Annotated in this window: 33 protein-coding genes (1 of these 33 running past the window's edge); 16 read left to right on the top strand and 17 right to left on the bottom strand. The window is 67.3% G+C overall.

Annotation, left to right across the window (positions count from 1 at the left end; genetic code table 11):
- Window positions 1-3,611: the 3' portion of a virginiamycin B lyase family protein gene (locus ACYOEI_RS37210; RefSeq protein WP_462855487.1), read on the top strand. Its footprint begins 889 nt before the window's first position; 3,611 of the gene's 4,500 nt are visible here — the last part of the coding sequence; the start codon falls outside the window, past its left edge; its stop codon occupies window positions 3,609-3,611.
- Between the two features lie 321 nt (window positions 3,612-3,932).
- Window positions 3,933-4,508, top strand: a complete 576-nt coding sequence (locus tag ACYOEI_RS37205; RefSeq protein ID WP_462855486.1) for a hypothetical protein — start codon at window positions 3,933-3,935, stop codon at window positions 4,506-4,508.
- Window positions 4,509-4,597: 89 nt separating this feature from the next.
- Here the strand turns inward: ACYOEI_RS37205 and ACYOEI_RS37200 are convergent, their stop codons facing one another.
- Together ACYOEI_RS37200 and ACYOEI_RS37195 are read right to left on the bottom strand one after the other, a co-directional pair.
- Window positions 4,598-4,984, bottom strand: coding sequence for an ADP-ribosylation/crystallin J1 (locus tag ACYOEI_RS37200; protein ID WP_462855484.1), 387 nt, complete (start codon window positions 4,982-4,984; stop codon window positions 4,598-4,600).
- Window positions 4,985-5,149: 165 nt separating this feature from the next.
- Window positions 5,150-5,644: an ankyrin repeat domain-containing protein gene (locus tag ACYOEI_RS37195; RefSeq protein WP_462855483.1), complete on the bottom strand. Its 495-nt coding sequence runs from the start codon at window positions 5,642-5,644 to the stop codon at window positions 5,150-5,152.
- An 806-nt stretch (window positions 5,645-6,450) separates the two neighbouring features.
- Between ACYOEI_RS37195 and ACYOEI_RS37190 the strand changes: the two genes are divergently transcribed.
- The 8 genes from ACYOEI_RS37190 to ACYOEI_RS37155 all read left to right on the top strand — a co-directional run bounded on the left by ACYOEI_RS37190 (window position 6,451) and on the right by ACYOEI_RS37155 (window position 28,735).
- Window positions 6,451-8,049, top strand: a complete 1,599-nt coding sequence (locus ACYOEI_RS37190; RefSeq protein ID WP_462855481.1) for a PfaD family polyunsaturated fatty acid/polyketide biosynthesis protein — start codon at window positions 6,451-6,453, stop codon at window positions 8,047-8,049.
- 121 nt (window positions 8,050-8,170) lie between these two features.
- Entirely contained in the window at window positions 8,171-15,334 is a 7,164-nt protein-coding gene (locus ACYOEI_RS37185; protein WP_462855480.1) for an SDR family NAD(P)-dependent oxidoreductase, read from the top strand.
- 135 nt (window positions 15,335-15,469) lie between these two features.
- Window positions 15,470-22,552: a beta-ketoacyl synthase N-terminal-like domain-containing protein gene (locus ACYOEI_RS37180; protein WP_462855479.1), complete on the top strand. Its 7,083-nt coding sequence runs from the start codon at window positions 15,470-15,472 to the stop codon at window positions 22,550-22,552.
- Window positions 22,553-22,709: 157 nt separating this feature from the next.
- Window positions 22,710-23,753 (top strand): 3-oxoacyl-ACP synthase III, encoded by a 1,044-nt coding sequence (locus tag ACYOEI_RS37175; protein WP_462855478.1) that lies wholly within the window; start codon window positions 22,710-22,712, stop codon window positions 23,751-23,753.
- 143 nt (window positions 23,754-23,896) lie between these two features.
- Window positions 23,897-24,829, top strand: coding sequence for an alpha/beta fold hydrolase (locus ACYOEI_RS37170; protein ID WP_462855477.1), 933 nt, complete (start codon window positions 23,897-23,899; stop codon window positions 24,827-24,829).
- Between the two features lie 324 nt (window positions 24,830-25,153).
- Window positions 25,154-26,785: a fatty acid CoA ligase family protein gene (locus ACYOEI_RS37165; RefSeq protein ID WP_462855516.1), complete on the top strand. Its 1,632-nt coding sequence runs from the start codon at window positions 25,154-25,156 to the stop codon at window positions 26,783-26,785.
- A gap of 2 nt (window positions 26,786-26,787) precedes the next feature.
- On the top strand, window positions 26,788-27,774 hold the full coding sequence (locus tag ACYOEI_RS37160) for an NAD-dependent epimerase/dehydratase family protein (protein ID WP_462855514.1): 987 nt from the start codon (window positions 26,788-26,790) through the stop codon (window positions 27,772-27,774).
- Between the two features lie 193 nt (window positions 27,775-27,967).
- Complete coding sequence (locus ACYOEI_RS37155; protein WP_462855476.1) at window positions 27,968-28,735, top strand: DUF1559 family PulG-like putative transporter; 768 nt, start codon at window positions 27,968-27,970, stop codon at window positions 28,733-28,735.
- 90 nt (window positions 28,736-28,825) lie between these two features.
- Here ACYOEI_RS37155 and ACYOEI_RS37150 read toward each other — a convergent pair whose 3' ends face one another.
- The 4 genes from ACYOEI_RS37150 to ACYOEI_RS37135 form a co-directional block, all read right to left on the bottom strand.
- Window positions 28,826-29,509 carry a DUF2306 domain-containing protein gene (locus tag ACYOEI_RS37150; protein WP_462855474.1) on the bottom strand — a complete coding sequence of 228 codons (684 nt, stop codon included), beginning with the start codon at window positions 29,507-29,509 and terminating at the stop codon, window positions 28,826-28,828.
- 207 nt (window positions 29,510-29,716) lie between these two features.
- Window positions 29,717-31,126: a CehA/McbA family metallohydrolase domain-containing protein gene (locus tag ACYOEI_RS37145; protein WP_462855473.1), complete on the bottom strand. Its 1,410-nt coding sequence runs from the start codon at window positions 31,124-31,126 to the stop codon at window positions 29,717-29,719.
- 293 nt (window positions 31,127-31,419) lie between these two features.
- On the bottom strand, window positions 31,420-32,532 hold the full coding sequence (locus tag ACYOEI_RS37140) for a hypothetical protein (RefSeq protein ID WP_462855471.1): 1,113 nt from the start codon (window positions 32,530-32,532) through the stop codon (window positions 31,420-31,422).
- A 57-nt stretch (window positions 32,533-32,589) separates the two neighbouring features.
- Window positions 32,590-34,656 carry a DEAD/DEAH box helicase gene (locus ACYOEI_RS37135; protein WP_462855470.1) on the bottom strand — a complete coding sequence of 689 codons (2,067 nt, stop codon included), beginning with the start codon at window positions 34,654-34,656 and terminating at the stop codon, window positions 32,590-32,592.
- 253 nt (window positions 34,657-34,909) lie between these two features.
- Here ACYOEI_RS37135 and ACYOEI_RS37130 point away from each other — a divergent pair, with 253 nt between their 5' ends.
- Window positions 34,910-36,397 (top strand): Gfo/Idh/MocA family protein, encoded by a 1,488-nt coding sequence (locus tag ACYOEI_RS37130; protein WP_462855469.1) that lies wholly within the window; start codon window positions 34,910-34,912, stop codon window positions 36,395-36,397.
- Between the two features lie 198 nt (window positions 36,398-36,595).
- Here ACYOEI_RS37130 and ACYOEI_RS37125 read toward each other — a convergent pair whose 3' ends face one another.
- From ACYOEI_RS37125 to ACYOEI_RS37100, 6 genes are all read right to left on the bottom strand, one after another.
- Window positions 36,596-36,928: a rhodanese-like domain-containing protein gene (locus tag ACYOEI_RS37125; RefSeq protein WP_462855468.1), complete on the bottom strand. Its 333-nt coding sequence runs from the start codon at window positions 36,926-36,928 to the stop codon at window positions 36,596-36,598.
- 49 nt (window positions 36,929-36,977) lie between these two features.
- Entirely contained in the window at window positions 36,978-37,229 is a 252-nt protein-coding gene (locus ACYOEI_RS37120; RefSeq protein ID WP_462855467.1) for a DUF6582 domain-containing protein, read from the bottom strand.
- A gap of 221 nt (window positions 37,230-37,450) precedes the next feature.
- On the bottom strand, window positions 37,451-38,392 hold the full coding sequence (locus tag ACYOEI_RS37115) for an SWIM zinc finger family protein (protein WP_462855466.1): 942 nt from the start codon (window positions 38,390-38,392) through the stop codon (window positions 37,451-37,453).
- A 130-nt stretch (window positions 38,393-38,522) separates the two neighbouring features.
- Entirely contained in the window at window positions 38,523-41,705 is a 3,183-nt protein-coding gene (locus ACYOEI_RS37110) for a DEAD/DEAH box helicase (protein WP_462855465.1), read from the bottom strand.
- Window positions 41,706-42,094: 389 nt separating this feature from the next.
- Complete coding sequence (locus ACYOEI_RS37105; RefSeq protein ID WP_462855464.1) at window positions 42,095-42,670, bottom strand: DUF1579 domain-containing protein; 576 nt, start codon at window positions 42,668-42,670, stop codon at window positions 42,095-42,097.
- 552 nt (window positions 42,671-43,222) lie between these two features.
- The gene (locus ACYOEI_RS37100) at window positions 43,223-44,617 is read right to left on the bottom strand and encodes an aldehyde dehydrogenase family protein (RefSeq protein ID WP_462855463.1); all 1,395 of its coding nucleotides are present in this window, start codon (window positions 44,615-44,617) and stop codon (window positions 43,223-43,225) included.
- 340 nt (window positions 44,618-44,957) lie between these two features.
- On the opposite strand from ACYOEI_RS37100, the gene ACYOEI_RS37095 reads away from it, so the two are divergent.
- Window positions 44,958-46,166, top strand: coding sequence for a TlpA family protein disulfide reductase (locus ACYOEI_RS37095; protein WP_462855461.1), 1,209 nt, complete (start codon window positions 44,958-44,960; stop codon window positions 46,164-46,166).
- A gap of 213 nt (window positions 46,167-46,379) precedes the next feature.
- Here ACYOEI_RS37095 and ACYOEI_RS37090 read toward each other — a convergent pair whose 3' ends face one another.
- The 3 genes from ACYOEI_RS37090 to ACYOEI_RS37080 form a co-directional block, all read right to left on the bottom strand.
- Window positions 46,380-49,718: a hybrid sensor histidine kinase/response regulator gene (locus ACYOEI_RS37090; protein ID WP_462855460.1), complete on the bottom strand. Its 3,339-nt coding sequence runs from the start codon at window positions 49,716-49,718 to the stop codon at window positions 46,380-46,382.
- A 189-nt stretch (window positions 49,719-49,907) separates the two neighbouring features.
- On the bottom strand, window positions 49,908-51,290 hold the full coding sequence (locus ACYOEI_RS37085) for a sensor histidine kinase (protein WP_462855458.1): 1,383 nt from the start codon (window positions 51,288-51,290) through the stop codon (window positions 49,908-49,910).
- Window positions 51,291-51,315: 25 nt separating this feature from the next.
- Window positions 51,316-51,987, bottom strand: coding sequence for a response regulator (locus tag ACYOEI_RS37080; RefSeq protein WP_462855456.1), 672 nt, complete (start codon window positions 51,985-51,987; stop codon window positions 51,316-51,318).
- Between the two features lie 217 nt (window positions 51,988-52,204).
- On the opposite strand from ACYOEI_RS37080, the gene ACYOEI_RS37075 reads away from it, so the two are divergent.
- From ACYOEI_RS37075 to ACYOEI_RS37060, 4 genes are all read left to right on the top strand, one after another.
- Window positions 52,205-53,221, top strand: a complete 1,017-nt coding sequence (locus ACYOEI_RS37075; protein WP_462855455.1) for a DUF1559 family PulG-like putative transporter — start codon at window positions 52,205-52,207, stop codon at window positions 53,219-53,221.
- A gap of 12 nt (window positions 53,222-53,233) precedes the next feature.
- Window positions 53,234-53,683 (top strand): hypothetical protein, encoded by a 450-nt coding sequence (locus tag ACYOEI_RS37070; protein ID WP_462855454.1) that lies wholly within the window; start codon window positions 53,234-53,236, stop codon window positions 53,681-53,683.
- 143 nt (window positions 53,684-53,826) lie between these two features.
- Window positions 53,827-54,276, top strand: coding sequence for a VOC family protein (locus ACYOEI_RS37065; RefSeq protein WP_462855453.1), 450 nt, complete (start codon window positions 53,827-53,829; stop codon window positions 54,274-54,276).
- A 78-nt stretch (window positions 54,277-54,354) separates the two neighbouring features.
- The gene (locus tag ACYOEI_RS37060) at window positions 54,355-55,707 is read left to right on the top strand and encodes a hypothetical protein (protein WP_462855451.1); all 1,353 of its coding nucleotides are present in this window, start codon (window positions 54,355-54,357) and stop codon (window positions 55,705-55,707) included.
- 48 nt (window positions 55,708-55,755) lie between these two features.
- On the opposite strand, the gene ACYOEI_RS37055 is transcribed toward ACYOEI_RS37060, so the two are convergent.
- Both ACYOEI_RS37055 and ACYOEI_RS37050 read right to left on the bottom strand, forming a co-directional pair.
- Entirely contained in the window at window positions 55,756-56,727 is a 972-nt protein-coding gene (locus ACYOEI_RS37055) for a hypothetical protein (protein ID WP_462855449.1), read from the bottom strand.
- A 394-nt stretch (window positions 56,728-57,121) separates the two neighbouring features.
- Window positions 57,122-57,520, bottom strand: a complete 399-nt coding sequence (locus ACYOEI_RS37050; protein WP_462855448.1) for a DUF4190 domain-containing protein — start codon at window positions 57,518-57,520, stop codon at window positions 57,122-57,124.
- Window positions 57,521-57,671 lie beyond the last annotated feature (151 nt).

The raw sequence follows: 57,671 nt of genomic DNA, 5'->3' as shown, positions 1-57,671 counted from the left end.
TCGACCTCGCCCACCAGGACAAGGTCAGTGTCGTGGCCTCAACCGCCGGCACCTTCGCGGCTGGGCCAGAAGGTCTCGCGGCCACCCCCGACGGAAATCTCTGGATCACGACCCAGGCGGGGAACCAACTGGTTCGGATGAATGAAAGCAGCAAAGTCTTCCAAGGTTTCTCCTATAAGAATACGACACCTACCAATTCAATAACGGGAGGACCGAGCCAGATCGTGGCAGGGCCGGACGGGAACCTTTGGTTTACCCAGTCGTCGTCCAACCAGGTCGGGAAGTTTGACCCCACGACCAACATCAGCACGGAGTTCGGCACCACGACGGGTTCGGGCCCTCTGGGAATCGCCGTCGGGCCGGATTCGAATATCTGGTTCACCGAAGCCGGGGCTGGCTTCTTCTCCGCCACGGGCCAAGGCATCGGGAAGGTCAACCTCTCGAACTACCAGGTGACCGGCACTCTGCTGAAGGCCCAGAACACCTCGCCCACGGCAATCGTGGGAGACCCCGCGGACGGGAACCTCTGGTTCACGGATACGGGAGCGAACCAGATCGGTCGAATCATCCCAACCAGCGGCGCGTTGACCGAATTCCCCGTGCCGACCGCCAACTCGCAGCCGACGAGCATCACCGTCGACGGTCAGGGCAACATCTGGTTCACCGAGTACAATACGGGAATCATCGGGACATTCAGCCCGTCACACCCGAACCAAATCAAATCCATCACCCTGGCAGCAGACTCCCGCCCGTACGGGATCACCCTCGGCCCTGATGGGAACATCTGGTTTACCCAAAGGGGGGGCTTCGGTGGTTCCGCCCCGAGCATCGGAAAAATCAATATTTCGGCAAACAATCAGGTCACCTTGTATCCTGTCGGCGCGTCGATTGTTCAGCCCTCACAGATCATCACCGGCCCCGACAAGAATTTGTGGTTCATCGACACCAATAGCGACATCGGGATGGTCACCACGGACGGGAAGATCACGTCGCAGAAGATCTTGGGCACCAACGTCACTGGCATCGCTTCCGGCTCGGACGGGAACCTCTGGTTCACCGGGCAATCAGGCTTCGGGTCGAGCGGGGCCAACGTGATCGGCAGTGTGATCCTGAACCAGTCGAAGGCCGCCTCCAAGCTGGCCGTGACGACGCAGCCGCTCACCAGCACCGACGCGGGCCACGGCTTCGGCCTCGTCGTGTCCGTCGAGGACGCCTCGGGAGCCCTGGTCAAGAACTTTAATGGGACGGTGACCATCGCGCTGGGCAAGAACCCCACGGGGGCGACGCTCGACACCCAGGGCGCGACCTTGACGGCGACGGTGCAGAACGGCATCGCGATCTTCGCCGGGTTGTCGATCGACACCCCCGGGACGGGTTACACCATCCAGGCGACCGCGAGCGGGCTCACTTCCGCGACGACCAACGCGTTCAACGTGACCGACGTGGCCACGCACCTGGCGGTCACCACCGAGGCACCGGCGAGCGTCAAGGCGGGGGTCGCATTCGGCCTCGTCGTCTCCGTCGAGAATACCCGGGGCGGGGTCGACACCTCGTACAATGGCAAGGTGACGATCGCCGTGGGCAACAACCCGAGCCACGGGGTCCTCGGCGGCGTCACCACGGTCCGCGCCGTCAACGGCGTCGCGACCTTCTCGGGGCTGACGCTCGACGCGCTCGGCAACGGATATACATTGCTCGCCACGGCGGACGGCCTCGATTCGGCGACGGCCCACAGCTTCAACGTCATCCCCGCACCGGCCTCGCAACTGGTCGTCATCACGCCCCCGCCCGGCAGCGATGTTGCGGGGATCGGCTTCGGCCTCAAGGTCGCGGCCGAGGGGCCTAATGGGGCGGTCGACACTCTGTACAACGGCAAGGTGACGATCGCACTCGCCGACAACCCCACGGGCACCACCCTCGGCGGCACTCTCACCCTACAGGCCGTCAACGGCATCGCCACCTTCTCCGGGCTCGCCATCAACAAGGTCGGCACAGGATACTCAATCAAAGTCACCAGCGGGTCCCTCACCGCCGCCACCTCCGCCAAGTTCAACGTCGTCCCCGCCGACGCCGCTCAGATCGTCGCCGCTTCCCAGCCCGCGAGCACCGTCGCCGGCAAGGCCTTCGGCATCACCTTCGTCGCGCTCGACAGCTTCGGGAACCGCGCCACCTACTTCAACGGAAAGGTCTCCATCGCACTCGCAGGGGGGGCCTCGGGAGCCGCACTCGGAGGAACCCTCACCATCCAGGCCGTCAACGGCGTCGCCGCCTTCTCCAGCCTCTCCATCAAGAAGGCCGGCCTCGGCTATACCCTCAAGGCCGCCAGCGGATCCCTCGCCGCCGCTGCGTCTTCCAAGTTCGACGTGGTCGCCGCCGACGCCTCGCAGCTCGTCGTCTCCGCCCAGCCGCCTGGTTCCACCGCCGCGGGGAAGGCCTTCGGCCTAGCCTTCACCGCCGAGGACAGCTTCGGCAACCTCACCTCGAACTTCAACGGCAAGGTCACCGTCGCACTCGCTGCCAATCCCACTGGGGCGACCCTCGCGGGGACCCTCATCGTCCAGGCGGTCAACGGCGTCGCCACTTTCTCCGGGCTCTCCATCGCCAAGGCCGGCGTCGGCTATACCCTCAAGGCCACCAGCGGAACATTCGCCGCCGGCACGTCCGCGACGTTCAACGTCATCGCCAACTCGGCCACTCAGGTCGCCTTCTCCACCCAACCTCCTGCGTCCGCAACCGCCGGCAAGGGTTTCGGCACCACGATCGCGGTTGAAGACAGCCTCGGGAACGTTGCCACGTCCTACAACGGCAAGGTGACGATCGCACTCGCCGGCAACCCCACGGGCACCACCCTCGGCGGCACTCTCACCCTACAGGCCGTCAACGGCATCGCCACCTTCTCCGGGCTCGCCATCAACAAGGTCGGTACCGGATACTCGCTCAAGGCCACCAGCGGGTCCCTCACCGCCGCCACCTCCGCCAAGTTCAACGTCGTCCCCGCCGACGCCGCTCAGATCGTCGCCGCTTCCCAGCCCGCGAGCACCGTCGCCGGCAAGGCCTTCGGAATCACCTTCGTCGCCCTCGACAGCTTCGGAAACCGCGCCACGACCTTCAACGGGAAGGTCACCATCGTTCTCGCCGGGGGGACCTCGGGAGCCTCGCTCGGAGGAACCCTCACCATCCAGGCCGTCAACGGCGTCGCCGCCTTCTCCAGCCTCTCCATCAAGAAGTCCGGCGTCGGCTATACCCTCAAGGCCACCAGCGGATCGCTTTCCACGACCTCCGCCAAGTTCAACGTCCTGGCCGCCGACGCATCCCAACTCGTCGTCTCCACCCAGCCCGCCTCCACCACCGCGGGGAAGGCCTTCGGGCTCTCCATCTCCGTGCAAGACGGCTTCGGCAACCTCGCCTCGACCTTCAATGGAAAGGTCACCCTCACACTTGCCAGCAATCCCTCCGGGGCGACCCTCTCGGGGACCCTCATCGTCCAGGTCGTGAATGGTGTCGCCTCCTTCTCCGGCCTCTCCATCAACAAGAAGGGCACCGGCTACACCCTCAAGGCCACCAGCGGGTCCCTCGCCGGCGCCACGTCCGCCAGCTTCAACATCACATGAGGTGAGGTGTTTCGAGGAACCGTCGGGCCCGACACGCCATCGGATTGGCGTGCGGGCTATCTTGTGACCACCCTACGAACTCGAGGAAGAGTCGCTGATCATCGAGATGAGCGGACTATCGGGTGGAGGAATCGTCGGAGAAGGCGTCGTCGGGAACAACGCTGTGGGCGCGAAGTAAATCCAAAGAGGCGATGTGGCCTCGGATTGACCGTCGAGTGGATCGGCTGAGGCGACGTCACCTCCCAACGTCTGTGGTCGTCGACGGAATGGCGACTTGGGCCGCAGGAGGCAGACGAGTATGAGTTCCATCTCGACTCCAAGATGGGCACTCTGCTCAACATCCTCAGCCGGAAAGACACGGAGGTTTTCAGCATCGATGAGGTGCTGGAAGTCGCCTATGACCAACCGATGGACCCGGAGTTGTTCACATATCATCCTGCTCCCGGCGAGCCGGTGGAACCCAAACCACCAATCGTCGAGCACCTGCCGCTCGCTGCGGCGGTCGCTCGGATGCCATTCACGGTTTTAGTTCCGACTCGGGTGCCAGGATTCGAGTCGTCCCACGTCGAGGTGATGTATCATCCCCCGCGTCGACAGGGAGGATGGTCTTATTTGGCGATGATGTACCGATCGAGCGGAGCTTTCCAGCACTTATGGGTAAACCAGGGAGCACAGCCCTATCCCGGCCTCGATAATTTTGTGTGGGAAGCGATTGCCGTGGAGGGGACGGCCTTGAAAGACCTTCGCATCTCGGATTCCGGGAAATCCCCAGGGATGCGGATGATCGTTTTCCAGCAGCAGGGAACTCATGTACAAATCAGGTCCGATCTCGAGCGAGCCCAGTTGATTGATATGGCAACGTCGTTTTCCCCCGCCGTGGAGACGACCACGCTCTGACGTTGCGGGGCCAAACCGAAACGAGAGTTGGGCAAGACGGGACAGAGGACTATCGGATTCTCGGGCAAAGCGTTCGCTTTGCTCGATCCTCATTTGGGTAATGAAGACGGTTCCTCAGCAGCGCCTGGTTCGGCCCGAAACTCGGCGATTACCTCAATTTTACCCTGAATGCTCTGATTGAACTCGGCGAGTTCGTCGGCGGGCACCCAGAGTTCCTCAGCATGCCCAGCCCCAACTCTCCGAATGGGATAACGATCCGCAAACTCGCGATTTACGGCGAATCTCGTGACGTATCCCGCTCCATAATCTCTCACGTTCCAATTCTTGGAAATCCAGACGGCATATTCCTCATTGGTCACGGGATAAAAGATGGGTTGCTCGGGTAGGCGAGGTGGGAAAGCCGTCCAACCGGACTCTTCGATCAGCAATAGCTCTTTTGGCCCGACCGGACGGTAGAGGATCGTGGCATCGCTCATCGATTTATCTCTCCGCTCCCAAGCAACCCAACTCTGCGCCATCAATGTTGCCATTCAATCACAACTGACGCAACAACTCTTCCGCAAAACTGGCTTGTGCCCAGTCCACCCGATCGACGGATCGCTACGCTCAGGATGTGACAGTGCGCAACTCCTGTCTTGGCCTCAGACCTCCAGCGCTCTTATTGCCTCAACTTGCCCGGTGCGACGGGCGGTCTCTGAGGGCCTTTCACCGCGGTAGTTGACCAGGGTGCGATTCGCCCCGTGCGCCAGCAGGACTCGTATCGCCTCGACATGTCCGGCGAAGGCCGCGCTGTGGAGCGGGGCGTACCCTTGCGGATCAGTCTGGACGTTGATATCCGCACCCGCCTCGATCAAGATCTGGCACACGGCCGCGTGCCCTTGCATCGCTGCTGAGTGCAAGGGAGTGAAATTGTTGATTCGGGCGGCCCTCGGATCGGCCCCGACTGGCGGGGCGAGCAAGAACCGCACCATTTCAGCACTGCCAGTCGCAGCAGCCCAGTGGAGGGGAGTCAACTCGTTCGGGTCTCCATCGGCGCGGACCGCCGCCCCTCCGTGCTCCGCGATCAACTGCTCAAGAGTTGCCACGTCGCCGTTCAGAGTCGCAATCGTTACGGCTTCAGAAACGCCGACTCCCATACGCACCTCTGTCGCCAGACACCAAGCCCCAGAATCCCGGCCTGCCGAGCGATCTGCAATCCTATACGAAGGACGCAACCGACTTCAGCCTCGGCTACTCCCGCGGTTTGACGCATCTTGACGTCCAGTTCGCAGGGCCGCTTTCCCGTACTCGACGAAACGGGACGTAGACTCCTTGGTCGCCAAGCCAACGGACGAAATCCTCCACTGCGACGACCGCCTTCTCGTCATAGGTGATGGACACGATGACTCGGGAGACCTCCAGCATATCAGAAGTTTCTGGCCGACGTCGGTCTTCAGGCGGCAGAGCACGACGTACGGTTTGCGAAGATACGTCCCGACGGTCTTCGGGATCTTGATGCGGCACTCGCTGTTACCGAATGGCATCGCACCCCTTCGGCTCGAACTTAGGGCAATGGGCGAGCGCGACCTCATAATCAACAAACGATCACCATGCATAGCCGTCGGACTTCGGGTAAAACGGACACCCTCGCATGAAGGAGGTCCCGAGCGCGTCGAACCCGAGGAATGAATCCCGCGGCAGGATTTGGCCCTTTGGCGGCGGGTGACGATTTTTCGGGTCCGGAGCGATGAATCCCTGGGTTTCCGTCCATTAGGAAGGCCGGGATCTCGGGTTTCGCCTCCCTAAGTCCAATGTCCATTGGACGAAGCATTCCGCAAGATGGCTCAGGTTGCATGGCGTCGACCCTCGTCCGGGGGGATCGGATGTTTGGGAAAAACGTTCGGCGCTCGGTCGTCGGCGTTGGTATGATCGACGCTTTCTATCAGGGGGGTGGAGCGGCAACGTGTTGGTTCCCACGACCTTCGAAGAGACACTCGAGCGGGCGCTTTGCCGGGTCCGTGACCCGTTCTTGATCGTAGAACGAGGGGGAGGACACGCGCTCCAGGAGTGGGACTCGACGGCCTGGGGGGACCCTGCGGAGGCCGATCGGGTGGTCGGCGTCTTGCCCGCCTGCCGGCCCGAAAACCTCGGCGACACCTCGTTTTGCGCCGAGCATCGCCTCAGGTTCCCTTACGTCTCGGGCGCGATGGCCAACGGGATCGGCTCGGCCGAGATCGCCGAGGCGATGGGTCGAGCCGGGATGCTCGGGATCTTCGGCGCGGCGGGCCTGCCGCCGGCCGCCGTCGAGGCGGCCATCGACCGGCTCGGGCGGACGCTCGGCCCGGCGGTCTCGTACGGGTTCAACCTGATCCACAGCCCCAACGAGCCCGAGCTCGAGGCGGCCGTCGCGGCGCTCTACCTTCGAAGGGGAGTCCGCCTGGTCGAAGCCTCGGCATACCTCGACCTGACCCTCCCCGTGGTCCGCTACCGGGTCCACGGGATCCGGGTCGGCGAGGACGGGCGGGTCGTGGTGCCGAACCGGGTCATCGCCAAGGTCTCCCGCGTCGAGGTCGCCTCGAAGTTCCTCGCCCCCCCGCCCGCGAAGTTCCTCCGGGAGCTGGTGGGCTCGGGGGAGATCACCGCCGAGCAGGCCAACCTCGCGGCGCGGATCCCGATGGCGGACGACGTGACGGCCGAGGCCGACTCCGGCGGCCACACGGATAACCAGCCGGCCGTGGTGCTGCTGCCGACGCTGCTCGCCCTCCGCGACCGGCTCCAGGCGGAGTACGGCTACGACCGGCCGCTCCGGATCGGGGCGGCGGGGGGGATCTCGACCCCCTGGGCCGCGGCCGCGGCGTTTGCGATGGGGGCCGCGTATCTCGTCGTCGGCTCGGTGAACCAGGGGTGCGTCGAGTCGGGGACGTCCGACACCGTCCGCAAGATGCTCGCCGAGGCGAGGCAGGCCGACATCGCCATGGCCCCCGCCGCCGACATGTTCGAGATGGGGGTGAAGGTCCAGGTGCTCAAGCGGGGCACGATGTTCGCCATGCGCGCGGCCAAGCTTTACGAAGTCTACCGCGCTTACGAGGCGATCGAGCAGATCCCCGCCGCCGACCGGGCTTCGCTCGAGAAGAACCTCTTCCGGGCCCCCCTGGAGACGATCTGGGACCAGACCCGGGCGTACTTCCAGGACCGCGACCCGGGGCAGCTCGCCCGGGCCGCGAAGGACCCGAAGCACAAGATGGCTTTGGTCTTCCGCTGGTACCTCGGACAGTCGTCGCACTGGGCGAACGCGGGGGAGCCCTCGAGGGGGGTCGACTACCAGATCTGGTGCGGCCCGGCCATGGCCGCGTTCAACGAGTGGGCCCGCGGGTCGTCCCTGGAGCACCCGGAGAATCGCCGCGTGGTCGTCGTCGCGCTCAACATCCTCTACGGCGCGGCCGTCCTCGGCCGCGCCCGAAGCCTGGCGAGCCAGGGGGTCCACCTCCCCCCGGGCACCCCCCGGCTCACGCCCCTCGGACTCGCGGAGCTCGAAGACCGCCTCGCCCTGACCTCAACCTAGGAACCCGAAGCGCCCCGCGGGAATGCCGGGGCCCTCGAGCCGGCCCAACGGCCCTCCCTTGGCCTCGCAGGGGATTCGCCACAAACCATCGTCCCGCATCGGCGCGAAAAGGGGAAGTCACTTGAATTCGTCGGTCGAACCAACCCACCCGGTGCCGGTGGCGATCATCGGAATGGGCTGCCTGTTTCCCAAGGCGGACGGTCTCACGCGCTACTGGGCCAATATCCGCGACCGCCGGGACACGATCACCGAAGTCCCGCCGACCCACTGGCGCCCCGAGGACTACTTCGACGGCGACCCGAAATCCCCCGACCGCACCTACGCGAGGCGCGGAGGGTTCCTCGACCCGGTGGACTTCCCCGCGCTCGACTTCGGGATCGCCCCGAACAACCTCGAGGCGACCGACACGACCCAGTTGCTCGGCCTCCTCGTCGCCCGCGCCGCCCTGGAAGACGCCGGCTACGGGGCGGGCAAGAAATTCGACCGAGACCGCGTCGGCGTGATCCTCGGCGTCACCGGGACCCTCGAGCTCGTCATCCCCCTGGGCGCCCGGCTCGGACACCCGATCTGGAGACGCGCCCTCAAGGCCGCCGGGATCCCCGACGATACCGCCGAGGCCGTCGTCCGCGACATCTCCGACTCTTATGTCGGCTGGCAGGAGAACTCGTTTCCCGGCCTCCTCGGGAACGTCGCCGCCGGGCGGATCGCCAACCGCCTCGACCTCGGGGGGACCAACTGCGTCATCGACGCCGCCTGCGCCAGCTCGCTCGGGGCGCTGCACCTCGCGATCCTCGAGCTCTCCGCCGGCCGGTCCGACCTCATCCTCTCCGGCGGGCTCGACACGTTCAATGACATTTTCATGTACATGTGTTTTAGCAAGACCCCCGCGTTGTCGCCGACGGGAGACGCCCGGCCGTTCGACGCCGGCTGCGACGGGACGATCCTGGGCGAGGGGCTCGGGATCCTGGCCTTGAAGCGGCTCGACGACGCGCGGAGGGACGGCGACAAGATCTACGCCGTGATCCGGTCGGTCGGGACGTCGAGCGACGGCAAGGGGAACGCGGTCTACGCACCGAGCGCGCCCGGGCAGGCGAAGGCCCTCCGGCAGGCGTACGAGTTGGCGGGGATCTCGCCGGACACGATCGAGCTGGTCGAGGCGCACGGGACCGGGACGAAGGTCGGGGATGCGACCGAGCTGGCCGCGTTGAACGAGGTCTACCGGGCGGCGAGCCCGGACGGGACCTGGTGCGCGCTCGGCTCGGTCAAGTCGCAGATCGGCCACACGAAGGCGGCGGCCGGGGCCGCGGGGTTGATCAAGGCGGCGATGGCCTTGCACCACAAGGTGCTCCCGCCGACGGCCAAGGTCGAGCGGCCCCTCGAAGGGGCGGCGCCGGGGACCTCGCCGTTCTACGTCAACACCGAGCCCCGACCCTGGATGCCGGCGGCCGGCCACCCCCGACGCGCGGCGGTCAGCGCCTTCGGGTTCGGCGGGAGCAACTTCCACTGCGTGCTCGAGGAGGCCGAGCCCGCGAAGGTCGAGGTCGACTGGGACGGCGACGTGCAGATCCTCGCCTTCTCCGCCGACACTCGCGAAGGCCTGGTCGAGGCGATCGACGCCTGGCCCGCCGACCTCTCCTGGGAGGCCACGCGCGTCGAGGCGGCCCGTTCCCGCATCGCGTTCAAGGTCGACGCCCCCTACCGGGTCACGGTGGTCGCCTATCGGCATGCGAACGACCTGGCGGCGGCCCTCCAGAAGGCCCGCACGGCCGCCCAGGACATGGGCGGAGCCTATGAGGCCGGCGAACGCCCCCACACGAACGGCGTCGCGACGAAGCCCACGCCCACGACGGCCCGGGTCTTCTCCGGCCGAGGGGCCGCGCCGGGGGGGCTCGCGATGCTCTTCCCGGGGCAGGGGTCGCAGTACGTCGGGATGCTCCGGGACCTGGCCTGCCGGTTCCCCGACCTCCACAAGGCCCTGGCCGAGGCCGACGCGCTCCCGCTCGACGACGGCGGTCGGCTCATCGACGCGATCTATCCGCACCCGGCCTTCTCCGACGAGGGCCGCTCCGCCCAGGAGAAGGCCCTCCGCGCGACCGAGGTCGCCCAGCCGGCCCTCGGCGCGGTCAGCTTGGGGCTCTATCGCCTCCTCGGCGATCGCTTCGGCGTCCGCCCGGACGCGGTCGCGGGCCACAGCTTCGGCGAGCTGACCGCGCTCCACGCGGCGGGGCGGTTCGACGCGAAGGCCCTCGACACCCTGGCCCGTCGGCGAGGCCGCCTCATGGCCGGAGACCACCCGGCTGATGTCGGCGCCCGAGGCGCGATGCTCGCGGTCTTCGCCCCGCTTGAGCAGATCGACTCGGTGATTCGAGACGAAGGCCTCGACCTCGTCGTCGCGAATAAGAACGCGCCCCGCCAGGCCGTCCTCTCGGGGCCCGCGGCGGAGATCGCCCGCGCAACAGCAGCCTTCGAAGCCCGCAAGGTGACGACCCGGCCGCTGGCCGTCTCGGCGGCCTTCCACAGCCGGCTCGTCGCCGAAGCGAGCGGGCCCTTGCTCGAGACCCTGCGCAACGTCTCCTTCGCCGGCTCGACGATCCCCGTCTTCGCCAACTCGACGGCCGCCCCGTATCCCGACGATCCCGACGACGCCCGGAGACTCCTGGCCGGCCAGCTCGCCCGGCCGGTCGAGTTCATCGCCCAGGTCGAGGCGATGCACCGCGCGGGGTTCCGCACCTTCCTCGAAGTCGGGCCCGACGGCAAGTTGACCGGCCTCGTCGACGCGATCCTCGAAGGGAAGGGACACAACGCCCTGGCCGTCGATCCCTCGAGGGGACGGCAGGGGAACGTCGCCGACCTCGCCCGAGCCCTGGCCCAGCTCGCCGCGCTCGGCTACCCCGTCGAGCTCGCCCGCTGGGACGACGGGGTCGACACCAAGCCTCAAGCACCCCGCAAGCCGACCCTGACGGTCAAGGTCAGCGGCGCGAACGCGACGGCCAAGCCGAAGCCCAAGGCCCACGCCGAGCCGCCCCGACCGGCATCGATCCCGACTGCTAGTGCAAGCACCAGTGTCGCGACCCTCGCCGCGCCGACGCCTCCCCCCGCGCCTGCCGCGAACGTCCACACCCCCTCGACCCCGACGGGCCCCGCAACGGCCACCCGGCCCCGCTCGACGTCGCCTGCCCCCGGCATTGGCGATGCGGCGCCCCTTCCCGGACGCAACGGAACGCACCCCAAACCGCCCATGAATCCAACGAACGGCACCCACACGCCCCCCCCGACGACGGCCCACGCCCCCCAACCGCCGAGTCGGCCGGCCGCCCCCCAACCCTCTCCCTCACTCCGATCGAACGACCCGGCCCTCCTGGCCCAGGCCCTGCGCAACGCCCAGGAGAACCTGGTCTCGCTCCAGAAGCTCGGCGAGCAGACGGCCAACCTCCACCGCCAGTACCTCGACGGCCAGGACAAAGCCCAACGCACCTTCCAGACCCTGCTCGAGCAGCAGCAACGGCTGACCTACGCCTCGCTCGGCATGCTGGACCTCGCCCCCCCGTCGACGGCGACGACGACGGCGAGCCACCCCCGCGCCGAGCTTCCCCCGGCCCCGACCCGCGAGATGATCGCCCCCGACGCCCCCTCGCATCGGTTCCCCACGACGGACCGATCGATCGTGCCGCCGACTCCGGTCGTCCCGCCTTCGCGACCGGTTGCCAAGGTCGAGCCGAAGATCCTCCCGCCGACTCCGTCGCCGGCCCCGAAGCCGGTCGCCAAGGTCGAACCCGCACCGGCACCAGCACCTGCCCCGGCACGAGTGCCTGCCCCGGCGCCGGCTCCCGCTCCTGCCCCCGTGGCAGTTCCGCCGACCGTCGGGCGGATCGAATCGGTGTTGATGGAGGTGGTGTCGGAGAAGACCGGATACCCCGCCGAGATGCTCGAGCCCGACATGCAGCTCGACGCCGACCTCGGCATCGACTCCATCAAACGCGTCGAGATCCTCTCCGCCGTCCAGGAACGGCTCCCCGACTCACCCACCATCAAGGCCGAACACCTCGGCACCCTCCGAACCCTCAGGCTCGTCGCCGACTTCCTCGCTCAAGGCGCCCCCGCACAAACCACCGCCGCCCCGGCTGCAACCGCACCCGCTGCGGTGGTGGAGCCGGCCCTCGCGACCGTGCAGGCAGCCACCTCGGGCGCGGACTCCGACGTGATCCGGACGGTGTTGATGGAGGTGGTGTCGGAGAAGACCGGATACCCCGCCGAGATGCTCGAGCCCGACATGCAGCTCGACGCCGACCTCGGCATCGACTCCATCAAACGCGTCGAGATCCTCTCCGCCGTCCAGGAACGGCTCCCCGACTCACCCACCATCAAGGCCGAACACCTCGGCACCCTCCGAACCCTCAGGCTCGTCGCCGACTTCCTCGCTCAAGGCGCCCCCGCACAAACCACCGCCACCGCCGCCCCGGCACCGGCACCGGCACCGGCCGTCGAAGTGCCGGTCGCGGCCCCGGCAGCCCCGGCGTCGTCGGTCAGTCATGTGCAGGCGATCGTGGTCGAGGTCGTGGCGGATAAGACCGGGTATCCAGCTGAGATGCTCGAGCCCGACATGCAGCTCGACGCCGACCTCGGCATCGACTCCATCAAACGCGTCGAGATCCTCTCCGCCGTCCAGGAGCGACTCCCCGAGGCCCCGGTCGTCAAGTCGGAGCACCTCGGGACCTTGCGGACGCTCGGCCAGATCGTCGCGTTCCTCGCCGAAGCCCCTGCGATCGTCGAGCCGGAATCGGCGGCGGTCCATGTCCACGTGGAGCCCCGTCCCCAAGCCCCGCGACTGGAGGCAACGCCTCGCACCCCCCAAGCGGCCAAGGCGAGCGAGGGCCGCCCCAGGGTCGAGCGTCTGGTCGTGTCGAGCGTCCCGCTCGAGCACGCGGGAAGGCGTGAGGGTGTCGAGATTCGCGCCGGCGGCGAAGTCTGGATCACGATCGACGGCCAAGGAGTCTCCCAGGCACTCGCGAGGAAGCTCGAGGCGTTGGGTCACCAGACTCGGCTGATTCCCTGGGCGGAAGCCGGGAAGATGGCCCCGCCCGCCACGCTCGACGGCCTCTTGCTCTTCGCAGGCGCGGCCGAGACGGGCGACGGGGTCATCAAGAGTGCCTTCTCGCTGCTCAGGACGTGCGCCCCGGGCCTCCGCAAGGCCGGGCAAGGGGTCGGTGCGGTGGTCGCCACGGTCTCGAGGCTCGACGGGGCCTTCGGTTTCCGAGGTCTGCCTAACGCCGCCGACCCGACCCTTGGGGGGCTCGCCGGTCTGGCCAAGACGGCCGGCCACGAATGGCCCGAGGTTGCCTGCAAGGCCATCGACCTCGACCCCATGGTCGCCGACCCCGAACGGGCGGCGGACCTCCTCCTCGACGAGTTCTTCCGCCGAGGGCCCGTCGAAGTCGGCCTGACCCCCGAAGGCCGGACGACCCTGACCCTGACGTCTCAGGCCGTCGAGTCCGTCGGCTCGGATCCGCTCGGGCCGGGCGACGTGGTCGTGATCACGGGAGGGGCGAGGGGCGTCACCGCCGAGGTCGCCGTCGCCTTGGCCGAGGCCTTCCGGCCCACGATCGTGGTGCTCGGCCGCAGCCCCGAGCCGACGAATGAGCCCGACTGGCTCGCCCCGCTCTCTGACGAGGCCGAGATCAAGCGCACGCTGTTGGCCCGCGCCAACGGCCACGCCACCCCGCAGATCATCGGGGCCCAGTTCCGCGACCTGACGGCCAACCGCGAGATCCTCGCCAACCTCCACCGGATCGAGGCCGCCGGCGCCCGGGTCTCGTACCGGTCGGCCGACGTCCGCGACCCCGAGGCCCTGAAGGCGGCCCTCGGCGCGATCCGTTTTCAGTTCGGCCCGATCCGAGGCCTGGTCCACGGGGCGGGGGTCCTCGCCGACCGACGGATCGAGGACCAGAGCGACGACCAGTTCGCCTCGGTCTACGACACCAAGGTCGCCGGCCTCCGCGGTCTGCTCAAGGCAACCTCGAGCGACGACCTCCGCGTCCTCGTCCTCTTCTCCTCCTCGACGGCCCGGTTCGGCCGCAAGGGGCAGGTCGCGTACGCCGCCGCCAACGAGGTGCTGAACAAGCGGGCCCGGCGCGAGTCGGTGAACCGTCCCGCATGCCGCGTCGTCTCGGTGAACTGGGGCCCGTGGGACGGCGGCATGGTCACCCCGTCGCTCCGGCCGCTGTTCGAGTCCGAGGGAATCGCCCTCATCCCCCCACACGACGGGGCACGCTACCTCGTCGAGGAGATCCGGGCCAAGGGGCCGCGCCCGACCGAGGTCGTCATCCTGGGCGCCGGGTCGGTGGACCCGACGGGGCCCCGGACGACCGCCTCGACCACGGAGTTGGCCGCAACGCCTCCTCCCTCGACCTCGGCGGCGGACCCGACGCTGGCCCTGGTCTTCGAACGTCCCCTGGATATCGCCACGATGCCCGTGCTCCGGTCGCACATCATCGACGGCCGGCCGGTCCTGCCGATGGCCTTGATCCTCGAGTGGCTCGCCCAAGGGGCCACCCAGCGACACCCCGGGCTCGCCTTCCTCGGCGTCAATGACCTCCGACTCTTCAAGGGGGTCGTCCTCCGCGAAGACCGCCCGGAGACGATCCGAGTCCTCGCCGGTAAGGCGACTCGCGAAGGATCCTCTTACCTCGTCCCGGTCGAGCTCCGCGGCAGCACGGGCGACGGGCGGGAGCTGCTGCACGCCAGGGGCGTGGTGGTGCTCGCCGACCGGCATCCTCAAGGCCGTCGGACGATCGAAGATCGGGACCTCCCGCCGTTGGCTTACGGCACGGCCGAGATCTATCGCGACGTCCTCTTCCACGGCCCCGACCTGCACGGCCTCGAGCGGATCGAGGGGTGCGACGACGCCGGCATCGCAGCATTGGCCTCGACCGCGCCGACGCCCTCGGCCTGGATCGATCGGCCGTCCCGACAGAGCTGGCTCTCGGACCCGCTGGCCATCGACTGCGCCTTCCAGATGCTGATCGTCTGGGCCGTCGAGAACTCGGGCGCCGGCTCGCTGCCCACGTTCGTCGGCCACTACCGCCAGTTCCGCCTCGCCTTCCCCTCGGGCGAGGTCCGCATCCTGGCCAAGGTCACCGAAGCCGGCCCGCACCGGGCCCGCGCCAACATCGAGATCCTCGACCTCGACGGCAACCTCATCGCCCGGATGGACGACTACGAGTGCGTCATCGACGCGTCCCTCAACCAGGCCTTCCGCCGAAACCGGCTGGCGCTGGCGACCCAATAAAGAAAGAAATCTCTTCACCACAAAGGCACAAAGGCACAAAGAAGAAAGAAAAGAAATGATTTTCCATCTTCAAAACCTTAGTGACTTTGTGCCTTTGTGGTGAGTCTTCTCCCCGACTTGTTTCGAAGCGAGATCATGCAACAGGGTGAGCGGGTGGCGATCGTCGGGCTCGGGGGGATCTTCCCCGGCGCACCCGATCCGGGGCGGTTTTGGGCCAACGTGGCGAAGGGGGTCGACTCCACGCGCGAGGTGCCCGCGGGGCGTTGGCTGCTCGACGTGGCCGATGCCTATGACCCAGCGGTGGCGGCCGCCGACCGGGTTTACTCCACGCGCGGGGGGTTCATCGAGGGGTTCACGCTGGACCCTGAAGGCCTCGACGTCGACCCCGAGTTGCTCGCCCGGCTCGACCCGACGTTCCACCTCGCCCTCCACGCCGGCCGCCAGGCCTGGCGCGACGCGGCGACGGCGGGATTGGATCGCGCGCGTGTCGGCGTCGTCCTCGGGAACATCGTGTTGCCGACCGAAGCCTCCTCGGCCCTTGCCCGCGAGTCGCTCGGGCGGGTGTTCGAGGAACGGCTGGGGATCCGCAACGGCGAGCCTGGGGGGACCGACCCTCGCAACGCGTGCGTGGCCGGCTTGCCGGCGGGGCTCCTCGCCACGGCGCTCGGCCTCGGGGGCGGGGCCTATACGCTCGACGCCGCCTGCGCTTCGTCGCTTTACGCCCTGAGGCTCGCGTCCGACGAACTTCTTTCCGGCCGGGCCGACGCGATGCTGGCGGGGGGGCTGTCCCGGCCGGACCCGCTCTACACGCAGATGGGGTTCTCGCAGCTCCGGGCGCTCTCGGCCAGCGGCAAACCGTCTCCGTTCGACGCAAAGGGGGACGGCCTGGTCGTCGGCGAGGGGGCGGGGGTCTTCGTCCTGAAGCGGCTCGGCGACGCGATCCGGCACGGCGACCGAATCTACGCCACCATCGCGGCCGTGGGGCTCTCCAACGACGTCGACGGCGGCCTCCTGGCTCCTAGCTCCGAGGGCCAGCTCCGCGCGATGCGATCGGCATACGGGCGGGCCGGGTGGGATCCTCGGGAGGTCGACCTGATCGAGTGCCACGCGACCGGGACGCCCGTCGGCGACGCGGTCGAATTCCAGAGCCTCCGGACCCTCTGGGGCCCCGAAGGTTGGTTGCCGGGCCAATGCGCGATCGGCTCGGTGAAGTCGAATATCGGCCACGCGCTCACCGCGGCCGGCGCGGCCGGATTGCTGAAAGTCCTCTTCGCGATCGGCGCCCGCACGCTTCCTCCCACCGCGAACTTCACCACGCCCGGACCGAAGCTCGACTACGAAGGGGGCCCGTTCCGGGTCTTGGCCGAATCGCAGGACTGGCCGCCACGCGACCCCGGCCGCCCTCGACGCGCCGCCATCAGCGGGTTCGGGTTCGGCGGCATCAATGCTCACGCGCTGATTGAAGAATGGCTCCCGGGCTCATCGGACGTCGGGAGCACGAGGCAAGCCCATCTCGACGGGGCAGGGGGGGGACGGCCCGCCGTCCCGATCGCCATCGTCGGCATGTCGGCGCACTTCGGACCGTATCGCGGCCTCCGGGCGTTCCAGGAGCGGGTGCTCGGTGCCGATGACACCGTCGGCCCCTCCGAATTGAAGGACGGCTGGAGGCCCACGGACGGCGAGAGGAGCGGGATGGGGCCAGTCACGGGCCGCCCCCCTCGGCACGGCTATCCTCTCCAGGAGCTCACGCTGCGGACGGATCGGTTCCGGATCCCCCCCAAGGAGCTCGAGGAGATGCTCCCGCAGCAGTCCCTCGCGCTCGAGGTCGCCGCCGACGCGATCGCCGACGCCGGCTGGGACGAGGGCCCTAAGCTCCGCGCGGGGGTCTTCGTTGGGATCGGCCTCGACCTGAACACGACCAACTTCCACGTCCGCTGGTCGATGCTCGACAACGCCCGGCGATGGAACCAGGAGCTCGGCCTGGGCCTCTCCGGCGACGGGCTCGACCGATGGACCACGGGCCTGCGTGACGCCGTCGGCCCTGCCCTCTCGGCCAACCGGACCATGGGGGCGCTCGGCGGGATCGTCGCCAGCCGGATCGCCCGGGAATTCCGGGTCGGCGGGCCGAGTTTCACGGTCTCCGGCGAAGAGACTTCGGGGACGCGTGCGCTCGACGTCGCGGCCCAACTCCTCGGCGAAGGGGAGATCGACGAGGCGATCGTCGGCGCGGTCGACCTCGCCTGCGACCCCCGCGCCGTCGCCTGCAACGACGCGATCTACGGACGCCCCTCCGGCCGAGAGCCCGACGGCTCGCTCCCCAGCGACGGCGCGGCGGCCCTGGTCCTCAAGCGGCTCGACGACGCCGTCCGCGACGGCGACCGGATCTACGCCGTCATCCGAGGGGTCGGCGTCGCCACCGGCACCGACGACTCGGCCTATCGTGACGCCCTGAAGCGCGGACATGCCGCCTCGGGCGTCGCTCCTTCGGGCCTCGGCTACCTCGAGATCGTCGGAAGCTCTCGGCCCGACGAGGGCCGACGCGAAGCCCCGGCCCTCGCCGACTTCGCCCGAGGCTGGCCCGAAGGGTCGTCCTGTGCCCTGGGATCGGCCCGAGGCGATGTCGGCCACGCCGGCGCAGCGTCGGGACTCGCCTCGCTCATCAAGGCGGCGCTCGGGCTCCACCAGCAGATCCTCCCGCCCTTCCGGGGCACCGATGCCCCCGATCCGAGCCTCGTCGCGCCGGGCTCTCCGTTCTTCGTGCCCCGAGGGCCGCAGTTCTGGCTCCGCGACCGCGACCGAGGCCCCAGACGGGCCGGCGTCAGCTCGCTCGGCGTCGACGGCAACGCCCTCCACGTCGTGCTCGAGTCGTACGAGCCCCAGGCGTCCGCGAACACGACCGAACGGCTCCAACCCCTGGGGACTCGGGACTTCGCCCTCTTCGCGATCGAGGCGGACGACCCCGCGGGCCTCCTGCGTCGGGCCGATGAGCTCGAGGCGCTCGCCGAGCAAAACCCGAACGCGCCCGTCGAGGAGCTCGCGAGGCGTTGGTGGCGGGCCTACCCCAACGACCCCGCCCGGCAGCTCGGTCTGGGCCTGGTCGCCCGGGAGGTCGAACGCCGACCCCCCGGCGAACGAGGGCGAGACGAGGGGACGGCCCTCCTCGACCTGATCGACGAGGCCAGGCGCCGAATCAAGTCCGCCGGCGAGGGGACGGCCGCCCGTCGGCGGTCGAACGACCACCTCTTCCTGACCTCGGGCCGGCTCGAGCCCGGGGCGAGGGTGGCCTTCGTCTTCCCCGGCCTGGGGAACCATTTCGCCGGCATGGGCCGCGAGCTGTCGGCCCTCTGGCCCGAGATCCTCCGGGCCCAGGATGTCGAGTCCACCCGGCTGGGGAGCCAGCTCGCGCCGGGGAGCTACTGGAACGCCGACCCGCCCGAGGCGTTCACCGACCACCGCGCCCCGATCATCGGCCAGGTCTCGTTCGGGGCCTTCGTCGCCGACCTGCTCCGAGACTTCGGCCTCGCGCCCGAAGCGACGATCGGGTACAGCCTGGGCGAGTCGACCGCCCTGTTCGCCTTGCGGGCCTGGACCGGCCGCGACGCGATGCTCGAACGGGTCCGGACCTCGACGCTCTTCCGCACCGACCTGGCCGGCCCCTGCGAGGCCGCCCGACGCGCCTGGGGGCTCGCCCCGGGCGAGGCCGCCGACTGGGTCGCCGGGATCGTCCCGAACACCGCCGAGGCGGTCCGCGCCGCCCTCGCCGGGAAGGACCGGGCCTATCTCCTGATCGTCAACACCCCGCGCGAGGCCGTCATCGGCGGCGATCGGGCCGAGGTCTACCGCGTCTCCCGCGCCCTGGGCGGCCGGTTCTTCCCGCTCCCCCTGGTTAGCACGATCCACTGCTCGGTCGTCCGCCAGGTCGAGCCGGAATACCGCGCCCTGCACCTGCTCGAGACGACGCCTCCCCCCGGCATCCGGTTCTACAGCGGGGCTTCGGGGGAGAGCGAGGTCCCCGACCGCGAGTCGGCCGCCGACGCGATCGTCGCCCACGCCGTCCTCGGGATCGACTTCCCGAACGTCATCGAGCAGGCCTATGCCGACGGCATCCGCGCGTTCGTGGAAGTCGGCCCCGGCGGCTCGTGCTCCCGGATGATCGGCAAGATCCTCGGCGAACGGCCCCACCTCGCCCGGCCGGCCTGCGTCGCCGGCCTCGACCCGCTCGCCACGATCCTCGGCCTGCTCGCGAGCCTGGTCGCCGAACGCGTCCCCGTCGACCTCTCGGGCCTCTACGGCCGAGAGACGCTGGCGACGGGCCACCGGGCCTTGCCAGGGCCCGAGACAACGTCGCAAGGCCCGTCCAGGCGACTCCTCCGCATCAAGGTGGGTGCCCGGTCGACACGGATCCCTCGGCCCCTCAAGACAACGCCTCCGCTTTCGATCCACCCCGAAGGGCCCCCGGCGCCGGGAGGCATCCCCAGGCCCGCCCCAGCCCCAGCCCCAGGACCGGCCTTCGTGCCCTCGGCCCCAACATCCTACCGACCGGTCGCGGAGCCCGTCGCCTCGCCCGATCGCCAACAGGTGCCCCTTGCCGTGCCCAACCTCCTCGCCGAGCCCGAACCCCTGACACACCAGCTCCTGGCCACCGAGACCGCCAAGGCCGAAGCGCACGAGGCCTTCCTCCGGGTCTCGGGCCACATCGGCCAGACCCTGTCCAACCAGCTCTCGTTCCAGATGGCGCTCATCGAGGCGCTGATGGCCGAACCTTCGGGGACGATCGGCTTCCCCGCCGAGGCCCGCAGTGCCAACGGAGTTCAGGCCGTCGTCGACGAGTCCGAGGGGCCGAGCCCTCGCGTGTCGTTGCGGCCGGACGGACCTCGCCCGGCCCTGGACCGCGACCAGTGCCTCGAGTTCGCCGTCGGCTCGATCGCCGCGGTGCTCGGCGCCGAGTTCGCCCCCATCGACGCGCACCCGACCCGCGTCCGGCTCCCCGACGAGCCGTTGATGCTCGTGGACCGGATCCTCGAGATCGAGGGAGAACCTCGATCGATGGGAGGCGGGCGGGTCGTCACCGAGCACGACGTCCTCCCGGGCGCGTGGTACCTCGACGGCGGGCGGATCCCGACGTGCATCGCCGTCGAGTCGGGGCAGGCCGACCTGTTCCTCTCCGGCTACCTCGGCATCGACTTCATCACCAAGGGGCTCGCGGTCTACCGGCTCCTCGACGCCGTCGTGACCTTCCACCGCGAGCTGCCCGGCCCCGGCGAGGTCATCCGCTACGACATCCACATCGACCACTTCTTCCGCCAGGGGGAGACGTACCTCTTCCGCTTCCACTTCGAGGCGACCGTCGCCGGCGCCCCCTTGATGTCGATGAAGGACGGCTGCGCCGGCTTCTTCTCCGCCGAGGCGCTCGCCGCGGGGCAGGGGATCGTCGCCCCGAGGATCGAGCGGCAGTCGAAGGTCGGCGGCCGCCCGGACGACTGGCAAGACCTCGTCCCGCTCCGGCCCGAGTCTTATGACGACCGGCAAGTCGACGCCCTGAGGCGCGGGGACCTGGCCTCGGCGTTCGGGCCGATGTTCGCGGGGCTCCCGCTCGCCTCCCCGACGCGATTGCCGGGGGGCCGCATGACCCTCGTGCATCGCGTCCTCGGCCTCGAGCCGGCCGGCGGCCGCTTCGGGCTCGGCCTGATCCGCGCCGAGGCCGACATCCGCCCCAGCGACTGGTTCATGACCTGCCACTTCGTCGACGACCGCGTGATGCCCGGCACGCTCATGTTCGAGTGCTGCCTGCACACGCTCCGGATCTTCCTCATGCGGATGGGGTGGATCGGCGAGCACGACGAGGTCTCCTGCGACCCCGTCCCGGGCATCGCCAGCCGCCTGAAGTGCCGCGGTCAGGTCATCGAGTCGACGAAGGTGGTCACCTACGAGGTCTCGATCAAGGAGCTGGGTTATCGCCCCGAGCCCTACGCAGTCGTCGACGCGTTGATGTACGCAGACGGCAAGCCGATCGTCGAGATCACCGACATGTCGCTCCGCATGAGCGGCCTCTCGCTCGACACGCTCAAACGACTCTGGGCCCACCGTACTCCTTCGCTCGAGCCCGCCCCTTCGCCGGCTCCGGTCGACGAGCCCGCCGCCTTGTACGACGAGGCTCGGATCCTCGCGTTCGCGGTCGGCAAGCCGTCCGAGGCGTTCGGCGAGCCGTACCGGGTCTTCGACTCGGAGCGGGTGATCGCCCGGCTCCCCGGCCCTCCGTTCCAGTTCCTGAGCCGGATCACGGCGATCGAAGCCGAGCCCTGGAAGATGGTCGCCGGCGGCGTGATCGAGGCGAGGTACGACATCCCTCCCCTCGACTGGTACTTCGACGCCGAGCGAAGCAGGCGGATGCCCTTCGCCGTGCTGCTGGAGGCGGCCCTCCAGCCTTGCGGGTGGCTCGCCGCCTACATCGGCTCGGCCCTGACGAGCGACGTCGACCTCAAGTTCCGCAACCTCGGCGGCTCGGCCGTCCAGCTCGAGGAGATCACGCCGGAGACCGGCACGCTGGTCACGGACGTCCGCATCACCAAGGTTTCTCGCTCCGGCGGCATGGTCATCCAGAACTACGAGTTCGAGGTCCGCGCCGGGGGCCGGATGGTCTATCGGGGCGACACCTATTTCGGGTTCTTCCGCGCCGAGGCCCTGGCAGAGCAGATCGGGCTCCGCGACGCGGCCCTGTATCGACCCACCGAAGCCGAGCAGGCCCGGGCCCGGACGCTCGACTATCCCCGGACGCCGCCGTTCCCAGACGAGCGTCTTCGGATGATCGACCGGATCGACGTGTACCTCCCCGACGGCGGCCCGAAGGGGCTCGGCTTCATCCAGGGGTCGCAGGACGTCGACGACGCCGCCTGGTACTTCAAGGCCCACTTCCACCAGGACCCGGTCTGCCCCGGCTCGCTCGGCCTGGAGTCGTTCCTGCAATTGCTCAAGTTCGTCGCCGCCGAGCGCTGGGGCCTCGTCGATGATCCGTCGGCCGCGTTCGAGTCGGTCGCCCTGGGAGACACCCACCGCTGGACCTACCGAGGCCAGGTCCTGCCGACCGCCGGCCGGGTCGTCGTGCAGGCGACGATCACCGAGGTCGACGACCGCCGACGTTGGCTCAAGGCCGACGGATTCCTGACCGTCGACGGGCGGACGATCTTCCAGATGAACGACTTCACGATCAAGATCGCCTGACCGGGCCGACCGGCATTCCCCCTGCGGGCCGGCGAAGGGTCGCCGTTGGTCTATCCTCCGCCGCCCCGGCAAAGCTAAGATCTTCCCCTCGGAATCGACACGGAATCCCCAAACGGCCTCGATCCGGCGTCGTCGGACGCCCCACGGCGGAGACTCGATGAGATACTCGCGGGTTTATATCGACGCCATCGGCTACGAGCTGCCGCCGGTGGTGGTGACGTCGGCCGAGATCGAGGCGCGGCTCCAGGGCTTCTATCAGGCCTTGCGCATCCCCGAAGGGCAGCTCGAGGCCCTGACCGGGATCGTCGAGCGGCGGTGGTGGGACGAAGGCTACCACGTCTCCGAGGGGGCGGTCGCGGCCGCACGACGGGCGTTGGCGACCTCGAACGTGCAGCCCGAAGACATCGGCGTCATGATCTACGCGGGCGTCTGCCGCGAGCTGTTCGAGCCGGCCACGGCCTGCCGGGTTGCCGCCGAAGTGGGGGTCGGCGAGAGCGCGGCGGTTTATGACGTCAGCAACGCCTGCCTGGGCGTCCTCAACGGCATGATCGACATCGCCAACCGGATCGAGCTCGGGCAGATCCGGGCGGGCATGGTCGTCTCGTGCGAGACCGCCCGCGAGATCAACGACATCCAGATCGAGCGGATGCTCGCGACCGGGTCGATGGAGACGTTCAAGGAGTCTCTCGCCACGCTCACCGGCGGCTCGGGCGCGGTCGCGATGCTCCTGACCGACGGGTCGTTCTCCGAGTCGAAACGGCGCCGGCTCCTCGGCGGCGTGACCCACACCGCCCCCCAGTTCCACGCCCTCTGCCGATGGGGGGTCGAGGCGATCCGCCCGTTCGGGTTCCACCAGTTCATGACGACGGACTCGATCGCCGTGCTCAAGCACGGCGTCGAGCTCGGCACGAGGACCTGGGCGGCCTTCCTCCGCAAGCTCGGCTGGATGAAGGACCAGATCGACAAGGTCATCTGCCACCAGGTCGGCTCCGGCCACCGCGACACGATCCTCAGGACGCTCGGCATCGACGAGGCCAAGGAGTTCTCGACCTACCCGTACCTCGGCAACATCGGCACCGTCTCCCTCCCCCTCACCGCCGCGCTCGCCGAGGATCGCGACTTCCTCAAGCCCGGCGACCGCGTCGCCTTCCTCGGGATCGGCAGCGGGCTCAACTGCCTGATGCTCGGCCTCGAGTGGTGATCGCGACACGGAAATACTATCAACAGATGAACGCAGATGAACGCAGACGAGAAACAAATAAAGTTTTTTAAATTTTATCTGCGTTCATCTGCACCACCTGTTGATCGATCCCTCTCCGAACCAGGTATCGCCCGAGACCACGAATGAGCGACGGTTTTGACGATTTCCGGCGGGCCCATCCCGGGCGAGACCTCGACCTCGACGGCCTGCGCTACCACTATCTCGACGAGGGGCAGGGCGAACCGGTCGTCATGGTCCACGGCAACCCGTCGTGGTCGTACTATTACCGAAAGCTCGTCGAGGCTCTCTCGGGTTCGGGCTCATACCGGACGATCGTCCCCGACCACATCGGCTGCGGGCTCTCGGACAAGCCCGACGACTCGCGGTACGGCTACACGCTCGAGCGCCGGGTCGGCGACCTCGAGGCGTTGCTGGATCATTTGGGGGTCGACCGCGGGATCACCCTGGTCGTCCACGACTGGGGCGGGATGATCGGCATGACCTACGCCGCGAGGCATCCCGAGCGGATCGCCCGGCTGGTCGTGCTGAATACGGCCGCGTTCCACCTACCGCCGACAAAGCCGTTCCCCTGGCCCCTGTGGCTCTGCCGCGACACCCCCCTCGGCGCCTGGTTCGTCCGGGGCCTGAACGCCTTCTGCCGAGGGACCGCCCACATCGGCTGCAAGCACCACCCGATGCCGGCCGAGGTCCGCTCGGCGTATCTCGCCCCCTATGACTCCTGGGCCAATCGGATCGCCATCCACCGCTTCGTCCAGGACATCCCACTCAAGCCCGGCGACCGCAACTTCGACCTCGTCACCGACGTCCAAAACCGCCTCGCAAACCTCGCCGACGTCCCCATGTTCATCGGCTGGGGCCTCAAAGACTTCGTCTTCGACCGCCACTTCCTCGACGAATGGACCCGCCGCTTCCCCAACGCCGAAGTCCATCGATACCCCAAGGCCGGACACTACATCCTCGAAGACGAACGCGAGGAACTGATTCCCCTGATTGGCTCCTTCTTGACGGCTCATCCGATCGGGAAGATTTTCAGCCACGGATTGAACACGGATTGAACACGGATTGAACACGGATTGAACACGGATGGAATACGGATGGAATACCAAGATGGACAATCAACAGATGACGCGGACGAACACGGATAAATCAAGATTTTAAAAAATTTAAAGATAAAAATCTGATTTTGTTTCTATTTTTCAATCTGCGATCATCTGCGTCATCTGTTGATCATAATTTTCCCGTCCGTGTTCAATCCGTGTTCAATCCGTGGCTAAAAAATCTTCCAATCCGTGGCTAAATCCGACTTAATCCCCGAGGCTCCCGTGCCAACCAATATCGCCGCCCCGCTACGAGAGGTCGCCGAGGGGCGGCCGTATGCGATGGCGGTGGCTTGTCCCTCGGGCGAAGACCGTGCGGGGCGGGCGAGGTATACGCACTGGACGTTCCGGCAGCTTGATCGAGAGAGCGACGCGATCGCGCGAGGATTGGCCACGATCGGCGTCGGCCGAGGGGTCCGCACGGTCTTGATGGTCAAGCCGAGCCTCGAGTTCTTCGCCCTGACGTTCGCCCTGTTCAAAGCCGGCGCGGTGCCCGTGCTGGTGGACCCCGGGATCGGCCTCAAAAACCTCGGGACATGCCTGGCGGAGGCGGCGCCCGAAGCCTTCATCGGGATCCGCAAGGCCCAACTCGCCAGGCGAGTCCTGGGCTGGGGCCGCGCGACGATCCGGACATCCGTGACGGTAGGATCGGGTCGGCTGGGGCGGACGCGGGGCACGATCGCGCTCGAGGACCTTCTCCGGGAGGATCCCGCAACGTCCGAGCCCTTCCCGATCGCCGAGACGCAGGCCGACGAGACCGCGGCGATCCTCTTCACCAGCGGCAGCACGGGCGTCCCCAAAGGGGTGGTCTACACCCACAAGATCTTCATGACCCAGGTCGCGATGCTCCGCGACCTCTACGGTATCGAGCCGGGCGAGATCGACCTCTGCACGTTCCCCCTCTTCGCCCTCTTCGGCCCGGCGCTCGGGATGACGTCGATCATCCCGGAGATGGACGCGACCCGCCCCGCCTCGGTCGACCCGGCCAAGATCCTCGGCCCGATCGAGTCGTTCGGCGTGACGAACATGTTCGGCTCGCCCGCCTTGATCCGACGGGTCGGGGAGCACGGGACCAAAATCGGTGCCACCCTGCCGACACTCCGGCGCGTGATCTCGGCCGGGGCCCCGGTCCCGGCCCGTGTCCTCGACATGTTCTCGGCCATGCTTGGCGCCGGAGCCCAGATCTTCACCCCCTACGGCGCCACCGAGTCGCTCCCCGTCTGCTCGATCGGCAGCGCCGAGATTTTGGGCGAGACCCGACACGCCACCGACCAGGGGGCCGGGGTCTGCGTCGGGCGGCCCGTCGACGGGATCACCGTCAAGATCATCCGGATCAGCGACGACCCGATCCCGACCTGGTCCGACGACCTCCTCGTCCCCGACGGCGAGATCGGCGAGATCGCCGTCCAAGGGCCGGTCGTCACCCGCGAATACTTCCACCGGCCGGAATCGACGGCCCTGGCCAAAATAGCCGACCTGGGAGAGGGGCAGGGGGGCTTCTACCACCGGATGGGCGACCTTGGGTACCGTGACCCGAGCGGCCGGATCTGGTTCTGCGGGCGCAAGTCGCATCGTGTGGTCACACCGGAAACCACCCTGTTCACCATCCCCTGCGAGGCCGTCTTCAACACGCACCCGGCCGTCTCGCGCACCGCACTGGTCGGCGTCGGGGCGCCGTCGCGAAAGAGGCCGATACTCTGCGTCGAGCTGAACCGTGCCGAGCCCGGTTCACAGGAAGCCCGAGCCCCCCTCGCCCGGATTCGCGACGAACTGCTCGAGGTCGGTGCGCGGTTCCCGCACACCCGAGGGATCACGACGATCCTGTTCCACCCGGCCTTCCCGGTCGACATCCGCCACAACGCCAAGATCTTCCGCGAGAAGCTCACCGTCTGGGCGGCGAAGAGGGTCCGATGAAGATGAAGGCGCTCGTGACCGGCGGCGGCGGGTTCCTGGGAAGGGCGATCGTCCGGCTCTTGCTCGCCCGGGGCGACGCCGTCCGGACCCTGGCCCGCGGCGACTACCCCGAGCTCCGCGCCCTCGGGGCCGAGCCGATCCGCGGCGACCTCGCCGACCCCTCGGCCGTCTCCCACGCCGTCGAGGGCTGCGACGCCGTCTTCCACGTCGCGGCCAAGGCCGGGATCTGGGGACGGTACGACGACTACTACCGCAGCAACGTCGAAGGGACCCGCCACGTCCTCGACGCCTGCCGCACTCAGGGCGTCCGCCGCCTCATCTACACGAGCTCGCCCAGCGTCGTCTTCGACGGCAAGGACATGCAGGGGGTGGATGAATCCGTCCCCTATGCATCCCACTTCGAATCCTTCTACCCCCAGACCAAGGCCGAGGCCGAACGCCTCGTCCTCGCCGCCAACGACGAATCCCTCTCCACGACGGCCCTCCGCCCCCACCTGATCTGGGGGCCTGGTGACAACCACCTGATCCCCCGGATCATCGCCAAGGCGAAGTCTGGCAGGCTCCGGCGCATCGGTCGCCACGACCACCTGGTCGACACCATCTACGTCGACAACGCCGCCGAAGCCCACCTCCTCGCCGCCGACCACCTCGCCCCCGGCTCCCCGGTCGCGGGCAAGGCCTACTTCCTCTCCCAAGGTGAGCCCGTCCCCCTCTGGGACCTCGTCAACCGGATCCTCCACTCAGCCGGCGTCCCGCCGATCACCCGGAGCGTCTCCCCCCGCGTTGCGCTCCTGGCCGGGACGATCCTCGAGGGTTTCTACCGCACGTTTCGCCTCCCCGGCGAGCCCCCGATGACCCGCTTCCTCGCCCACCAGCTCTCGACCGCCCACTGGTTCAACATCGAGGCCGCCCGCCGCGACTTCGGCTACCGCCCCAGCGTCTCCATCGACGAAGGACTGCGACGCCTGGAGCAGTCGTTCAAGTCTTGAGAAAAGACAACGGGATGTTGGTTCCAGGATCGTGTTCGGGACGGTATCCTGGCCGTATTCGGAGTGCGTCGAGGGGCAGAGGGCGAAACTTCGAAACCGCCCACGTCATAGTCGACGGGGATCGCCCCATCGCCCTGTGACGACGAAAGCCAAGCGACCCGCTCAGGCCTCGGCAACTCCAGGGACCACATCCATGTCCATCCACTTCGAGGATGACCCGGAATTCCACGAGATCCCCTCGAAGCCGAGCTCGGGCCGAGGCCCTTCGATCGCAAGGATCCTCGCGATCGGAGCCGCTATCCTCATCCTGATCGCGCTGCTCCTACCGGCCAACCGAGTTTCACGGGGTGCCGCTCGTCGGATTCAATGCATGAATAACCTGAAGCAGATCGCCCTGGCATTGCAAGGGTATGAGCAGATCTACAAAGCCTTGCCTCCTGCATACACCGTGGACGCGAACGGACGCCCGCTGCACAGTTGGCGCACGCTGATCCTCCCTTATCTCGACGCAACAGAGCTCTACCAGTCGATCGACCTCACGAAGCCCTGGAACGACCCGGCCAACGCCAAGGCGTTCGAATCCGCGGTTTCCGTATACCATTGCCCCGAGTCGAGAGGCCCTCACAATACGACGACCTATCTGGCAAGCACGGGCCCGAACGGCTGTCTCTCGCCGGGGAAGCCACGCCCCCTTGCTGAGATTACGGATCCCCACAGGTCGACGCTCATGGTGATCGAAGCCGGGGAGGAAAACGTGATCCCCTGGATGGCTCCGGTGGATGCGGACGACAGTCTCGTGTTGAGCCTTGGGCCGACGACCAAGCTCCATCACCCCGGAATCACCAACGCCTGTTTCGTCGACGGCCATGTACGGTCCTTGAAGGTCGACACCCCGCCCCGAGAACGTCGAGCGTTGGTCTCGATCGCCGGAAACGACAACGAATCCTTCAGCGAATGGTGAGCGGCTCGGGCAAGTAGCCAAAGCGCCACGCCCGTTGCCGCAACCTTGTTGACGCCCTCCGATCTCCCGGACCCGACGGCGACCCGGCGGTCACAGGCCGGCCTTCGACACCACACGGGCTTGAGCATCCTTACCCCTCACCCGGTTCATCGTTCGCTCACGCCACTCGAAGACCGCGAGGGGCACCAGCCAACTGATCCAGGTCGCCAGGGCGTCGAGCCAAAAGGCGCCCATCCCCGTGACGATCGCCAGCCCTCCGATCAGCCTGAGCACGACGGTCGAGCCAAGGAGCAGATAACATCGCCACATCCAACGGCGATGTTCCTCGAACCGCCGCGCCACGGCCGACCTCGCGCCGAGCATGACACAGATTGCGGTCGCGATCGCCAAGGTCGCCAACCCGACCGCCGCGACGGGACCTGCCGCGGCATGATAGGCCATCCAGAGCCCGCTGGGCGTCACGAAGATCAGCACGCACGCGACCTGGACCCTTCCCAGGTAACGATGCCACCTCGGAAACCGAACGCGAGACACCTCACTGACCAGGAACAACCCCAGGATCAGCGAGACCGGACCGGAGAGGATGTGCGTGTAGAACGCCCATCGATAAGGTCCCCAGAAATGGCCTTCCCGCCCGTGGAGGAAGTCGGAACTGAAATCCGGAGGGAAGTACAGGCGATACCCGAGGACGATCCCCGCGGTCACCTTGAGGACCAGGATCCCTGCCAGGAGGGCCAGGAAGCGCACAAGTACACTTGGACGATGTGGACGCATCTCAAACGCATCAACCTCGCTAACGCAATGTCCGCGAGTCTCGCCGCCTGGACGGATCGCAAGGCCATATTTGGATTATTCACCACAAAGTCACCAGGGCACAGATGAGGAATACTCAAGAGAACGAATCCTCTTCGGACCTTCTCTTTTATTCCTTCGTGTCTTCGTGCCTTTGTGGTGAATCTCCAACCCAGTCGACCCGACGGATTATCGCACGTAGATCGGATTCGAGTAGACCCAGGGCCGCAACTCGCCATCCAACTCGAGCCAACCCTCGACGCGATAGACGCCCGGCCCGGCGAGGGGGTGGTCCAGGCGGTCGCCGGTGACGTCCGCGACGACGTCTCCGTGGTTCAACAGGCGAATGCGGCACGAGACGGGGAACTGCGCCACGAGCTTGCCACCCGGCGAGAACGGGACCTCGTCTCCCATCCGTGCCCGGAGCTCGGCCGGGGTGGGCTGGTCGGACGAAGAGGATGAGGCGAGGCCGAACCGGAAGCCGGTGGGGTCGCAGATCCAGTCGTGGCTGACATAGGCGTGGCCTTCGCGGAGGGCGGCCCGGATGGCGTCCTCGGTCAGCTCGGGGGCGAGGACGTGGGTGCTGACGTCCTGGAACGACCGGTGATAGGGGTCGAGGTCCAGGCGAACCAGGATGTCGCCGGGCTTGCGGTCCTTGGTGAGCTCGCGGATGCCCGGGCGGAGTTTGGCGGAGACGGTGCGCATCTGGTCGTCGCGGTCGACGTTCGTCCCGATCCGGACCGTCTCGGCGTCGACCATCTTCACGAGCAGGATGTAGTTGTGGTGGCAATCGTTGGCGGCCACCCCGGTGAGGCGCCGGGTCTTGGTCTCGGCGTCCCACTTGGCGAGGTAGTCGTCCAGACGCGTCACCTGCGCGCCGAGGAGCTCGTCGGGGTAGAGCCGCAGACCTTCCTCGAGCTCCTTGACCGTCGCGGGGGCGGTGAGCTTGACCATGAGCGCGAGGAGGCCGGCCGAGTCCTTCTTGGCGTCGGCGTGGCGGTTGTAGATCTCCATACCCGTGAGGCCGGTCATCGGGTGCTCGGGGCGTTCCTCGATGTGCGAGAGGAAGATCAGGCCGCCGTCGGCGCGGACGGTCTCGATGAACGCCGGGTTGGGCTCGTCCATCTTGTCCATGATCGAATGGGTGGGATAGATCAGGAACCCTCGGGCCTCGGAGCCGGGGACGAAGAGGACGCCCTCGCGCAGGCCTCGCCAACTGTCGCGGATGAAGTCGGTGGGCGGGCGGTGGTGGTTGGTCAGCAGGATCGCGTCGACGCCGACCTTCTTCGCGTCGGCCAGCATCTCGGGGCGGGTCCCGCCCGTATGGGCGGAGTCCTCGGCGTGCGCGTGGAGGATCGCCCGGTAGTCGGACAGGCCGGGCAGGAGGGGCATCGGCTTCCGGCCCTTCCGGATCCGCTCCGCGTCCTCATGGGCCGCCTTGAGTCGGGGCAACGTCATCCGCACGGTCGGCGAATACTTCGGGCGAGGCGCCTCGCGATCCAAGGCCGTCGCGGGGCCCGCCGCAACCAGCCACGCCAGGGCCGCGAGGATTCCTCGCCACAGTTGAAGGGAAACGCCAGGGAGAGTCGGCTCGGCCATCGTTGCAGTCCGTCAGGGGATGAAAATTCAGGAGGCTCGCCCTGCAGCGAGCCGACGCATCATACCACTGAGCAGGCCAAGGCCGAGCCCGTTCGTTATGTTTCTCGACCAACCTAATTAATTTCGTTTTATTTATATCATTATTCAATAACTCATAACAAAAATCGTAACATCTGGGTGGCCGGGGCGTCGCTGCGCTCCGACCCGGCCACCCCTTGCTATTCGCACTTCGACTTCGAGGGTTGAGAGCGTGCCGACGACCGAGCGCGAGGCCATCGACTATCGTCCACACCTCAGCGGCGTCCAGCCTTGCTCGTCGGGGGAGTCTTGCCCGAGCACGAGGGGCAGATGAGCTTCCCCTGGCGGTTGACTTCGAAGGCGAACGTCGGGTGGTGGCAAGTCGGGCAGGGGATGGCTTCGAGCGTATCGAGGAGGGGATCCCAGACGCATTCGATGGGGTTGGAGGACGGCGATGGGGCGGTCGACGTCAGGGTACATCGCACGAGCAGCTTCGGCTGGTGGATGACCAGGAGGCTGATCAGGCGCAGGCGGACCTCGAGGCGACTCTTCCGGCGGAGTTCGTCGCAGCGGATTTGCTCTTCGCGATGGAGGGTCTCGCGCCTGCCGTCGAACCTCGCGAGGTCTTCGTTGCGGGCCTTGGCGCGGGTGGCCTGCTCGTCGACCTCGGAGCGGAGGTCGGCGTAGTAGCGGGCCATCCGCTCGACCTGGCGGTCGGTCCGCTCGCGGAGCTCGCGGCTCCTCGTGTTCGCCAGGGCGGCGAGGGTGCGGACCACACGGTCTCGGGCGATCGGATAGGACGACGCCAGGCCGCCGTGGCGTACCTCCGGCAAAGGGGCCCAGGGTACTTCGGCGAGGTGGGGGCGGTCGAGCAAGGTCTCGAGGTGACGCACCTGCCGACCGTAGTGGAGGTCGACGGCGGTGGTCAGCAATTCCTGCTCCTTCTGGTCGCTGACGAACGTGGCCTCGAACCAGTAGGCGGCCTGGGGGAAGTGCAGGGGACGGATGCGATCGACCTTCAGGGTCAGGGTCGAGGGGAGCGTCAAGGCGCGTCGGACGCGCCCCTCCAGCCCTTGGGGCGCGAGGTTCGCGCCCACGAGGTAGAGCTCGACGTGACGCCCTCGCGTGATCGCGTCGGTGAGGAGTTGATTGACGAGCGGCGTCCCGTAGCTGGCGAGTTGGGCGCCGGGGTGCTCGGGGATCGCCTCCGGGTCGAAGGCGACGCGTACGACCTCGGGCTCCTCGGAAGGGCTCGAGGGGGGGAGCATGAGGTCGTAGACCTGGGGCTCGACCTCATCCCACATCCCCCCGGTGACGTCGGCGTAGTCCCGGAGGAAATCCTCCAGGGGCGACTGGGCCTCGGAAGTGGGCTGGTCGTCGATCACCATCGCGTCGTGGCCCTCGGGGCGTGGGGCCGGGCCGGAGGCCGCCCGGCCCGGCGGAGTTCACTGGTCGGGAGCAAACCGGTTGCCGAAGAGCTTGTCGTCGTGGGTCCGCTGCTGGAGATAGGCCTGCTTGGCGTCGAGGAGACGGTCGCCGAGCTCATCGATCCGCTTGGCGAAGTCGTCCGTGTCCTCGGATTCGGCCCAGAGGTCGGTCACCATGTCCTGGAACTCGCGGTCGTCCTCGAGGTTGCCGAGGATCATGTCGATCTCGCCGATGACGAGCTCGAACATGTTGAGCTTGGCCTCGAGGAGGTGGAGTACCGAGGCCTCGACGGTCCCCGCGGCGACGAGGTTGAAGACGTGAACATCTCGGGTCTGGCCGATCCGACTCAAGCGGCCGATCCGCTGCTCGATCTTCATCGGGTTCCAGGGGAGGTCGAAGTTGCAGATGGCGTGGGCGAACTGGAGGTTCCGCCCCTCGCTGCCGGCCTCGGTGCAGAGCAGGAGCCGCGCGGGGCCCCGGAACCGCGTGATCGCCGCCTCTTTCTCGAGGCGGGAGAGGCCGCCGTGGAAGACCGCGACGTCGTGCCCAGCCCCCGCGAGGCGCCTTCGGAGCATCTCCTGCGTCGCGAGGAACTGGGTGAAGACGACCATCTTATCAGGAAATTCTGAGACGAGCCGGAGCAAGAAGTCGACCTTCGTGCTCTCCGACAACGCGGCCGCCCGGTCGGCGAGGGACTGGAGATGCTTGCGGTCGTCCCCGGCGAGCTTGGGATTCTCGGCGATCTTGCGGAGCGTCCCCGACGCCGCCTGGCTCGAGCTCCCCAGGGCCATCTGGAGCGAGACCAGGGCCATCCGGTTCAACGGCCCCGACTCCTTGGCCGAGCGGAGCTGGCCCCGGACGAAGCTCGTCACGTCGGCGTAGAGGGCCCGCTCCTCGGCCGAGGGGAGCACCAGCTCCGTCTTCGCCCAACGCCGGGTGAACTGGAGCCCGACCGTGCTCCGGCGGTTGCGGACCATCACCTCGGCCAGTAGGCCGTGCAGCTCGTCGACGTTGCGCGGGGTGAGCTTGTCCCGGCGGTCGACGAACTGGCGCTGGAACCGCTTGGCCGTGCTCAGGAGGCCCGGCTCCAGGAGCGTGACGAGGTTGAAGAGCTCTTCCAGGTTGTTCTGGACGGGCGTCGCCGTGAGCAGGAGGATGAACTGCTTCTGGAGCTCGCTGGCGAACTTCCAGGCCTGGGTGGTCCGATTGCGGAGGTGGTGGGCCTCGTCGATGATCACCAGGTCCCAGCGCCTGGCGAGGATCGCCGAGCGGTGCGGCTCGCGCTTGGCCGTGTGGATCGAGGCGATCACGCGGTCGAACTCGCCCCAGGCCGCCGGGCCGCGCTCGCGGAAGGCGGGGTCGTCGTGGCTCGTCAGCTCGATCGAGAACTTCCGGCGCATCTCCCCCTGCCACTGCTCGATCAGCGAGGGGGGCACGAGGACGAGGACCGACCGCACGAGCCCCCGCACCACGAGCTCCGAGAGGATCAGCCCCGCCTCGATCGTCTTCCCCAGCCCGACCTCGTCGCACAAGAGCGCCCGGCCCCGGAACCGCCGCAGGACCGTCTTGGCCGTGCGGATCTGGTGCTCGAGGAGTTCGATGTCGCGCACCATCGGCAGCGCGATGAGCCGGTCGAACCCGGCGTGCGTGGCCAGGAACGCCGCCTGCTGCGCCAGGTCGAATTCCCCCAGGCTCGACGAGGAGCCGCCGACAATCACCGACCCGTCGTCCGGGTCGAAGACGACGCGGACCCCCTGTTCGGTGGTCAGCTCCGCCTCGTTCCAGCCCGGCTTCGGCTCGACGTCGAGGCGATAGCGGCCGGGCGCCTGGTACTCGAGCCAGAGCACCTCGCCGGCACGTCCGGGGACCGCACCGATCGCCGGGACCTCCAGCAGTCGGGTTGCGGAGGACGCCGCGATCTCCAGCGGACGCCCCTCTCGGTCCTCGAGCCGGTCGATCGCAAACCCCGACGGCCCGAAGACCGCGGGGAGTTTCAGGCGAGGGGAGATCCCATCCCTGGTGACCTCGAACCGGTCGCCGGGCTCCAATGACACCGTCGAATCACCCGCCTTGGATTGGCTCATCGACACATTCGCGTCCCAACCGATGGCGACCACTCTCCACGCAACTTCCAACTCTAACACGCCGTTGCCGACCCGATTCGCGGACGCTTCTCCCCTGGGAGATCACGTCGAGGCCATCTCAACACGCCGGCAAGACGCCGAATCAAGTCAACCGGCGGGGATTCTCTTGGGAATCGGGGACAAGGGTCGTCATAATCTCGGGTATTGTCTCCGGACCTCCGCCCGAACCGTCCCGAACCCTCAGGAGGGGTTGATGTCGAACCAGAGTCGCCGCAGCTTCTTGGGCCGCTCGCTCGCTACCGCGGCGTTCGCCGCCGGGACTACTCCTGGCGTCTTCTCCGGACTAGGGCAATTCGCCATCGGGGGGACCAAGTCCTCGGGACGGATCATCGGGGCCAACGACACGGTCCGCATCGGGATCGCCGGGCTCCACGGCCGGGGGATGGAGCACGTCCAGCAGTTCGCGGGCATGAAAGGGGTCGAGATCGCCTATCTGATCGACCCCGACACCAAGACCTACCTCGCCCCCCAAGCCCTCATCAAGCTCCAGACGAAAGGGGCGAACCCCTCGCCCAAGACGGTCCAGGACGTCCGCCACGCCCTCGACGACAAGGACATCGACGCGATCTCCATCGCCACGCCGAACCACTGGCACGCCTTGATGACGATCTGGGCCTGCCAGGCCGGCAAGGACGTGTACGTCGAGAAGCCGTGCAGCCACAACATCCACGAAGGCCGGGTCGCCGTCGACGCGGCGCGGAAGTATGACCGGATCGTCCAGCACGGGACGCAAGGGCGGTCGAGCGAGCAGTGGGCCCAGGTCGCCGAGCTCGTCAAGTCGGGCAAGTACGGCAAGCTCCTCGTCTCCCGAGGGCTCTGCTACAAGCCCCGCCCCAGTATCGGGAACAAGCCGATCACCAGCCCGCCGGACGGCCTCGACTTCGACATCTGGACCGGCCCCGCGCCCAAGCAACCGTTCCACGCCAACCTCGTGCATTACAACTGGCACTGGTTCTGGGACTTCGGCAACGGCGACATCGGCAACCAGGGCGTCCACGAGATGGACAAGGCACGCTGGCTGATCCCCGACGCCACCTTCCCCAAGAGCGTCATCAGCGTCGGCGGCCGGTTCGGCTACGCCGACCAGGGGGAGACCGCCAACAGCCAGGTCACCGTCTTCGACTATGGCGACACCCAGCTCATCTTCGAGGTCCGGGGCCTCGCGACCGACACCTTCCACGGCGAGAAAGTCGGAAACATCGCCCACCTCGAAGAAGGGACGATCGCGGGGAACAGCTTCTATCCCAAGGGGAATAAGAAGCCCGAACCCCTGCCCAAGGTCGAAGCCAAGCTCGGGCCGGGGAACAACCACTTCGCGAACTTCATCGAGGCCGTCCGGAGCCGGAAGTCGACCGACCTGAACGCCGACATCCTCAAGGGCCACTACTCGAGCGCCCTCTGCCACCTCGCCAACATCTCGTACCGGCTCGGAGAGACGACCCCGTTCGACTCGGCGACCAAGTGCTTCGGCGACGACAAGGAAGCGTACTGGACCCTTGCCAGGATGGAGGAGCACCTCGGCCTCGACAACGCCCTGAAGCTCGACGGCCTGACCTACCGGGTCGGCCGCAAGCTCCACTTCGACGGCAAGTCCGAGACGTTCGTCGACGCGCCCGACGCCAACAAGCTGCTGACCCGCGAGTATCGCAAGCCCTACACCGTCCCCGACACGATCGCCTGACCCGTCCGGCCGTCGAGACCCCGGCCCTCGCCTTGCCGGGGACGCACGAGCCAGGTTTCAAACATGTCTCGAAACCCGGTTTTTTCTTCAAAACCGGGTTTCTGTGACCGTCCACGACGACACCCCGTGAGGGGTTGTCGGCATCACTTGGGTCAGAAACCCGATGTTCAAGAAAACATCGGGTTTCGGGGCAGCCGCTCAACGCTCCTCGATCGGGTATCCCCCCTCCTGCCAGGCCGCGAACCCGCCGAGCAGGGGGCGGACATCCTTCCAGCCCTTCGCCAGGAGTGCCTGCGTCACCTGGCTCGACGACTCTTCGCCGGGGCCGTCGCCGTAGGCGATGAGGATGCGATCACGAGGGATTTGGTCGAGGCTCGCGTCGACCCCGTCGGCGGGGACGCGGATCGCGCCGGGGAGCTCATATTCCGAGGCCTTCCAGGCCTTCGGGCTCCGGTCGTCGAGGAAGGTGATCGGCTCGCCCCGTTCGAGCATCTCCTGGATTTGCGCCGGGGTCATCGGATTCGATTCCATCGTTCCCCCTTCGAGATGAGGGCGTTGCGACCGGCCGGAGGTGATCCCGTCACTTGGCTTCGATCTCGACGCCGTGCGACTTCGCCGCGCGCGTGATGCGACCCTTGATGGTCTCGACCTCCGCCTTCGAATACTTGGCCGCGTTGTCGGCGTGGTTGATATAGCTCCACGCCGCGCGGATGTGCTCCGGCGTGTCGATCGGGTACTTGTTGTTGACCGGGTCGGCGAACGTCACGTCGCCGTATTCGTGCTCCCCGCGTTCGGGGTTGACGTCATCACGTCGATGGATTTTGTTACTCATATCAAAACTCCCCCGAAGACCGGCGCAGTCGCGACGGGCGGCCCGGCGTTCCCGCCCAGGCCGCCCTCAGGAGGCCGAGCCTGGAGGCCGAAAAGGGCCGGGCCGACGGTGTCCCGGCCTATCGGAAGAATTCAAGCAATCTCGATGCCAGTCGTATCCGGAGACGTGTGGGGGCGTGGAGCCGGGAGCGTGCGAGCGCCGAGGACCTGGGAGCCCTCGGCTCATTTCTTCCGACGCGAGGGCGGGCCGGCGTCAGGAGCGGAGGCGGGGGCAGAATCTGAAGCGGAGGTGGTCGATGCGCTGTCCTGGCGGAGGATCAACTCGAGGCCTCGGGGCGCGGCATGGGCGTAGGTCGGCTCGATGGCGTCGAGCAGGGGGGAGGCCCCTCGCCAGAACGGGAACCCGCCCAGTCTCCTGGGCAGGGCGGCAGAGACGGGCGGGGGCTCGACCGCGCCTGCGGGGTCGTCGCCGAGTTTGCCACCCCCCCAGAATGCGGCGAGGTCCGCGGCCAGGGGTTCCGGAGCAATCGGCACGGCCGTCGAGGCCACCGGCGGCCGATCCGAAATCCCACCCCCACCGGCCCGATCGAGCCGCGCGAACAGTTCGTCGCGGGTCATCCCCCGGAGGGTGAAGATGAGGAACGGGTCGCGATCGAACTCCTCGCCGAGCAGGTAATAAACCGCCGCGATGTGCTTGCAGGGGTTGGACCAGTCGGGGCACGAGCATTTCGTGGTCAGGTCGCCAAGCTTCTTGGGAAAGAGCGACAAGCCCGCATCCTTGAAGACTTGCTCGATGTCCTGGGGCATCTCGCCCGAGAGGAGTTTCGCCGCGTAGAGGGCCTGGCCCGAAAGGATGTCGGCGACCTTCGACCAGTCGTCGGCCGAGAGCATCTTGCATTGGATCGCGACCTCGTACGGCTGCGGCCGCGATCCCTGCACCCTGGCGCGCACCCAGCCCTTCTCGATCTCGATCGAGAGGACCTGCCCCTGTCGAGCGTACGTCTTGCCGCGGGTCAACCTCGAGCCGATATCGAACCCTTCGAGGACCCCGATCCAGCGCTTCGCCCACCAACTCGTCCCGAACTCCCCGCGCTTCGACTGGGCCTTGATCCCCCCCTTGGCCTGCCTCGGCTTCGAAGGCTTGAAATCCCAGGATCCCCACATTCGGACGTCCCCCCTTCGGAATCGACCAACGGCTCGCCTACCGAGGTCCGAGTCGGCAACATCCATTCTATCGAGCCCACATCGCTCGTGTATCCTCGAGGTGCAGATTGGCCGCCGGCCTCCGAGGACGTCATTCTCCGAGGGCCTCGCGTCGGAGCTTGAACAGGTCTTTGAGCTCGGCGGTGGAGAGCTTGGTGAGCCAGTCTTCGCCGGAGCCGACGACGGATCCGGCAACCTCCTGCTTGGTCTCGATCATCTCGTCGATCTTCTCTTCGAGTGTGCCGACGCAGAGGAATTTGTGGACCTGGACGTTGCGGGTCTGGCCGATCCGGAAGGCGCGGTCGGTCGCCTGGTTCTCGACGGCCGGGTTCCACCAGCGGTCGAAGTGGAAGACGTGGTTCGCTCGGGTCAGGTTCAAACCCGTGCCGCCGGCCTTCAGCGAGAGGACGAAGATCGGGGGCGCATCGTCGCTCGGGTCCTGGAACCGCTCGACCATGACGTCGCGTTGCTTCTTGGAGGTCCCGCCGTGGAGGAACAGGACCTCGCGCCCGAAGGTCTCCTGGAGATGCCGGCGGAGGATCTCGCCCATCTCGGCGAACTGCGAGAAGACCAGGGCTCGATCTCCCGCGGAGAGGGCCTCGTCGAGCATCTCGGTCAAACGCGCGAGCTTGCCCGAGCGGCCGGGGATCGCCGAGTTGTCGCCGAGGAACTGTGCGGGATGGTTGCAAACCTGCTTGAGCTTCGAGAGCGTCGCGAGGACGACCCCCTTCTTCCTGATGCCCTCGGAGGTGTCGAGGTCCTCGGAGGCCTGGGCGACGACGGCCTCGTAGAGCGAGGCCTGCTCCTTGGTCAGGGTGCAGTAGACCTTCATCTCCTGCTTGTCGGGGAGGTCGGCGATGATCGACTTGTCGGTCTTGAGCCGGCGGAGGATGAACGGGCCGCTGAGTCGCTGGAGTTGCTTGGCGGCCTCGGGGTCGCGGTTCACCTGGATCGGGATGTGGAAGCTCCGCTTGAACTCGGCCTGGGTGCCGAGGTGCCCCGGGTTCAGGAACTCCATGATCGACCAGAGGTCGCCCACGTGGTTCTCCACCGGGGTCCCGGTCAGCGCGACGCGGTAGTCGGCCGCCAGGGCCCGCGCCGCCTTCGACTGCTTCGTCTCCGGGTTCTTGATGTTCTGCGCCTCGTCGAGGATGACGCCCGACCAGGGGACGGCCTTGAGGAGATCGAAGTCGCGGTGCAAGAGCGAGAAGCTCGAGAGCACCAGCGCGTGCTTCATCGCCTCCTTCTTGAACGCGGCCCCCTTCGTCCTCTCCAAGCCGTGGTGGACCATCACGGGGAGCTTGGGGGTGAACTTCGCCGCCTCCTTCTGCCAGTTGCCGACGACCGACATCGGGCAGACCAGGAGCGTCGGGCGTCGCTTGTTGGGATCGGCCTCCCAGTCTCGCTCGACCATCGCGAGGGTCTGCACGGTTTTTCCTAACCCCATGTCGTCGGCAAGGCAGGCGCCGAAGCCCCAACGCTTGAGGAACCCGAGCCAGGAGTATCCGCGGGCCTGGTAGGGACGGAGTGACCCTCGGAAGTCCTTGGGGACCTCGAGCATCTCGAAGCCGTCGCGTCCCTGGAGTTGCCCCAGGAGGTCGGCGAACCAACCGGTTGCCTCGACCCCCTCGAACGCGAGTCCCCCCGGGGCCTGGCCCATCCCGAGCGCCATCCGGAGCGCCTGCCGCGCCGGGACCGCCTCGCCCTTCTTCTTCCAGAAGTCGAGCGCCGCCTGGATCTCCTCGGCGCTGAGCTGGACCCACTGCCCACGGAATCGGACCAGCGGCGACTTCTGCCTGGCCAGAGCCCGCAGCTCGGCCTGGGTGAGCGTCTCGTCGCCGAGGGCGACCTTCCACTCGAAGTTCAGGATCTTATCGAGCGTGAGCCCGCTGGAGCTGCCAAGCTTGGGAGTCTTGACCACGGCCTTGGCCGCGAGCATGAGCTTGGTCCCCTTTCGGGACCACCACGCGGGGAGGAAGACGGCGAACCCCGCCTGTTCGAGCAGCCAGGCCTTCTGCGTGAGGAAATCGTGCGCCTCGGTCGCGTCGAGCATGAACCCGCCGGGGGTGGCCGACTTCAGGCTCTCCTCGACCTTCGGGCTGATCTTCGCCGCCTCCCCGAGGCCCGCCAGGAGCGCCTCGCGAGGTTGGAAGCCGCCACGCTGGAGCAACTGCGCCTGACGCCCCCGAGGGTTCCACGCCTCGGCCACGGGCACGAGCAGGCTCGGGTCGTCGGCCGCCTGGAGCAAGTAGCGGACCGTCCAAAGGCTTCGCCCGGCCCCCCTGCTCGGGCTCTCCTCGTCGACCTCAGGCTCTTCGAGCCGGAAGCCGAGCCGGAACGGCGCCTCCGCCGCGACCGCGATCGGCCGTCGCCAACGTCGGACCTGGTCCTCGAGGCGGGTGAGCCCCGCCTCGTCGCCGTCCATCAGGCCGCTTGGCGACTCCAGGGCGTGGACCCAGTAGTCGTCGAGACTGTCGAAACTACTGGCCTTCCTCGCGGCGGGCTTCCGCTTCGACGTCGCGATCATCTTTCGCTTCGACGTCGCCCGACTGACCGACCGCTCGGTTTCGACGGGCCGGGTCGAGGTGCGGACGAGGTGATCGACGATCGCGCCGACGAAATCCAAGACCACGACCGAGGACGGGGTCGTGGGAGGCCCGCCGAACGCCTGCCGGGTTAGCGCTCGTCCCGACGACGGCAACGCCTTCGCGAGCTGGGCGAGCCGCTGGGGGTCGGTCCCGTTGAGGACCGGCTCCCAGCGCGCCCGGTACGCCCCGTCGACCCGCTCCAGGCCGGGGAGGAACTGCTGGCGCACCACCAGCGACCCCGCAAACCGCAGGGCCGCCGACCAGAACTCCAGGTCTTTCCCGACGACGAGCCCGGGCGCCAGCGTCGTGCGCCCCCCGCTCGCCGCGAGCAAGGCGATCGCTCGATCCGCGTCGAGGCCGAGGGCCGCGACGTCCCAGGGGACGATCCGGACCCGCGTCCCCGAACCCGGCGATTCGGCGATGAGAGGGCTCGAAGCCACCGGCCCAGCATCGGTCGAAGGAAGCCAGACGACCTTCCCCTCGAATTCGCCGGGGTGGGCCGAGAACTCGGGCAGGGCCCCCGACAACGCATCCGACATCGCCGACGCCCCCGCGTCGAACGGGTGGACCTCGGCGGCATACCCCTTCGCCCGGACGCCCTTCGGTCGACGTCCCGAGGAGTCTTTCGACGCCTCACCCCAGAGGACGAGCCGGCCTTCGAAGAAGGCCCCATGCAAGATGATCATCAGTGGTGTTTAACCCGGTCAACGGCCCGGCACCCTCGGCCCTCCGCGCGAGCCACGGGCGACGACTCCCACCATTTCACCACGAGGGACGGACGGACGATAGTTCGTTCAGCCGCCTGATCGAGCACAGGACAGCAATATCCTCAAACACGCCAGATTCTCCGCACGACGCCCCCGCTCGTTGTCAACGCCCCTCACAGGATCCCGACTCTTCGACGCTCTTCGTCGATCGCCGAGCGCCCTCCCGCGAATTCCTCACCACAAAGGCGCAAAGGGAGAATCCCGAAAGTACGACCCTTCTCGGGCCCTCCCGGGATTCTCAATGCCTTGTGATGAGCCTCCGGCCAAGTCGACCGAACAGGGTCAGGTGGACTTCGGCGAGGAGTCCCTCACTTCCACCTCTGGGTGTACAGGATCTGCATGACCAGAGCTTCCTTGCCCCCCGTGGGGGTGCCGGTCATGTACAGGTTGAACTCGCGGCTCCCGTCATCCTTGATCGTGGTCACCATTCGCTGGTGAAGCTTCGAGCCGTCCTTGGGACAGACGGCGTCCCCCTTGAAGCTCAACGTCTTGGTCTTGGCGTCGTAAGACCCCTCGAGGACGCAAAGGGCGGTGTCCATCGAGTCGATCCAGGTGCCGACATATTTCTTCCGGGTCGTGTCGAACCCGAACTGACCGCGTCCCTCGAACGTCGCGCCGCCAAGCTCCGTGCGGAACGTCGAGACGACCCACAGCCCTCCCAGCACCACGGACTTGATTTCGACTCCCTTGGCAACCATCGGCTCGGACTCGGGCCCGTTCGGATAACACTTGACGACACCGTCCCAGGTCCCCTCCTCGGCGGCGAGGATCTTGTGCTCGGCCGTCGGTGTCGGAATCGGAGGCTCGTCCTGGGCGCTCGCGAATGACCCCACCACGACAGCACCGACGACGCAAAGGCTCAAGAACGACATTCGCATGGTCATCACCCATCCCTACTGTACGTAAGACCAGATCGCCACAACCGGAGTATGTACGCCTGACCCCTTCATGTCCAGAGGAATATCGGCGAATCCGACCCTCGAAAACGAGGGCAACTCGCGGCGTCGGCGCAGGTTCGTCGCCCCGAACGGCGGGGCCATGATCCAGGTGCCATTGGAAGGCGATCGGGATGCGAAGGTCGAGTCGTGGGATGCATGACCGCTTCGAGGGGTCGACCCGACTCCGATTCGAGGCAGACTGTCATCGGGAGCGGACGACAAGCCATTCAGTCGCCCTAATAATATCCCAATGTCAACATTATTTCAATTAATCAAAGCGACATTCCAGCGTCGAATGAATCAGCTCGAGGCCGCTCATGCGATTCACCGAATCCGTCCGGATTGTGTCCGCTTTCGGCTTCGGCCCTTCATTTCCCCCGGCTTTTCCGCATGGTTTGAGTCCCCAACCGAGGGAAGCCGATGTCCGGATGTCCGGTTCAGGGCAGGATCATAAGCTCTACCGCTCCATGGACCCGAGACGACTTCACATCCATCGCTTCAGTCGACCAACTTCAGCAAACGTAGGTGCCCCTCGGTGTAGGGGGGATAGCGTTGGGGGAGGTCGAGGTGGGTCGACTTGGAGAGCACACCTTTCTTGTGGGTGAACGTCTCGAAGCTCCAGTGGCCGTGGTAGTGGCCCATGCCGCTCTCGCCGACGCCGCCGAAGGGGAGCTCGGGCACGATCATGTGCATCAGCACGTCGTTGACGCAGACGTTCCCCGAGCTCGTCCGGTCGATGACCTCGTGCTGGGTCGTCGAGTCGTTCGAGAACACGTAGAGCGCAAGCGGCGAGGGGCGATCGTTCACGAACGCGATCGCCTCGTCCATGCTCGCGACGGTCAGCACGGGCAAGATCGGGCCGAAGATCTCTTCCTGCATCACCGGTGCGTCGGGCGAGACGCCGCGGAGGATCGTCGGCGCGATGTAGCGTTCGGGAGCATCGGCCTGGCCGCCGCAGACGAGTTCTCCGTCACCGAGGAGCTTCGCGAGCCTCTCGAAGTTGCGGTCGTTGACGATCCTGCCGTAGTCCGGGCTGGCCTTGGGATCGTCGCCGTAGAAGGCCGTGACGGCCTTGCTCAGATGCTCGAGTAGCTCGCGTTCGACCGACTCATGCACGAGGACGTAGTCGGGCGAGACGCAGGTCTGCCCGGAGTTGCTGAACCGGCCCCAGGCGATCCGCCGGGCAGCGACCTCGAGCGACGCGTCCCGGTCGACCAGGCAGGGGGATTTTCCTCCGAGTTCGAGCACGACCGGCGTGAGGAACCTGGCGGCCTTCTCAAGGATGATCCTCCCGACGCGGGCACCGCCGGTGAAGAAGATGAGGTCGAAGCGCTGGTCGAGGAGCGCCTGCGTCTCGTCGGCCCCCCCTTCGACGACCATGATCGCCTCGGGGTCGAGGTGGCGCGACACGAGCTCGGTGAGCGCCGCGGAGGTGTGCGGCGCCAGCTCCGAGGGCTTCAAGACGGCCGCGTTGCCGCCCGCCAGGGCGCCGACCAGGGGTGCCAGGAGGAGTTGGACGGGGTAGTTCCACGCGCCGATGACGAGGACGACCCCGAGCGGGTCGTGGGTCGTCCAGGAGCGGCCGGGCTGGGCCAGGAGCGGCGTGTGCTTCCGCTCGGGGGCCATCCAGCGCGCGAGATGCCGAAGCGCGTCGACGACCTCCGAGGCCACGAAGCCGACCTCGGACATGTAGCCCTCGAGCTTGGGCTTGCGGAGGTCGGCCCACATCGCCTCGAAGAGCGCCGACTCCCCGTCCTTCAGCAGGCGCTTCAGCGCCTCGAGCTGCGAGCGCCGCCACGACGCCGGCCGCGTGTGCCCGGACTTGAAACAGGCACGAGCCTTCGCCACCTTCTCCGCGATCGCGTCTCCTCGGCCCGACGATTCCGAAGACATGTCCACCTCATAAATACGAGCTCGCCCCTCGACGACGGCCCCCACGATCGCGGGTGTGCCGTTCCTCTTTCCCAATCATACCGAGTGCGGGCCGCCGAGGAATCGAACCAGTCGAGACGATCGCCATCGCAAATCGACCCAATCCCCAACCCTCACGATGATCACGTGCCAGCCGGCACTCTTGGCGCCGAAAGTCCGACACTTGTACCATACACATCGAAGCCCAGCTTTCGCCGGAGGAGCAGGGGGCTGGGTTCCGGACCCCGCGAAGCCACGACAGAACGATATTTCCATGAAAATTATTCACGCAATTATCTTTACAATTACAACCATTATCACCATGGAGATTAGCCTCGAGGGACATGCCGGCGTTGATCGCCCGGCGGTCGACGATGGGGCCGGTGTCGATGGGACGATCGCCGGTCGGATCGCGGAGTTGAAACAGGGATTCGAAGCCCGGGATCAGCGGCTCTCGGCGGACCTCACCACGGCGAGAAAGGCCGGGGCCAAGGGGGGCTCGAAGGAGATCAGGACGATCATCGGTCAGCATGCGCGAGACTGGGAGCGGATCGCCGAGCAAGTCATCACCCTGGTCCGAGACCACCCGGCCGACCCGGCGTCGTTCGATGGTCTCTTGCTGCTGGCGGGCAACTACGACGACGGCGTCCTGGAGATCGTCCGCAAGCACTTTCTCAACGACTCCCGGATGGGGCGTCTCTGCGTCGACCTCAGTGGCAGGATGACCGATTCCTCGAGGCGGTTGCTCAGTCAACTCGCGACCGAGAGTCCCGACCGCAGGCTCCGCGGTAGGGCAACCTACGCGCTCGGCCAGTATTCGAGCCAACTCCATCGGGAGATCACCTCGACGACCAAGGCGACCGACGCGGATCTGGAACAGATGATGACGAAGACCCAGTGGGCCTTCCGCAAGGCGACGATCTCGGGGCGGTCGCTGAACGGCCCCGAGGAGGACCGCCTGCTGGCGGAAGCCCGAGGGTATTTCGAGAGGGTGGTGAACGACTACCCAGACGTGACCTCGGTCGACGGGTCGTTCCGGCTCGCCGACAAGGCCAAGGCCGAGGTGGCCCGCATCGACAACATCCCCGGGTTGCGCGTGGGCAAGGTGGCCCCGGACATCGTCGGCGAGGACCTCGATGGCAAGCCGCTCAACCTCAAGGACCACCGAGGCAAAGTGGTCGTCCTCTGCTTCTGGGCAACGTGGTGCGGCCCTTGCATGGCCATGGTCCCCCACGAACGCGAGCTCGTCCGGAGGATGGCCGGGAAGCCCTTCGCCCTGATCGGGATCAACGCCGACGAGGCCACCAACCGGGAGAAGGCCAAGTCGGCCGCCCGCGACGAGCGAATGGTTTGGCCCTCGTTCTGGGACGAGGGGTTCGACGGACCGATCCAGAGACGATACAACGTCGATCACTACCCGACGACCTACGTCCTCGACGCCTCGGGCCGCATCCGTTATATCGACGTTCGCGACAAAGACCTCGACCGGGCGATCGACGCCCTGCTGTCGGAATCGGGACGTGATGGATGATGCCCGGCCTGGTTGGCCGATGTCGGGTGGTTGGTGTCTTTAGCCAAGGATTGAACACGGATGAAAAAGACTCAATCAGTATATGGCACAAATTTCCGTATATTAAAATTTATTATTTAAAAAATTGTGATTTAATAGATCGTGTTAACCTGCACTATTTGTTGATTGCCACTCTTCGTATCTCATCCGTGTTCAATCCGTGGCTAAAAGGATTCAAGGCCGGGCTCCCGCGGAGATCAACTGCCGGAGGGCGTCGTGGTCGAGGGGCTTGATCAAGTGGTGGTCGAAGCCGGCCTCGCGAGAGCGGCGGCGGTCGTCTTCCTGGCCGTAGCCGGAGACGGCGATGAGCACGGAGTCCTTGCAGGATCCTTCCCGTCGGATCCTCGAGGCGACTTCGTAGCCGTCCATGCCGGGGAGTCCGATGTCGAGGAGGATGAACTCGGGATGATAGCCCTGGGCAACCTCGATCGCCTCGGGGCCGGAGTAGGCCGTCTCGACGTCGTGCCCGAGGAGCTTCAGCAGCCTCGACATCCCCCGCGCCGTGTCCTCGTTGTCGTCGACGACGAGGATCTTCGCCCGGCGCTCCGGTGATCGTGGGGCCGGCGAGGCGGTCGAGGAGTCCACCGCCGGTCGGGTTGCCGCGGGCAGGCGGATGGTGAACGTGCTCCCGAGGCCCGGCCCTCCGCTCCGGGCCGTCACGGTGCCGCCATGCAGTTCGACGAGATTCTTCACCACGGTCAGGCCGATCCCGAGGCCCCCCTCGCTCCTGGCGAGCGAGCGGTCTCCTTGCGCGAACAGCTCGAACATCTTCGGGAGCTTCTCGGGGGGGATGCCGACCCCTTCGTCCTCGACGCGGATGACGACCTCGGCCCCCTCGTTGAAGGCCGACAGGCGGATCCGGCCGGCGTTCTCGCTGTACTTCGCCGCGTTATTGAGGAGGTTGACGACGACCTGCTCAAGCCTCGTCGGGTCGGCGTCCACCCAGAGCTGGCCGCGGTCGATGGCGACGTCCAGCGTGTGCTTCCGCTCCTCGACCAGGGATTCCACGCATTCCGCCGCGCTGTCGAGAATCGGAGTCGCCTCGATCAAGTCCTTGCGCAAGGTAATCTTGCCCCGGCTAATTCGCGAGACATCCAGGAGGTCGTCGATCAGCCTCGTCAGGTGCTGCATCTGTCGGGCGATGACGCTTCGCGCGAAGGAGATATGCTCCGGGGCGTCGGAGACCTTCAGCAACGAGACGGCGTTGCCCACCGCAGAGAGGGGGTTGCGCAACTCGTGCGCGAGCATGGCGAGGAACTCGTCCTTCTGACGGTCGTTCTCCCGGAGTTCGTCCTCGGCGGCGATCCGGTCCTGGATATCGACGCACGACCCGATGTAACCGGTGAACTCGCCCTCGTGGCGGTACAGGGGGATGCCGTTGTCGACGACGTAACGATACGGGCCGTCGTGGCGACGGAGCCGGTAATCGACCTTGAACGGGAGCCGGGCGTCGAAGGCGTCGGAGGCGACGCGACGGCAGCGTTCGAGGTCGTCGGGGTGGATGCCCTCGAACCAGCCGTCTCCTTGCTCCTGCTCGATCGTCCGGCCGGTGAACGCGAGCCAGGGTTGGTTGAACCATTCGCGGTGCCGGTCGGGGCCCGAGAGCCAGATGAGGACCGGGGCGTTGTCGGCGGTCAGGCGGAACCGGGCCTCGCTGACCCGCAGCGCCTCCTCGTTTTCCTTCCGCTCGGTGATGTCATGGGAGACCCCCAGGACCCCCACGGGGTGGCCCGAGGGGTCGGTGATCGCGGCGACCCGGGCCTCGATCCAGACCCGGGAGCCATCTTTGCGGTAATCCAGGTACTCCCCCGACCAGTCGGAGCCCGAGACGCGCTCGACGATCTGCTCGGCGGCCCAGGCCCGCTCGGACTCGGGGAAGCGGTCGGAATAAGGACGTCCGAGCCTCTCGTCGGCGGACCAGCCGAAGAGCTCCGTCGCCCCCGCGTTCCAGTACGTGATGACCCCTTCGGGGTCGGTGAGGACGACCGAGTCGCGTACGCCGGCGAGGATCTGCGCATCGCGGTGGAGGTCGGCCTCGGCCCGCTTCCGTGCCGAGATGTCCTGCACGACGCCGAGCATACGGGCCATCCGGCCGTCCGGGCCGTATTCCCCGCGGCCCCTGGCGAAGATCCACCTCGGTGCCACGCCGGGCGACTCGGCCAGGCGGTATTCGATGTCGTAGTCGGAGTGGCCGCCGGCCGCCCGAGCGGCCGCGTCCCGGGCCCGGTCGCGGTCGTCGGGGTGGAGGAACCCTCGCATCCACTCTCGGGCGTGGGACCGGCCGGGCTCGACCCCGTAGATCTCCGCCCCTCGATCGGACAGGATGACCGTGTCGGTCGCCGCGTCCCATTCCCAGGTCCCGAGCTCGGCCGCGGCCAGCGCCAGGCCCAAGGTTTCCAGCAGTCGGGCCCGCTCGGCCTCGGCCGCCTTCCTGGCCGTCACGTCCCGGGCGATCTTCGACGCCCCGATGACGCGCCCCGCCGCGTCTCGGATCGGGGAGACGGTCAGGGAGATGTCCACCCGACGACCATCTTTGGTCATCCGGAGGGTCTCGAAGTGCTCGATCCGCTCCCCGCGCCCGAGACGCTCGAGGATGCCGCGTTCTTCGCCCAGCCGGTCGGGGGGGACGATCAGGGTGATGGGCTGCCCGACGGCCTCGGCGGCGGAGTAGCCGAAGACGCGCTCGGCCCCCGCGTTCCAGGAGCGGATGACGCCGTCGAGCGTCTTGCCGATGATCGCGTCCTCCGACGACTCGACAATGGCCGCCAGTCGGGCCCGGTCGGACTCGGCCCCCTTCTGCTCGCTGATGTCGCGGAAGACCAGGACGACTCCCGAGATCGTCCCGGCGTCGTCTCGGATCGGCGAAGCACTGTCGTCGATCGGCCGTTCGGTGCCGTCCCGCGCGATGAGCAGGGTGTGGTTCGCCAACCCCTGGATCCGGCCTGTCTCCAGGACCTTCGCGACCGGGCTGACGACCGCGGCTCTCGTCTCCTCGCTGATGATGACGAAGATCTCGTCCAAAGGCCTCCCACCCGCGGCAGCGGCCGACCAGCCGGTCAATTCCTCGGCGACCCCGTTCATGAATGTGACCTGCCCTCGGGCGTCGGTCGCGATGACGGCGTCACCGATGCTGAGCATCGTGGCCTGGAACCGCCTCCGCTCGGCGCGTTCGGACGCGTCCGAGTGTCGGCGGGCGGAGGCCAGGACGCCGATGAAGAGAGAGACGGCGAGGAAGGTCCCGGTCGCCACCAAGCCGCCCTTGCCGGTCGAGGCCGCGCCGTAGGGGGCGATGAAGTAGATGTTCCCCAGGACTGCAGCCAGGGCCGTCCCGAAGAGGCTCGCCCCCATGTTGCCGAACCAGGCGCCGGCCATGACCGCGGCGAAGAAGAGTACCCAGGGTGTCGGCTGGAGCAAGGGCCAGGTCGCGTAGGTGGCCCCGAAGGCGGCCATCACCGCCCCGACCGCGATCCCGTAACTCCCGACCGACCCCGCGCCCCGTCTCGACAACCTCATCACGCGAACCGCCCTTCCACCGACACGATGCGAGACGCCCGGGCGGGATGCCAAGCCGGGCCCTTCTCCGATAGGCCCTATTTATCGCCTCTGGAGTCTCCGACGACAAGGCGAGGGCGCGAGCGACCCCGAGGAGCCTGGGGAGAGGGCTCGTGGCCAACAAGATCGAGGCCGAGGGCCTTCGACGGGTCAACGCCCCGGCGACCCCTCCGCGGGCCTCGGGGCCGCCGCGACCGCCCGAGGGAGGGGGAGCGTCACGAGGAATTCCGCCCCTTTGGACCGTCCCGAGGCGGCCTCGATCGTGCCGCCATGGGCCTTGACGATCCACCGGCAGATGCTCAACCCCAACCCTCCCCCCGTGGTCCTCGCGACGTCGGCCTGGTAGAACCGCTCGAAGATATGGGGCAGGTGCTCCCCGGAGACGCCAATCCCGGTGTCCGATACCCGGAGGGCCGCACGCTCGCCCATCCCTTCGACCCGGACCGTCACCAGGCCCCCCGGCTCGGTGAACCGGATGGCGTTGTCCACCAGGTTGGTGATGAGCTGCCGCAACCGGGATGGGTCGCCCGGCACGATGACCGGGCCGGCGTCCTCCTCGACGAGCCGGATCCCCCGCTCGTCGGCCAGCGGCTCGAACAGATCGGCGACGTCGCGGGCCAGATCCGCCAGGTCGACCTCCTCTCGGCGCATGGCGACTTCGCCGGCGTCGGCCCTGGCCAGGAGCAGGAGGCCGTTGACCAGGGCCGTCAGCCGCTCGCACTGGTCGCCGAGCGAGGCGAGGACGTTGCGGTAGTCCTCCGGCGCCCGAGGCCGCTGGAGGGCGACCTCGACGGCCGCGCGCATCGCCGCGAGCGGGCTGCGGAGCTCGTGCGAGGCGTCGGCCGTGAAGCGGATGATCTGGGCGTGGTAGTCCGAGAGCCGGTCGAGGAGGCCGTTGATGGTCGCGGCCAACTCGTCCAGCTCGTCCCCGGCACCGGTCAAGGGGAGCCGCTCCGCGAGATTCTCGGGGTCGAGCCGACGCGCCGCCCCGATGCTCGCAGCCACCGGGCGGAGGGCCTGCCTCGATAGGAAGAGGCCGCCGACCGCGGCCAGGACCAGGAACACGAGCGCCCCGCCGGCCACGAGCCGGTCGAACGCGGCGAGCGTCTCCTCCGTCTCCGCCAGCGACATCCCGAGCACGAGCGTCAGCTCGCCTTCCCGGAAGACGGTGGCCAGCACGCGGAAACGCTGCGTGGCACCCTGGAGGTCGATCAACGTCGGGGGGCCGAGCGACACCGAGGCTTCCGCGAGCAGGCGGGCGGACTCGGTGCTCGGGGCGACCAAGAGCCGCCCCGGCTTCCGGACGACGACGATCAGCCCTTCCGGCTCGTTGGCCAGGACCTCGCGGCCGATCTCGGCCTCGAGCCCCGCCGTCCCCCCGGGCCCGTACTGCGCGACGCCCGCCAGCAGCTCCACCGCCTTGCGGTCGAGGAACGCCACGTTCTTCACGTCCAGCACCCGGCGCAGGCCGTAATGCACCCAGCCGTACCCGGCCGCCAGCGACGTCGCCAGCACCAGCGTCGACCAGAGCATGAACCGCGTCCGCAGGCCGAGCGGCCTAGTCCTCCCGAAGGACATAGCCCACCCCGCGGAGCGTGTGGATCAGCGGCCGGTCGAATCCCCGGTCCACCTTGTTCCGCAGCCGGTTGATGTGCACGTCCACCACGTTCGTCAGGCCATCAAATTCGTAATTCCAAACGTGTTCCTGAATCATCACTCGGCTGACCACCTGCCCGGCGTTGCGCATCAGGTAGTGGAGCAGGGCGAACTGCTTGGCCGAGAGCTCGATCCGCTGTCCCCCTCGCTCGGCCACGTGGGTCGACGGGTCGAGCGCGAGGTCGGCGACCCGCAGGACCGAGGGGAGGATCTCCGGCCCGCGCCGGAGCACGACCCGGATCCTCGCGAGCAGCTCGGCGAAGGAGAAAGGCTTGATCAGGTAGTCGTCCGCCCCCGCGTCCAGTCCCTCGACCCGGTCGGTCACGGCGTTCTTCGCCGTGAGGAAGATGGCGGGCGTGCGGATGTTGGCCGCCCGGAGGCGGCGGAGGATCTCCAGGCCGTCGCGGCCCGGGAGCATCCGGTCGAGGATGAGCAGGTCATAGGTGCCCGTCGAGGCGTAGTCGAGGCCCCGCTTGCCGTCGGCCACCAGGTCGACCGCGAAGCCATGCTCGCGCAGGCCTTGCTCGAGGTAGGGGCCCATGTCCGAGTTGTCTTCGACGACGAGCACACGCATCGGCGAGCCGCTTTCACGGGCCAAGGAATCGGGCCAACCTTGGTCATTCTAAAGCCCGGCGGGCGGGTCGTGGCGGAATATTACATCCCTGTCATCTACGGGCCACGCTGCTGCAATGTCGGGCGACTAGGATCTTCGGCCGGTATCCGACCGGATCACCACGATCGCCGCAGACCCTGTGCCCCGAGATCTCGACCTTCATCAAAGGAAACGATCCATGTCCGACGCCCGAACCGTTGCTCGCCCGCGCCGGCGGGGCTTCACCCTGATCGAGCTGTTGGTGGTGATCGCGATCATCGCCGTGCTGATCGGCCTCCTGCTCCCCGCCGTCCAGGCGGCGCGCGAGGCGGCCCGACGGGCCCAATGCACGAACAACCTGAAGCAGATCGGCCTGGGCCTGCACAACTACCTCTCGGCCAACAACGCCTTCCCGCCCGCGTCGGTGATGCCCCATACCCGGACCTCACAGCCCTGGTCGGCGCACGCCCGGATCCTGCCGTTCCTGGAGCAGGGCAACCTCTACAACATGGTCAATTTCCAGTCCGAGAACGAGTTCACCCAGGTCCCGACCCTCGCCGGCATCCGCGTTGCAGTCTACCTCTGCCCGAGCGAGATCAACGACCGGGCGCGACCGACCGCGACCCTCTCCTACTACCCGACCAACTACGGGTTCGTCCAGGGGAGCTGGTTCACCTACGACCCGGCCTCCGACACCGCGGGTGATGGCGCCTTCTCCCCCAACCGGTCCTATTCGGCCGCCGTGTACACCGACGGGATGAGCAATACCATGGCGGTGACCGAGAACAAGGCGTATCAGCCCAACGTCTGGGATACCAAGCTCCCGGCCACGGTCGGGGCACCCATCCCGATGACGCCCGACGCCCTGTCCAGCTTCCTCTCCGCCGGGACGTTCGACTCGAACGGCCACACCGAGTGGGTCGAGGGGGACGTCCACGAGACCGGGATCACCACCACCTTCACCCCGAACACCAAGGTCAGCTTCACCTCGGGCGGTCAGCTCTACGACGTCGACCTCACCTCGATGCGCGACGGCGAGTCGATCACGTTGCCGACCTACGGGGCGATCACCGCGCGGTCGTTCCACCCCTCTGCCTTGAACGCCCTGCTCATGGACGGCTCGGTCCGATCGATCAAGAATTCGATCGCCCTGACCGTCTGGCGAGGCCTCGGCACCCGGGCGGGCGGCGAAGTCCTCTCGGCAGACTCATTCTAATGGAGTGAAATCATGTTCCAGGCACGCCGAACCTCGCTCGCACTCGCCTCGATCGCCCTGGCCTGCGTCGGTATCTCGTGCGGCGGGGTTTCGGCCGCCCGGGACGATGAAGGGAAGCAGGTCGCGGCCGCCTTCCTGGACGAGGTCCGGGCCGGGCGGATCGACCCGGCCTGGCAGACCACGTCGGTCGAGTTCAAGTCGCTCATGGGCTCCTCCTCCCTCCGCGACTACACCCGGACCCACCCCGCCCTGAAAGGGCAGGCGGAATTCGTCGAATCCCAGCCGGTCGGCTCGAGCGGCGGCCGACTGGTCGAATATCAGTTCCGGGCCACGCCGCCGCCTCCCAAGACCGGCTCCAGGAAATCGGCGGCCTCCAAGACACCACCAACCCCCAAGACGATCCGGGTCATGGTGAGCTTCAACGACGATCCGCCCAAGGTCGAACGGCTGACCACCGAATGAACGTCGTAAACACGTCGCGACGCCCGGCCCACCCCGGGCGTCGCGACGCGTCTGTCGTAGCCGTCGCGACCCGTGGTACACTCTCGCCCCGTCATCCGCTCACGTCGATCGCAGACACCCTTGAGTTGCAAGAGGGCACGTCCTTGAACCAGGACCCGAACAATGCCGGCCGACCGAAGACGTCGATCGCGCCGATGCTCTCGGTCCGCAACGGAGCCAGGGCCGTCGCGTTCTACGGCGAGGCCTTCGGGGCTGTCGTGCTCGAACGCATCGACGGCGAGGACGGATTCGTCGTCGCCCGTCTCTCCGCGGGGGGCGCCGAGTTCTGGCTCGCGGACGAATCCCCCGAGTACCAGAACTTCAGCCCCGAAACGCTCGGCGGCGGCACCGTCCGGATGGTGATGGTCGTTGACAATCCCGACGCCGCCTTCGAGCAAGCCGTCGCGGCGGGCGCCTCCGTCGTCTGGCCCGTCGACAACCAGTACGGCTGGCGACTCGGACGGATCGTCGACCCCTTCGGACACCACTGGGAGATCGGGAAACCCCTGACAGACGGCCGTGGGGACGAGCCGGTGGCCGACTCACCGGGTTGATAGGACTCGGGTTCCGGATTAGGTTCGGTGGATGTTCGGATCGCTGGATCCGTGAAGCCGCACCTTCTCGAGGACGTTATGCGACGACTCCCGGGCTCGTTGTTGATACTGCTGTACGGGCTGGCGTTGGGGACGACCACGACAGCACCGGCCGCGGAGGGCCCGGCGGCCTTCCGCGCGGGGTTCGGCGAGGTCGACATCACCCCTCCGCCCGGGACGCCCAGGCAGGGGTGGAACACCAAGCTCGTGGGAGACGCCGCGATCGACCCCCTCTTCGCCCGCGCTGCGGTGTTCGAGCGGGGCGTCGGGGGTCCCCTCGCGATCATCCAGCTCGACATCGCACTGGTGAGCGCCGACGACACGGCGACCATCCGGCGCAGGGTCGAGAAAGAGCACCAGATCGCCCCCGACCGCGTCATGGTGACCGCGACGCACAACCACGCCGGCCCCGCCGTCATCAACGAGGCCCTGCCCAGGGATGAGAACTGGATCCGGGTGATGGTCGCCGGCGCCTCGAACGCGGTCGGGCGGGCCATCAAGGCGCTCGAGGTGTCCGAAGTCGCGGTCGCCAGCGTCTTCGAGTGGGAGTTGTCGTTCAACCGCAGGATCATCATGCGCGACGGCACGGTCCGTACGCACGGGTCGTTCAAGGACCCCCTGGCACTCGCCTTCGAGGGGCCGATCGACCCCGAAGTCGGCGTCCTCGCCGTCCGGGCGAAAGGGGGCGAGATCCGAGGCGCGCTCGTGAACTTCGCCTGCCACCCGACGCACCACGGCGGAGACTCATTCTTCAGCGCGGGCTATCCCGGCGTCGTCGCCCGGGAGTTGAAGGCGCGAGGGATCCCCGTCACCCTGTTCCTCCAGGGGGCCGCGGGGAATATCTCCTACGACGACGCCAAGGGGACCCCCGCCAAGTCGATGCAAGCGATGGGAGTGGGCCTGGCCGACGACGTGTCGAAGGCGCTCGCCGGGGCGAAGTGGACAACGCCGACGGAACTTTCCTCTGCGACCACCACGGTCTCGCTCAAGTTCCGCGAGCCGACCGAAGCCGAGATCCAGGGCAAATCCCCGGGGACCCAGAGATTCGGCGAACCGGGATACTACGAGCGCAAGATTCCCGAGATCCTCGCGATGATCCGTCGCAAGGGACATGAGACCGGCGAGGTCCAGGTCTTCCGGATCGGCGACCTGGCCCTCGCCTCGCAGCCTTCGGAGTCGTTCGTCGAGCACGGCCTGCGGATCAAGGAGGCCACCTGGCCCGTCCGCACGTTCGTCGTCTGCTACGCCAACGGGATGCTCGGCTACATCCCCCACGAGGCCGCCTTCGCCCGAGGCGGCTACGAATGCACCTTCGGTCCCCCCAGCCAGATGGCCCCCGAGACCGGCCGACAACTCGCCGACGCCGCCATCGCACTCATTCGTAAGAAGTGAGGGGCCCAGAGCATCATCCTATCCACTCGGGGCGAAAGGACGGATGCGTCAACGACGACGCCACCACGCGACGACCGCGGTGGCGATACAGAGGCACCCCAGCCAGAACGCCGAGTTCGTCGTGATCGTCGACCACTCCAACGGCGGAACCGCCTGGATCGGGCGACCGGGGGGAACAGCGTCCTTGCGGGTGGTGGCAACCGCCTTCACGCCAGGGGCGGCATAGGTCTTGTCGGCCTTGGCGTCGGAGACGGTGACCCCGGGCTGGAGGGTTGGCCAGAACATCGACGCCGGATAATCCTTCCCGAATTCGATCGACTCGACGGCATAATCCCAGGTGAACAGGGGTCGGCCCTCCGGGCCGGGGGCGTTCAGCGTCGAATGTAGTGGGACGGAATGGCCTCGGACGTCGTCCAGCGACGTCGCCGTCCACACGGCCATCGCCTCGCCCGTCTCGCGGGCCGCTTGATCCCGATACGACTCGACCTTCAGGGGGATGGCCGTCTCCTTGTCGAGGAAGAAGACCTGATCCTGGGGGAGAGCCCAGCGGACGTTGCGAAAGAGGAAGAGGCCGCACTCGCGGCCGATGACCTCGCCATGGCCGAGGTACTGGGCCTTCGGCAACGCCTGCGGCAAGGGTTCTCGGCCCACGGACAGGAAGAGGAAGGGTTGGGGGCGTTGGTCGCGTCCGGCCGGCGCATCCATCCAGGTCTTGCGATTCAAATAGACGGTTTGCTGCGACTCGATGTCTCTGGGGTCGTAAACCACGAAAGCATACTTCGACCCGTCTCCATAGTAAATCGACCGGTTGACCACCGTCCCCGACTGCACACTTCGGACCTCGCAGAACCTCCGCCCGGCCTCCTCGATGAAGTACTCTTCCATCGTGTCGAACGCCTGGGCCTTCGACGGTTCCGGCTCATGCCTCGTGATCTTCGTGCGGACGCGCAGCTCCACCGATCCCCGGGACCCCAGGTCCCGGGCAAGTCGCTGCGCCGCGAGCTCTGCCGGAGACTCCATCAGCCCCTCCCTCGATCACTCGAATCCCTACGCGGGAAGGATGCAACGTCACGAATCCAACATTCGTCGAGGAGAGGCGACAAACCCGTTTGAAGGCAAGGCCAACCTTCGATCGACGTCATGATACCAGGACCTTCCTCACAACGGATCCTTCAAGCCGATCCAGGCTCGAAACCATCAACCGGGCTCCTTGGCAGTTTCCCCACCGGCCAGAGTCCACAAACCGCGTCAGACTTTGATGACGATCCCCGACGAGAACCAGCGGACCAAGGCGACCACCATCGCCGCATTCACCCCGCCGGGGTGGCCACTATGCGTGGCGAAGCGTCCAAGATTCATACATTCACCAAACGCATCTTCACATTCACAATCTATTAAATTTTTCCCAATTACACTAACGAGAGATCTCTCTGAGGCTGGCGACGACACCGAGAAAGACGGGGACGGTGAGGACGCAACTGATCGTCCCCAAGACGATCCCGGCGATTGCCGACCGACGGCCACGAAGCTGGCCGCGGCTCTGGCCGATGTCGCGCAGGGCGACGCAGCCCATGATGATCGCCGGGATCCCGCTCACGCACATGAAGAAGAAGAGCATGCCCATGGCGAGGCTGGCGATCGCCATGCCGCTCATGACCGCCGGTTTTTCCACGTCGGCCCCAGATCCCGAGGACGATGCGAGCACAGGCACGGCCAATTCTCGTCCGCAGGCTGGGCAGACGACGCGAAGCCCCGCGTGCTCCTCCGGCATCTCGATGAGCCGCCCGCACTCGCACGCGATTGAGATGGGCACGTGCTCGCTCCTGCCACAGTTTTAGGGGAACCCTCCGAGCGCCCGCCAGATGGTGCGCGAGGTCTGTTGGTCTGGGTGGCCGGGTCGGAGCGCAGCGACGCCCCAGATTCGTCGACGACCCGCGGTCCGGGGCGTCGCTGCGCTCCGACCC

The sequence above is a fragment of the Singulisphaera rosea genome (genome assembly GCF_054877945.1).
Note: the sequence above shows the minus strand (reverse complement) of the source record. Positions and strands in the feature narration are given on the sequence as shown.

What these genes read in the sequence shown, in the direction of transcription:
- ACYOEI_RS37205 (WP_462855486.1), top strand. Translation starts at nt 3,933, where the DNA reads ATGGGCACTCTGCTCAACATCCTCAGCCGGAAAGACACGGAGGTTTTC.
- ACYOEI_RS37200 (WP_462855484.1), bottom strand. Translation starts at nt 4,984, where the DNA reads ATGAGCGATGCCACGATCCTCTACCGTCCGGTCGGGCCAAAAGAGCTA.
- ACYOEI_RS37195 (WP_462855483.1), bottom strand. Translation starts at nt 5,644, where the DNA reads ATGGGAGTCGGCGTTTCTGAAGCCGTAACGATTGCGACTCTGAACGGC.
- ACYOEI_RS37180 (WP_462855479.1), top strand. Translation starts at nt 15,470, where the DNA reads ATGCAACAGGGTGAGCGGGTGGCGATCGTCGGGCTCGGGGGGATCTTC.
- ACYOEI_RS37175 (WP_462855478.1), top strand. Translation starts at nt 22,710, where the DNA reads ATGAGATACTCGCGGGTTTATATCGACGCCATCGGCTACGAGCTGCCG.
- ACYOEI_RS37170 (WP_462855477.1), top strand. Translation starts at nt 23,897, where the DNA reads ATGAGCGACGGTTTTGACGATTTCCGGCGGGCCCATCCCGGGCGAGAC.
- ACYOEI_RS37165 (WP_462855516.1), top strand. Translation starts at nt 25,154, where the DNA reads ATGGCGGTGGCTTGTCCCTCGGGCGAAGACCGTGCGGGGCGGGCGAGG.
- ACYOEI_RS37160 (WP_462855514.1), top strand. Translation starts at nt 26,788, where the DNA reads ATGAAGGCGCTCGTGACCGGCGGCGGCGGGTTCCTGGGAAGGGCGATC.
- ACYOEI_RS37155 (WP_462855476.1), top strand. Translation starts at nt 27,968, where the DNA reads ATGTCCATCCACTTCGAGGATGACCCGGAATTCCACGAGATCCCCTCG.
- ACYOEI_RS37150 (WP_462855474.1), bottom strand. Translation starts at nt 29,509, where the DNA reads ATGCGTCCACATCGTCCAAGTGTACTTGTGCGCTTCCTGGCCCTCCTG.
- ACYOEI_RS37145 (WP_462855473.1), bottom strand. Translation starts at nt 31,126, where the DNA reads ATGGCCGAGCCGACTCTCCCTGGCGTTTCCCTTCAACTGTGGCGAGGA.
- ACYOEI_RS37140 (WP_462855471.1), bottom strand. Translation starts at nt 32,532, where the DNA reads ATGGTGATCGACGACCAGCCCACTTCCGAGGCCCAGTCGCCCCTGGAG.
- ACYOEI_RS37135 (WP_462855470.1), bottom strand. Translation starts at nt 34,656, where the DNA reads ATGAGCCAATCCAAGGCGGGTGATTCGACGGTGTCATTGGAGCCCGGC.
- ACYOEI_RS37130 (WP_462855469.1), top strand. Translation starts at nt 34,910, where the DNA reads ATGTCGAACCAGAGTCGCCGCAGCTTCTTGGGCCGCTCGCTCGCTACC.
- ACYOEI_RS37125 (WP_462855468.1), bottom strand. Translation starts at nt 36,928, where the DNA reads ATGGAATCGAATCCGATGACCCCGGCGCAAATCCAGGAGATGCTCGAA.
- ACYOEI_RS37120 (WP_462855467.1), bottom strand. Translation starts at nt 37,229, where the DNA reads ATGAGTAACAAAATCCATCGACGTGATGACGTCAACCCCGAACGCGGG.
- ACYOEI_RS37115 (WP_462855466.1), bottom strand. Translation starts at nt 38,392, where the DNA reads ATGTGGGGATCCTGGGATTTCAAGCCTTCGAAGCCGAGGCAGGCCAAG.
- ACYOEI_RS37110 (WP_462855465.1), bottom strand. Translation starts at nt 41,705, where the DNA reads ATGATCATCTTGCATGGGGCCTTCTTCGAAGGCCGGCTCGTCCTCTGG.
- ACYOEI_RS37105 (WP_462855464.1), bottom strand. Translation starts at nt 42,670, where the DNA reads ATGACCATGCGAATGTCGTTCTTGAGCCTTTGCGTCGTCGGTGCTGTC.
- ACYOEI_RS37100 (WP_462855463.1), bottom strand. Translation starts at nt 44,617, where the DNA reads ATGTCTTCGGAATCGTCGGGCCGAGGAGACGCGATCGCGGAGAAGGTG.
- ACYOEI_RS37095 (WP_462855461.1), top strand. Translation starts at nt 44,958, where the DNA reads ATGGAGATTAGCCTCGAGGGACATGCCGGCGTTGATCGCCCGGCGGTC.
- ACYOEI_RS37090 (WP_462855460.1), bottom strand. Translation starts at nt 49,718, where the DNA reads ATGAGGTTGTCGAGACGGGGCGCGGGGTCGGTCGGGAGTTACGGGATC.
- ACYOEI_RS37085 (WP_462855458.1), bottom strand. Translation starts at nt 51,290, where the DNA reads ATGCTCTGGTCGACGCTGGTGCTGGCGACGTCGCTGGCGGCCGGGTAC.
- ACYOEI_RS37080 (WP_462855456.1), bottom strand. Translation starts at nt 51,987, where the DNA reads ATGCGTGTGCTCGTCGTCGAAGACAACTCGGACATGGGCCCCTACCTC.
- ACYOEI_RS37075 (WP_462855455.1), top strand. Translation starts at nt 52,205, where the DNA reads ATGTCCGACGCCCGAACCGTTGCTCGCCCGCGCCGGCGGGGCTTCACC.
- ACYOEI_RS37070 (WP_462855454.1), top strand. Translation starts at nt 53,234, where the DNA reads ATGTTCCAGGCACGCCGAACCTCGCTCGCACTCGCCTCGATCGCCCTG.
- ACYOEI_RS37060 (WP_462855451.1), top strand. Translation starts at nt 54,355, where the DNA reads ATGCGACGACTCCCGGGCTCGTTGTTGATACTGCTGTACGGGCTGGCG.
- ACYOEI_RS37055 (WP_462855449.1), bottom strand. Translation starts at nt 56,727, where the DNA reads ATGGAGTCTCCGGCAGAGCTCGCGGCGCAGCGACTTGCCCGGGACCTG.